Origin of the sequence: Arthrobacter sp. NicSoilC5 (assembly GCF_019977395.1) — a bacterium.
Classification (GTDB): Bacteria; Actinomycetota; Actinomycetes; order Actinomycetales; family Micrococcaceae; genus Arthrobacter.
The window spans coordinates 2958604-3016274 of record NZ_AP024660.1; the positions used below are offsets into that span (position 1 = coordinate 2958604).

Consider the following 57671-nt stretch of genomic DNA (forward strand, 5'->3'; position numbering starts at 1 on the left):
GAGCTCATGGGTGGCTTACCTCCGCAGCGGGCAGGGAGTGGTATTCAACGTCGTCCTTGGTCAGTTCCATATATGCCTCCTCCAGGCTCGCAACAAGCGGCGTGAGTTCGTACACCATGATCTGGTTTTCCAAGGCCGCGGCTGCAATGGTTCTAGGGTCCAGGCCCGTGACCTCGAGCAGTTCACGTTCCGGAACGGCAATGGAAGCACCCCGTCCGGCGAGCAGCTGGTGGAGGCGGTCGGGCTGGTCGGTGCGGACGCGGACCCGGGACTGGCCCTTGCCGGTGATGATGTCCTGGATCGGGGCGTCAGCAATGACCCGGCCGCGGCCAATGACGATCAGGTGGTCGGCCGTTTGAGCCATTTCGCTCATCAGGTGGCTGGAGAGGAACACTGTGCGCCCCTGCCCGGCGAGATACCGGACCAGGTTGCGCACCCACACCACGCCCTCAGGGTCCAGACCGTTGACGGGCTCGTCGAGGATGAGCGTCTGCGGGTCGCCCAGCAGGGCAGCCGCGATTCCCAGGCGCTGGCCCATGCCCAGCGAGAACCCGCCGGCCTTTTTGCGCGCCACCGCTTCCAGTCCGGTCATCTCGATCACCTCGTGCACCCGTGCTTTGGGGATGCTGTGGGTGGCCGCCATGGCCAGCAGGTGGTTGTAGGCGCTGCGGCTGGTGTGGACTGCCTTGGCATCAAGCAGGGCGCCCACCTCCCGCAGGGGAGCCCTGTGCTGGACGTAGGGCAGGCCGTTCACCGTGGCGGACCCCGACGTCGGCCGGTCCAGGCCCATGATCATGCGCATGGTGGTGGACTTTCCTGCCCCGTTGGGGCCAAGGAAGCCGGTGACTTGCCCGGCCCGGACGGTGAAACTGACACCGGCTACGGCGGTTTTGGCGCCGTAGACCTTGGTCAGCCCGTTTACCTCGATCATGAATCATCCTTTGAACGGCAGCGGACGGCTGCAGACGTTGTGGGGTGCGGGTACCTTCCCCACGGTACCGAGCCCGCCGCCGCTTTTCGCCGCTTCTCAGGGATGATTCAGGGGCGAATCAGGGTAGGTCTCCATCCCGGCCCCGCTACGGACGGGGCGAATAGTAGGTCAGTGCCCGGGGCCGTACTTCATAGGCCACTTTGCGCACCCCGGCCAGCGCTTCTCCGTCCACAGCCACTGCCATCGGGGCGCCGCCGGCGTCGATCCGGACTTCCGTTGCCTCCCGGAGGTGCGTGATCCCGGAGCTTGCCACCGTTCCCGTCAGCACGGACCAGAGCAGGCGGAGCCGGGCAAAGCGTTCATCAGCGGTGATCAGGCGGACGTCCAGCACCCCGTCATCCATCACGGGCCTGATCAACGGCGCGTGGTCACGCGGGTAGAAACGGCCCCGGCCCAGGTAGGCGATCCATACCTTGTGCCGGACGCCGTCCACGGTCAGTGTGATGGGCGTGCCGGCCGCGAACGTCCGGAACATGGCCACGACGCCGGCCAGCGGCTTTCCCAGGGCCGGTTGCAGGTGCTCCCGCCTGCGCACAAAATTCGGGTAAAGGCCGACGCTGGAGGTATTCAGCATGACCAGCTCCGACACTTCAGGGTTTCCGGCCAGCCCGCGTTCCGCAGTGACCACGCCAACGTCCGCCAGGGCAGCCTCGCCCTTGTTCGCAGCGTCGACCGCATCCTTCAGGCTTCCGGTTCCCGCGTCGCGCGCAAAGTGGTTGAGCGTGCCGCCGGGCAGGACCAGCAGGGGAATGGAGCGTTCGACGGCGGCGGCGGCCGCGGCGCCCACAGTCCCGTCGCCGCCCCACACACCCAGGGCGCGGGTCCCGGGAAAGTCGGCAGTGGCCCTGATGCGCTGCACCAGGTCTTCGTCCGGCTGCACGGTGTTTATATGCGCCTTTGGGAATACTTCCTGGAGCGCCGATGCGGTCTCCTCCTTAAAGGAGCCTCCGAGGGTGTTCACCACAATGCTGAGCCCCTCGCCGTCCGGAAGCGCTGGGGCGTTGGTCCACATACGCGTGGTCTGCGGGATGGGCGGCCGCACCGGCCACCAGTGGCGGGTTATGAGGGCAGCACCGGCACCTAGCGCCGAACCGAAGAGGACATCCGAAGGCCAGTGCGCCCCGGTGTGGACCCGGGAGTACGCCACACCCAGGGCTGCCGGGGCCAGGGCGGCACCAAGGGCCGGACGCACCAGTCCGGCTCCCACCGCGAATGCCACGGCCGACGCCGAATGCCCGGACGGCATGGAGGAGCTGGTCGGTTGCGGGTGCACGAAGCGGAAGACGGGCAGGTGCTCGGGCAGTGGACGCGTCCGGGGGAGCAGCGTCTTGAAAACCACGTTGGTGACGGCGGATGCCACGCCCTGGGCGATCAGGCCATGCACCGCCGCCCTCCGCGTCTTGCCGGGGAAGAGCGCCAGGACCGCGGCCGTTCCTATCCAGAGCTTGCCCTGGTTTGCCGAGGCGGAAAGGCGGCGGAAGAAATCGTCGTGGTTCCCTCCCGGCAAATTGGAAACATGCCCTAGAAGGTATCTATCGAGGCGGCTGATCCACGTCCGGCCCCTGCGCCTGGTGCTTTGCATGTGATCACCCTAACCCCAACAGCTACTGCCCTTCAGCGGACTCCGGCTCAACGCGCAGGGGCCTGGCCGCTCCCGCAAGGAGCAGAGCCACCAGGATGGGCGCCATGATTGCCAGCAGTGCCGTATGGATGCCGGTCAGGTCGCCGAGGTAGCCGAGCAGCGGCGGTCCGGCCAGGAACGACATATACCCCAAAGTGGATACTACGGAAACACGGGCCGCTGAGTGCTTCGGATCATCTGACGCTGCCGACATGCCCATGGGGAAGGCCAGGGCGGCACCTATTCCCCACAGGGCGGCACCTACGCCGGCCAGCCAGATATTGGAAGCCAGCACGAAGAGACCCAGTCCTGCGGCCGCCGCGGCCATGCTGGCGCGCAGTACCGCTACCCGTCCATATTTGTCGATGACACGGCCCCCGAGGAACCGCATTGCCGTCATGGCCAGGACGAACAAAGCGAACATGAGGGCGCCGGTGGATTCGGAGGTGGCGAGCCCGTCCACCGAGGCCTTGGCGATCCAGTCGTTGCCTGCGCCTTCGGTAAGCGTGGCGCCGAGAACCACCACACCAATGAGCAGGGTCCTGCTGTCCCGCCAGGCGGACGGTCCCTTGGCTTGTTTCGGCTCCCCGTCCACAGGGGCAGTTGAGACGTGGGGGAGGAAGTAGCGCGGCACCGTTAGCGCCACCAGCACCACCACGGCTGCGATCACCAGGAGGTGCAATGGCAGGTCCACGCCGAGGGTTGACAGTCCCGCCCCCACCAGGGCGCCTACGAAGGCGCCGCCGCTGAAGGCTGCGTGGAACTGCGGCATGACGGTCCGCCGGAGCTTGTGCTCCACATCAGCCCCTTCGATGTTTTGAGCTACATCCCAGAGGCCAATTCCAATGCCGAAGAAGAACAGTGACACGGCCGTTCCGGGAATGGATGTCGCCAGGAGTGACATGGCGATGCCCACGCCTGCGGCCGCGGCCAGGAGTCCGGCAAAGCGCACCGTGTTGGCCGTTCCAATCCTGCCCACCACCAGGCCGGCGGTGGGCAGCGCGAGCAGGGAGCCAACGGCCGTGCACAGCAGCAGGGTGCCCATTTGGCCGGAGGTGATCTGCAGCGTCTGGGTGACGGCGGGGATCCTGGCCGCCCAGCTGGCAAAGACAAGCCCGTTGATGCCGAAAACCACGAATGTTGCCACAGCGGCAGCCTTCAGGCCTGCCTGCTGTTCCGTACCGGTGTTGGTGCTCATACGCTCACTACTTCCACTGAGTATTTTTCGAGTTCGGCATTGTCCTGTGCGCTGAATTTCCGGTCGGTCACGATGACGTCCACCCGGGCCAGGCCGGCCACGAGCACCCTGGCGTGTGCCTGCCACTTTGCAGCGGAAGCGGCCACCACCACCCGTGCTGCGGATTCCAGACCGGCTGTCTTGACTGCCGCATCGTCAAGGTCATGGGCCAGGAGGCCGTCCTTGAAGTCCACGGCACAGGGCGTGAGCACGGCGGTGTTAAAGCGGAGCGACCTGATGTTCGACTCGGCCAGGGGTCCGCGGAAGCAGAGTTCACCGGGCACCACGCTGCCCCCGGGCAAGAGCAGTGCCGGGCGTGCGCCGTCGGTGGCCCCGCTCCCGGCCGCTGCATTGAGGGCCTGAAGGGACATGGGCATCAGCGTCAGTTCCCTTCCGGCCAGGGCCCGGGCCACCGCAGTGGCCGTGCTTCCGCTGTCCAACCAGACGTGTTCGCGGTCAGCCAGGAGGCCGGCAACCGCAGCCGCGATACGCATCTTGCCGTCCTGCTCCTCCAGTTCGCGCTGTCCGTAGCCAGGGTTCTGCCCCTGCCCGATCAGGCTCCTGGCGCCCCCATGAATCCTTCTCAGCACGCCGTGGCCGGCCAGAACCTCGAGGTCGCGGCGGATGGTTGCGCCGGAGGCACCGCAGGCCTGCATGAGCTCCTCCACGCTTGCCTTTGACTGCCGCCGGAGGACCTCGGCTATGGCCCGGTGCCGCTCATCGGTTTTCATGATCAGATGCTATCAATCGATGATCATTTAATCATTACGTGATCATGCTTCAGCGTGCGCGCTCCACCCGCTGCTCGTCCCACACCGGTTCCGGAGATTCGTACACTTTCCCGTCCGAGCCAAACACCAGGAACCGGTCGAATGTCCGCGCAAACCAGCGGTCGTGGGTGACCGCCAGGACGGTTCCTTCAAAGTGGTCGATGGCGCGTTCCAGCGCCTCGGCCGAATGCAGGTCCAGGTTGTCCGTGGGCTCGTCCAGCAGGAGCAGCGTGGCACCGCTGAGCTGGAGGAGCAGGATTTGGAACCGCGCCTGCTGTCCGCCGGAGAGGGACTCATACTTCTGTTCCGACTGCCCCGCCAGGCCGTAGCCGTCCAGCGCGCCGGCGGCCGCCTCGCGGCCCAGTCCGAACCGGTGTTCGTCCCCGCGGTGCAGGATTTCCAGCAGCGTCTTGCCCAACAGGTCCGGACGGACATGGGTCTGGGCGAAGAAGCCGGGCCGGATCCGGGCACCGAGCTTCACGGTTCCCTCATGCGGCACCTCGGCGATCTCCACGTCCGAGACCGGCAGGTGTTCGCGTTCAGGGTCGGTGCCGCCCGTAGCCAGCAGCCGCAGGAAGTGCGACTTGCCCGAGCCGTTGGAGCCCAGGACGCCCACGCGGTCACCAAACCACACTTCGGTGGAGAACGGCTTCATCAGCCCGGTCAGCTCCAGCCGTTCAGCCACGATGGCCCGCTTGGCGGTCCGGCCGCCCTTGAGCCGCATCTGGACGTTCTGCTCGATGGGCAGCGCCTCGGGCGGACCGGCTTCGAGGAACTTGGCCAGCCTGGTCTGGGCTGCGTGGTAGCGGTTGGCCATGTCAGAGCGGAAGGCGGCCTTGTTCTTGTACATGTTGACGAGTTCCTTGAGCTTGATGTGCTCCTCGTCCCAGCGCTTGCGGAGTTCCTCGAAACGCGCGTTCCGGTCCGCGCGGGCCTCCACGTAGGAGCCGAAGCCGCCACCATGGATCCAGGCCGCGGCGCCGTTGATTCCGGGTTCGAGGGTGACAATGCGGCCGGCAGCGTTGTTCAGCAGTTCCCGGTCGTGGCTGATGAAGAAGACCGTCTTCTTCGACTCATTCAGCTTTTCCTCGAGCCAGCGCTTGCCCGGGACATCCAGGTAGTTGTCCGGCTCATCCAGGAGCAGGAGGTCGTCCGGGCCGGCGAAGAGTGCTTCCAGCACCAGGCGTTTTTGCTCCCCGCCGGAAAGGGTCGACGCCGGGCGGTGCTGGGCACGGTCAAACGGGAGTCCCAGCGCGGCCATGCAGACCTCGTCCCAGACGGTTTCGACGTCGTAGCCCCCGGCATCGCCCCAGTCGACGATCGCCTGGGCGTACCGCATCTGGGTGGGTTCGTCGTCGTGCTCCATCATGGCCAGCTCAGCCTCGTCCACCTCGCGGGCAGCGGCCGCCAGGGCCGGGGGAGCGGCAGAGACCAGAAGGTCCCGGACGGTGGAGCCGTCCCGGACCTGGCCCACGAACTGGCGCATGATGCCCATGTTGCCGGAGCGGCCAATGACGCCTTCGTCCGGAACCAGGTCCCCCGCGATGATCCGGAACAAGGTTGTCTTGCCTGTCCCGTTGGGGCCGATCAGGGCGGTCTTGGTACCGTCCGGAACCTTGAAGGTCACCCCGTTCAGGAGCTGGGTGCCGTCGGAGAGGAAGTAGTCAATGCCGGAAACGTCAATATGGGCCACGCCGTCAATCCTCCCATGCCGTACCTAGCCGGCGGCGGTGAGGAACTGCTTCAGGAGCGGGCCGGAGGTGGTGGCGCCCAGGCCGCCGTCCTCGACGAAGACGGCCACGGACAGGTCGCCGTGGACGGCCACGATCCAGGCGTGGGTCTTGGGCGGATTCTCCGTGCCGAACTCGGCCGTTCCGGTCTTGGCTCCCACCGGAGCGCCGGGGACGCTCGAAAGGAAGCCCGCGTGCCCGGAGGTGACCACGGCGCGCATCATGTCGGCCAGCAAGGCCGCCTCCGCTGCGGTGATGGGCTTGTCCGACGCCGTGGAGGGCGCCTCGGCCGTGGCCGTCGCCGTCGCCGTCGCTTCGGCTGCTGGAGCAGTGGATCCCGCCGTTGTCCCGGCGGCGGGAGCGCCGGCGTCGGGGTTCAGGACAAGCTGCGCAGAGACCGGGGCGCCCTTGGCGACGGACCCGGCCATGATCGCCGCTGCCAAAGGAGAGAGCAGCACCTTGCCCTGGCCGATCATGGAGGCTGCGTGTTCCGTGCCTTGGGCCTGGCCGGGAACGGATCCCAGGAACGCCTCCGCACCAAGTTTGGGTGCCTCGACCGCCACACCCATGGACGTGGCGGCCGCTTCAAGCTGACCCTGTGAAACCGCGTCGCGCTGGGAGATGAAGGCGGTGTTGCAGGAGTGCGCGAATGCGTCCCGCAGCGTGACGGCGCCCAGGGAGGTCTCGGGATAGCCTTCGGAGTTCTTGAAGGTCCGTCCGTCCACTGCGAGCGTTGGGGTGCACTGGACGGTGGAATCAGGCGTCATTCCGTTGCGGAACATGGCCAGGGAATCCACCATCTTGAAAATGGAGCCCGGGGCGTACTGCCCCAGCATCGCGGTGTTGTAGCCGTTGCTGCCGGGCCCCGAGGCCGCTGCCAGCACGGCGCCCGTGGAGGGGCGCAGGGCCACTATTGCCGAGGCCGGGCCTACTTTTTCGAGGGTAGTTTCAGCCAGCGACTGCAGCCGGGGATCGAGCGTGGTCTTCAACGGCGTCCCGGGCTTGGGTGCCACCTGGAAAAGGACCCGCCGGGGATCGGTACCCGCGGACTGGATTTGTTCCCGGGTCAGGTCTGCCCGCTGCGCGCGGATCACGACGGCGTCTGATCCGCGAAGCTGTTCGTCATACTGCTGCTGGAGCCCGCCGATGCCCGTAACGTCGCCAGCAGTGAGAACGCCTTTCGACGCGTCGATTTGTTCTGCGGTGGCTTCGCCAACGGAGCCAAGCACTGCGCGGGCAAACGTCCTGCTCGGGGCCAGGGGGATTGATGCCGGGATGCCGCGGGCGCCCGGAATTGCCTGGATCTGCTCATCGGAGATGGTGCGGCCTTCTTCACGCAGCGTGATCGCGGGAACGAAGGCCTGCGCCCCGGCTGCCTTGACCTGCTGCACGTACGCGGCCGGGTCCACCCCTACCAGTGCTGCCAGCTTTCCGGCGGAATCGGCGGGGTCTGCGGCGCCCAGCTGGGGCTTGTCGATGCCCACATTCACCACGGGACGGTAGGTCACCAGCGGGACGTCTCCGGCGCCAAGGATGTCGGCGCGCTGGGGGGACTGGGATCCCTTGGTCACAATCTCGCTGTCCGCGAGGCCTGGTGCCAGGATGGCCGGGTCCCAGACGGTGAGCCATTTGTCCCCGGACTTCTTGAAGTTGGCCCCGATGGTGTACTTCCACTCGGCATCGCCGAACTTCCAGGTGTAGTTCAAGGGCGCGGACGCCTTGTCTCCGTCCAGCGTCAGTGCACCGGCCTGGACCTCGGGCTTTTGCGGGTCCAGGGCGGCAAAGACCTGATGCAGCTGGTCGTTGGCGGCGGCGGCGTCCTTGCCTTCGAAAGCCACAGACCCTACGTCCAGCGCCGAGACCGCGCCGGCAAGCTGTTGTGCCGCGGCTTCCGCCCCGGATTTTCCGTCATCGCAGGCCACCAGCGAAGTACCAAGGATGAGTCCAGCTATGGCAAGCGAAAGTTTTGTTGATTTCCCCATCGCGCCATTATCCCCCGGCCCGGGCGCTGAAAATGCCATTCCCGGCGCCTGCACCGGCCGTCACCGGTGCCCCTAGGAAAGCCCCAGATCCGGGACCGGCAGTTTGAAAATGTCCTTGAGGGCGTACTTTGCCGCGTGCATCCCGGGCATTCCCGTGACCCCGGGGCCGGGAGGTGTGGACGACGAGCAGAGGTAGACACCCAGCAGCGGGGTCCGCCACGGGACGGGGGACACCACCGGCTTCTGGATAAGCCCGCGGACGTCCATCACACCGGCGCTGAAATCGCCCCCGATGTAGTTGCGGTTGTACTCAGCCAACTCCGCCGCGGTGATGACGTGCGATTCCACCACCAGGTCACGGAAGCCCGGCGCGAACCGCTCCAGTTGGGCCAAGACCTGGCTGGTCATGTCCTGTGTTGAGCCGGAGGGCACGTGGCAGTAAGTCCACAGCGTGTACCGGCCCGCCGGAGCGCGGCTGGAGTCGAAGCGGGAAGGCTGCGCCACCAGCACGTAGGGCCGTTCGGGATGGCGTCCGGAACTGACCTCGTTCTCCGAGCGGGCCAGTTCTGCACGCGTGCCGCCCACGTGCACCGTGCCGGCGTCGGAAAGCCCGGCGCCCTGCCACGGCACCGGCCCGGACAGGATGAAGTCCACCTTGCAGGAGCCGTTGCCGTAGCGGAAGCGCTCCAGGGTCCGTCGGTAGTGGGCGGGAAGGGCGTTGCCCGCCATGCCGAGCAGCCCTGCCGGCGCCACGTCCAGGAGGGTGGCGCGGGCGGCGGGAAGCTGTTCCAGCCGGTCGATCGGGGTTTCGGTGTGGATCACCCCGCCGTGGGCCCGGATGTCATCGGCAAGTGCTGCCGCGATGGACGCCGAGCCGCCGCGGGGGATGGGCCATCCGCCGGCGTGCCCCAGGGCGCCGAGCATGAGTCCGGCTCCGGAGGCTGCGAGGGAGGGCAAATGGGAGATGGCGTGCGCGGCCACGCCGCTGAGGAGGGCAGGGGCAAGGTCGTCCCGGAACCTGGCATTCCACAGCCCGGTCCCCTGTTCCAGGGTCCGCAGTCCATAGATCCCCGCCACCAGGGGGTTCCGGGGGATCCGGAGGAGCTGGTTCTGGGTGAAGTCCATGACATCGTCGATATGCCGGACCAGCGGTTCCATGAGCCGCCGGTAGGCGGGGCCGTCCTGGCCCAGCTCCGATGCCGTCCTGTCCAGCGATTTGTAGGCCAGCGCCGCGCGGCCGCCGTCCAGCGGTGACCCGAAGGAAATTTCCGGAGTGACCAGGTCCACCCGCCGGGGCAGCTCGAAGGCACGGAAGAAAGGGGATGCAATAGCCATGGGATGCACCGCGGAGCAGACGTCATGGAAGTGCTCCGGCTGCATCAGCTCCGTGGTCCGGGTTCCACCGCCAATTTTGGCTGCAGCCTCGAAGACCTCCACTGAGAGCCCAGCCCGCGCCATGACCGCTGCCGCCGAAAGTCCATTGGGACCGGAGCCTACTACCGCGACATCAGGCATGGGACCTTACTTTCGGAGGAAGGAGCGGGGTGCCGGGCCGGAATGGGTGCAGCCGGAACCGGTCCGGCGCATTCGCGAATGGGCCGCCGTGCGGGTCATCCAGTTGGTGCCGGCGGATGGGGTCATACGCGGGATCGTAGATATCCCAGACCACCCGTGCCATGAGGTAGCCCACCGCGGCCATGTGCGCGGCTACGGCGAGGACGTAGTAGGGCATGTCCAGGTTGTGCTGGGAGGAACCGGCGCTGGTCACCTGACCAAGGTACATCCAGATCGCGGCCCAATGCAGGGCTTCGATGCCCTGCCACACCAGGAAGTCGCGCCACCGCGGCCTGGCCAGGGCCAGCAGGGGAATGAGCCACACGACGTACTGCGGCGAATAGACCTTGCTGGTCAGGATGAAGGCAGCCACAACCAGGAAGGCGAGTTGTGCCAGCCGTGGGCGGCGGCGTGCCGTCAGGGCAACAGCGGCAATCCCGGCGCAGGCCAGCACAAAGAGTCCAGTGGACAGAACGCTGACGCCGTCGGCACCAAGCCCGGACCAGCCCAGCCGTTCAGCCACAAGGTTGTACGCGAACCAGGCTGAGCTGTAACCGGCTCCCCGGTCGGCGCTGTACTGGAAGAAATAGGCCCAGCCGGAGGGGTTGGCGACAGCGAAGGGCAGATTGACCACCAGCCATGTGGCAGCCGCGCTGCCGGCGGTTACCAGCAGGGGGCGCCATCTCCCGGTGCGTACCGCAAGCAGCAGGATGGCCCCCAGCACCAGGAGCGGATACACCTTGGTGGCTGTTGCCAGGCCGATCATCACTCCGGCGGGAACGAGGCGCTGCCGGGCAAAAAAGTACATTCCCAACGCGAGCAGGCACGCAGCCCACAGGTCCCAGTTGATGGTTCCGGCCAGTACGATTCCCGGCGCCACCGCCACCATGGCCGCGTCCCAGGGACGCCGGCCGGGCATGCGGGCCGTCACCAGCACGGTGAGGATGGCAACCGCCGCCAGCAGGACGGCGTTGATGTCGAAGTAGGCCAGAGCCTGGGCGTTGGTATCTCCACCCGGCACCAGCCAGGCTGTCAGCCCCGCGATCAAACCGATGAGCACCGGGTATTCAAACTGGCTGCCGCTGCCCAGGATGGGAAAGAGTCCCGCCGCCATGCCGCGGTTCCGGAACAGCTCCGGGAAGTCTGAATAGCAGGTGGCATAGAACTGTGTGGGCGTCGCCCATCCGTTGACCCTGCAGTAACCTTTCAGCAGGATCCCCAGCAGGGCCGCCAGCGCCGTGAGGACAATGAGCACCCGCTCCACGGTGAAGATGCCCGGTGTGACGACGCCGGGATCAGCCCTGGTCCCCAGCGGGCCGCCGATCACCTCGGTGAAATTCCGCAGCAGGGAATCACTGCGGCTGGGCACCACGATGCGGGGCCGTCGTGCATCCTCCGGCGGCTGGGTCTCGTGCATGGAATCGAGCTTACAGCCGGCCCCTTCCTCCAGGTTGGGGCCAGCTGTCAGCGCAGTCCGCCCAACTGCTGGTGCATCAGCACGAACACGTCGTTCCGGTGCTGTTCCAGCAGGGCACTGTTCAAGGAACTGCGGCGCTGCTGGGGCCGGGACAGGAGTCCCAGGATTCGTCGTATCAAGGGAGCCACCTCCTTTCTTTGATAATCAGGAATGGAAAAGGGCACAAAGAATCAGCACCGTTTTATGGCAAAAAAGAGCATGCAAAAACGGTGCGGGAATTCCACAAAAGGAATCAGTGAAAATTGCACGAATCAGCGCAATTAGACAGGCCGGCGCGAAAGAGGCTGTTGCGGAACTGCAAAAGCCGAATGCCAGTTTCTCCGGGCAAGGACCGTTTGAAGGCAGTGCACGTGGCTACGCCAAAAACTGCTTCGGGGAGTCAGCGGGGAACCGCAACGGTCTGCTGCCGGGAGGAACTGGCCGGATACCGCAGCGGCAGTCCCGGCGGGGAAAGCTGGTGCCGGTTAGCGGCGCCGCAGCAGGCCTGGGAGGGCGACGGGCCCGCCCATGCCGGCATTGACCGGGGCAACGCGCGCGGAATCAGCAAAGGCCGGGAACGCATTGATGGGGGCATTCCATTCGCCAGTCAAAGTCATCATTATCCCAACCTCCTTTTCTGCTGTCCGCTGCGTGGATTGCGATGCGGTCTGGAGCCCAGGTGGATCACCGTGGGGTCAGGAATAAAGGTACCGCAGGATTCCGTGAATTGCCAGCAATTTACCGGGAAAGGGTAAAACTTCCCGGAAAATAACTTTTAGAGGCCCCAGCGGACAATAGCGGGTGTCTTCTTATCCCATCCCAGGGTGCAGACCTTGGCCGTCCCCAGGACAAAGTGCCGCCCCTCCGTGGGAGGCAATTCCAGCCAGCGGGCGGTCAATATCCGGGAGAAATGCCCATGTGCCACGATCAGCACGTTATCCATCCCGGATTCCAGGATCCGGCCAATGATCTTGTCCGCCCTCGCGGCCACCTCGTCCAGGGTCTCGCCGTTGGGCACGCCGTGCGTCCAGATCAGGTAATCGGGGTTGTCCTTGCGGATCAGGTCGGAGCTGATGCCTTCGTAGTCGCCGTAGTTCCATTCCACGGCGAGCGGCTCGTGCCGGGCATCGGGGAATCCAGCCAGCTCGGCGGTTCGCCGTGCGCGCCGCAACGGGGAGGTGAGCACCAGGTCGAAATCGACGCCGTCCAGCACCTTGCGGGCCTCCACGGCCTGCTGCTCACCTTCCACGGTCAGCGGGAGGTCGGTGAGGCCGGTGTACTGTCCGCTCTTGGACCATTCGGTCTCGCCGTGGCGGAGGATCCAGAGCTGGGGGCGCGGGGCTAGGGCGGGACTGGTCACTTGGACTCCTCAACGGGTGAAGGTTCGACGACGGCGGGAGAGGCTTCGGCCCCGGGGCCGGCAGGTGCTGATTCAGGCTGTTCGGCCCACCAGCGGAGCAGGCGCGCCTCCGCCTCCCCGGCGGGCAGCGGACCGTGTTCCATGCGTTCATTCAGGAGGAACTTGTAGGCCCGGCCCACCACGGGGCCCGGCTTGAGGTCTAGCAGGGCCATGATCCGGGCACCGTCCAGGTCCGGGCGCACCGCGTCCAGGGACTCCTGCTCACGCAGGGCGGCGATCCGTGACTCGAGGTCGTCGTAGGCGAAGGCCAGGCGTTCGGCCTTCCGCTGGTTCCTGGTGGTGACGTCGGAGCGGGTAAGCCGGTGCAGCCGCTCCAGCAGTGGCCCGGCGTCCGTGACGTAGCGGCGGACGGCGGAGTCGCTCCAGCCGGCGTCGCCGTACCCATAGAAGCGCATATGGAGCTCCACCAGCCGAGCTACGGCCTTGGTGGTGTCATTATCGAACCGCAACGCCTTCATGCGCTTGCTGGTGAACTTGGCCCCCACCATGTCGTGGTGCCGGAAGCTCACCGCGCCGCCCGGTTCAAAACGGCGCGTAGCCGGCTTCCCGACGTCGTGCATCAAGGCTGCAAAGCGCAGCACGAAGTCCGGCCCGGGCACGGGCCCATCCGCGTCCGTTTCAAGATCGGCTGCCTGTTCCAGGACCTGCAGGGAGTGCTGGTACACGTCCTTGTGCCGGTGGTGCTCGTCGGACTCGAGGCGGAGGGCGGACACCTCGGGCAGCACATGCTCGGCCAGCCCCGTGTCCACCAGGAGGTCGATACCTCTCCGCGGCCGGGCCCCGCAGACCAGCTTGACCAGTTCGTCCCGCACACGCTCCGCGGAAATGATCTTGATCCGGTCGGCCATGCCCGTCATGGCATCCCGGACGTCATCGTGGACCGAGACCCCCAATTGGGCGGCGAAGCGTGCGGCGCGCATCATCCGCAAGGGGTCGTCGGAGAAGGACGCTTCCGGCGCCCCCGGCGTGGCCAGCACGGAGGCGTGCAGGTCACGGACACCGCCGAAGGGGTCCACCAGCTCCATGGAGGGCAGCTTCAGCGCCATGGCGTTAATGGTGAAGTCCCGCCGCAGCAGGTCATCCGTCAGGGAGGAACCGAACGCCACCACCGGCTTACGGGAATCAGGATCGTAGGCCTCGGCCCGGTAGGTGGTGATCTCGATCTGGAAACCGGCCTTGCGCATGCCGATGGTGCCGAAAGCCCGGCCTATCTCCCAGAAGTTGTCCGCCCATTTCTTGACCAGGGCCACGGTCTGGTCCGGGGTGGCATCAGTGGTGAAGTCGAGGTCGGGGGAGGTCCGGCCAAGGAACAGGTCGCGCACGGGACCGCCCACCAGGGACAATTCGTGGCCGGCGTCCACGAAGCGCTGTCCGAGCTCCAGGACCACCGGGGGCACCTTGAAGTCGACAGTGTGGGAATCAATCTTGTGATGTGCGTGCGCCATAGTTCCTTAAGCTTGGCAGAAACCAGCGCCTTGGCAGTCCAAAAAAGCGTCACGATCCGCGCTGATTCGTGTTCCCCTCCGGAAAGTGCGTCATATCCCGTCCATGTTGGTGTCATGTTCCGGTCATCACGGGAGGGCAACAGTCGTTAGAGTGGACTCCATGGCCCATCCAGTACCGAGCGCTCCAGGCAGGAGGACAAACGCACCATTGCCGTCGGCAATCGGTGCGCACGTTGCCCCTGCCCAGCAGTCGGCACCGGCATCGCTGCCCACGGTTGAGGAAGTGTCAGCCGGCGGCGTTGTGGTGGACACGTCCGACGCCGAATTGAGGGTGGCGATTATCGCCCGCCTTAACAGGGGTGGACGCCTCGAGTGGTGCCTGCCCAAGGGCCATCCGGAGGGCAAGGAAAACAACGAAGAGGCCGCCGTCCGGGAAATCGCCGAGGAAACCGGCATCGAGGGCATCATACTGGCACCGCTGGGCAGCATCGACTACTGGTTCACCGTCAGCGGCCACCGGGTCCACAAGACCGTGCACCATTACCTGCTGCGTGCCACGGGCGGCGAGCTGACGATCGAAAACGATCCCGACCAGGAAGCCGTGGATGTGGCCTGGGTGCCGATCCAGGAGCTGGCCCGGAAGCTGTCCTTCCCCAACGAACGCCGCATCGCCGACCTCGCCCGCGAGGTCCTGCCCGGACACCTTTAAGCCCGGACGCCGCCGTCGCCATTGCGGTGTTAAGTGCGCGCGGGTGAGACGATGAAGTCGATGTCAGCTACCAACTTTCCTTCCGACCGGTCCGGCCGGCCCGATGACGCCGCGCCCGACGGCGTGCCCCCTGAGCCGGCGGCACCGGACCTTGCGGAGCCTGCAGCGGCAGGCGTCAGCGAGACCCGGTCCAGCGCCATCATGGCCGCCGGGACGCTCGTGTCACGTTTCCTGGGCTTCGCCAAGACCTGGATGCTCGGCACCGCACTGGGCCTGGGTTCAACGGTCAATGACACGTTCATCAATGCCAACAACCTGCCCAACCTGATCTTCCTCCTGGTGGCCGGCGGCGTGTTCAATGCCGTGCTGGTCCCGCAGATCATCAAGGCCAGCAAGGCTCCGGACAGGGGAGCGGACTACATCAGCCGGCTGCTGACGCTGGCTGTCCTGCTCCTCTTCGGCCTGACAGCGCTGGTTACGCTGGCGGCGCCGGGGGTCATCGAACTGACCACGCAGGGGTATTCGCCACAGCAGAAGGCCCTCGCTGTCACCTTTGCGTTCTGGTGCCTGCCGCAGATCTTCTTCTACGGCCTCTACGCCCTGCTCACCCAGGTCCTGAACGCCAACGGCGCGTTCGGCCCAGCCATGTGGGCGCCCATCCTGAACAACGTGGTGGCCATCGCCGGCTTGGGGATGTTCATCTGGATCTTCGGCACCAACGACGTCAATACCCACACCCTGGACAACTGGGGTTCCACCCAGACGCTGTTGGTGGCCGGGTTCTCCACCATTGGCGTGCTGTCGCAGACGGCCATCCTGCTGGTGCCGGTCTTCCGGTTGAAGCTCGGACTCCGCCCCAGGTTCGGCTGGCGCGGCGTGGGACTTGGCCACGCCGCAAAGCTGAGCGTGTGGACGCTGCTTACCGCCGCCGTCGGGCAGCTGGCCTTCCTGTATGTCATGCGCATCGCCACCATTCCCGGCGCGGAACGCATCCGGCTGCAGGAAGCGGGGGACCCGGCCGCGTCCACCCTGCCCGGCAACGCCGTCCTTGAGGTGGCCAGCCAGCTGTACCTGCTGCCGCACTCGATCATCGCGCTGTCCCTGGCCACTGTGCTGTTCAACCGCATGACCCGCGCCTCCCAGGAGGGCAACCGGGCCGAACTGCGGGATGCGCTCTCGCATGGGCTGCGGACCATGGCCGTGGCCACCGTCTTTGGTGCCCTGGCGCTGTTTGCGCTGGCAGGTCCGCTGGGCATGTTCTTCTCAGGCGGCAAGGTGCAGGACGGCGTCATGCTGGCCCAGACGCTGACCATCCTCGCCCTCAGCACCCCGTTCATGAGCGCCAACTTCATGATGTCCCGCGTCTTCTACGCCAACGAGGACGCCCGCACCCCGTTCTACGTGCAGCTGCTCCTGGCAGTGGTTTACGTGGCCGGTGCGTTCGCCATCCAGTTCCTGCCGGTGGGCCAGATCATCTATGCCATCGCCGTCCTCTACATGGTGGGCAACATCCTCTCCGTGGTCATCAGCGCCTTCTTCCTGCGCCGCATGCTGGGGCACCTGGACGGCGCCCGGATCGCCAACTCGTACATCCGCATGGGGTACGCGGCCCTGGGCTCGGCCATTGCCGGCGCAGGTGCCCTGTGGCTCATGGGCAGCTACAACCCGGACGGCTTCGCCTGGAGCGGCCGAATTCAGGCACTCGTGACGCTCGCCGTCGTCGGGCCCGTCATGCTGGCCGTGTACTTCCTGCTCCTCCGGGTGTTCCGTGTCTCTGAGCTCAGCGACATGCTGCGGCCCCTGCTGGGACGGTTCGGCCGGGGCGGCCCAGCCGCTGCTCCGGAAGCCGGGGACGCGCCGTCGCCCTCTCCTTCTGAGGGATCCTCCGCTGACCGCGGGAACCACCCAGAGCGGGCCACCACCTCCGTGGACACCGGCCTCATTCCCCGGATTTCCGGCGAGTTCGACGCCGTCTCCTTCCGTGCGGGCCCGGACCCCCAGCGTGGGGCCCGCCGCCCGGAATCGTACGACGCCGGCGCGCGGCAGGGTGCCGAAGGCGCCTACCTGCCGGGTGAGGACCAGCCCAGCACGGCCCGTGGAGGACTGCTCAGCGAACAGATTCCGCTTCCCGGCCGCCGTACCTACCAGGGGAAGGCCGGCGAGAACCCGTTTTTCAGCAGCCGGCGCAAGCGTAAAAAGTAAATCCCGTGCGCTGCGGCGCCCGTCTTCTCCGCAGCCGCCGGGAGCGGATCGGCTAGGATCGAACAGGTACAGGGGTAGTTGCATTCAGGGCAGGCCGTGCGACGCGGGCACCTGAAGGGCGGTTGCGTCATCGAGGCCGGCAATCCCGGACAGTCTAGGAGGAACACGTGTCCAACCCGATCGATGTCGGATCAGTACTGGGCGGCCGCTACAAGGTCACCGCCACAGTGTTGGCCTCGCACGACCACGATCTGGTGCTGGATGGTGTGGACCAGGTCCTCAACCGCCCGGTCAGCATCCTGGTTGCCGGACCGGAGAACACCGAGCAGGTTGCGCAGAGCGCCCGCGAAGTGGCCACCGGCGAACGTCCCGGAACGGTGCAGGTCCTGGACCTCGGCGTGACCGAGGACGCCACCTACCTCATTACCAACCACACGTCGGCCGCCGACCTCCTGGACCTGGTGGTGGCCCCCAATCCTCCCTACGTGGAGCCGTTCTTCACGGACACCCTGGGCAGCGAAATCTTCGGACAGGCGCGGTCGCACGAGCCCGAACCATACGACGAGGAAGACCACGTCGAGGCGGGCTACATCAGCTACGCCGACTCTCACCCCAACCAGGTTGATCCCTACCGCTCTGCCCCGGACCGGCCTGCTCCTGCCCGGTCGGCTCCTGCCGTCCCGCCCAGGCCTCCGGTCCGGCCCGCCGCCCAGCAGCCGGCTTCCACCGGCCGCACTGGCGCCGCTGCCGCCGGTGCGGGCGCTGCCGCGGCAGCTGCTGGTGCCGCGGCTGCTGGTGCCGCGGCTGCTAGTGCCGCGGCCCCCGCGTCGAAGACGGGGACTGGCTCCTCTCGGACTGATCCCAATGCCACCGCCGCGCAGCCTGTTGCGCACAATGCTGCAACCTCGTCGGAGCGTTCAGCCTCCGCAGAGGCGGATACGGGCCCGAACGATACCGCTGCTGTGGCCCACACTGCGGCAGGTGCCCAGCCTTCCGCCGGGGACCGCAAGCCCAAGGTGTCCCTCTGGTCCAATGACGACTACGCCCAGGCGGGGGACCAGGACCCCTACGAGGACACAGACGATGCTCCGGAGGAACCCCGCCCGGTCAGGAGCAAGTCGGCGCTCTTCGCCCGCGCCGCAGCACCCGCTGCCGCCGGTGTGTCGTTCGCTGACCGGGACGACTACAACGATGACCGTGATGAGTCTGAAAACCAGCCCCGGTCGATGCGCTGGCTCGTTGGGGGCCTGCTGGCTGTAGTGCTCATCGCAGGCCTGATCTTCGCCGTGACCAACCTGGGAAGCCTCTTCACGTCGGAGCCGCAGGCCAAGCCGACGGCTGCTCCTGTTACCAGTGGCGCCCCGCAGAACTCTGCACCGGCAACGCAGGCAGCCCCGTCCGCGCCGCCGGTGGTCCCGCCGGCCATCGAAAGTGTCACCCGCCAGGGGAACTTTGATTTCGCCGCGACCTTCGACGGAGACCTGGTCAAGGCATATGACGGCAACGCCGCCAGCTACTGGTCGGACATGGAGTTCGCAACGGAGAACTGGGGTGGCCTGGCCCCCCAGGGCGTCCCGCTGGTTGTGAAGTTGAAGGGCACTGCCACCATCTCTTCCATCACGCTCTCCCAGCTCGGGGGATCGGGCGGCAACATCACCGTTTACACCAACGACAAGCCTTCCATGGACGGCGCCAAGGCAGTCGGGACGAACAGCTTCACGTCCACTGACTTGAACATGCCCCTCCCGGAACCCGTCCAGGCGCAGTACGTCATCGTATCGATCAATGCACTGCCCAAACTTGCGGCGCCCAAGACCCGGTACGGCTACGGTCTCCGGCTCGCCGAAATCAAGGTCCAGTAGCGCTTAGTCGCAATAGTGCACCCCTGGTGCTGGAATCCATTCCCCAGCAGCAGGGAATGTACTCTACAAAGAGCGCCCTGCGACGGCTGGACCTCTGTCTCCTGCGATGGCCCACGGTGTCCGGGCGCTGGAATATTCAGCACCCGGACACAGTTGTGCCATGTGGCCGGCCTCCACCGGGAGGCGAGTCGAACAAGGAAGAGGTTCACGGTCCAGTGACCATCGAAGAGAAGACGGCGTCGGACGTTCGCGACGTCATTATTGTGGGCTCAGGTCCGGCGGGCTACACGGCCGCCGTCTACACAGCCAGGGCAAACCTCAAGCCTTTGCTGCTGGCTGGTTCGGTAACCGCCGGCGGCGAACTGATGAACACCACGGACGTGGAGAATTATCCCGGGTTCCCGGAAGGCATCATGGGCCCGGACCTGATGGAAAACTTCGAGAAGCAGGCGGCACGGTTCGGGACGGAGATCCAGTTCGAGGATGTAACTGCCCTTGAGCTCGACGGCCCCGTCAAGACGGTCACCATCGCTACGGGGGAGACCTTCAAGGCAAAGGCTGTCATCCTCTCCACCGGCTCTGCGTACCGGGAATTGGGCCTGCCCAATGAGAAGCGGCTCTCGGGCCACGGTGTGAGCTGGTGCGCAACCTGTGACGGTTTCTTCTTCAAGGATCAGGACATCGCTGTCATCGGCGGCGGCGACTCCGCCATGGAAGAGGCGCTGTTCCTCACCAAGTTCGCGAAATCAGTAACGGTTGTCCACCGCCGTGACTCGCTGAAGGCATCGAAGATCATGGCCGACCGTGCACTCGCCCACGAAAAGATCAACTTCGTCTGGAACAGCACCGTCGATGACGTCCTGGGAACCGAGAAAGTGACCGGTCTTCGGCTGAAGAACCTCCTGGACGCCTCCGTGTCCGATCTTCCCGTCACCGGTGTATTTGTTGCCATCGGCAATGACCCCCGCACTGACCTCGTCAAGGGCGTTCTGGATCTGACCCCGGAGGGAACCATTGCCGTGGACGGGAGGAGCTCCCGCACCAGTCTCCCGGGTGTCTTCGCTGCCGGTGACGTTGTGGACCCCACCTACCGCCAGGCGATTACCGCCTCGGGTTCGGGATGTGTTGCGGCCATCGATGTTGAGCACTACCTGGCAGACCTGCCCGCATAATCCGCGCCACTGTTATTCGAAGAGAAAGATAAGGTTATGAGCAACGCAAAAGATGTGACTGACGCAAGTTTCGGCACCGATGTCCTGTCCGCCGATAAGCCGGTAATTGTTGATTTCTGGGCCGAATGGTGCGGTCCCTGCCGCAAGCTCGGACCAATTCTGGATGAAATTTCAGTGGAATACGGCGAAAAGGTTAACGTCGTCAAGGTCAACGTCGACGACAACCCCGCCATTGCTGCCCAGTACGGAATCACTTCCATTCCGGCCGTCTACCTATTCCAGGGCGGCGAAGTGAAGAACACCGTTATCGGTGCCAAGCCGAAGCAGTTCTTCGAGAAGGAATTCTCTGACGTTCTGTCCTAGTATCGGGGGACCCTGCGGGTTTAGCCGGGGTCTAACTGAAAGTGGCCATCGCCTTCGGGTGGTGGCCACTTTTTTGCCTGTGCTCCGGAGATCTGGAGCTCTGGAGTCATGGTGGTAGACATGAGACGTGTGTGCAGGTGTGCGGATGGTCCGAAGCCTGCGCCTGGGTGCCCGTTGCCGGTACGTTTCACGTGAAACACGGCCAATCGACGCGGAACTCGTTTCCACACACGTGCCGATTCACTACCACTGAGGCATTAAGGCTTATGCCGAGCTGTGATGTACGTAGGCCGCCCGGTCAGCATATGGCGCCTGCTGACCGTTTTTGGATGAGCGCATCTGCTCGCATCGGTAGCGGAGTGCGCATGTAGATCGACGTTATGGAAAATGCATCAAGTGCGTCTGCGAAGCGATATGCCAGGACGTCGGGGGATGACCCCAGCTTGGAGCACCCACCACCGTCGAAGGCCGATGGTAAGTCTTAGCTATGAACCCTTGATGACGCTTGGAGCCCTGTTTCACGTGAAACATGCAGCGCTCAGCGCCCCAATCTAGCCCGCTAGGTGTCGGGGCGCACTCATCACTTTGCCCCTCGGAGTATGTCACCATTCAGCGGAAGCAGCCTACGGGAAGGCTGCACCTCGGGCCGCGGCTCGGCCGGAACAAAGCTGGCCCATCTTCGACAGGTATCCGCCTGGTCGTCCGGATGCAAATATCCATTGTCCAGCGTGCTTCCTGCGCCATTGCAGAAAGCAGGTACCCGCATCGGAGACGCATATATCAGAGTCGAAGGTATAGGGACCTGGATGCTGGCCTTCTGCGTCGGCCACAGGACGAGCGCCGAGCAGGGAACCCGCAGCCGCCTACATCCATGTTGGATGTGGCTGGACAGCACGTGCACAGGCGGGCGAACCTGGTAGCTTGGGCGCGCGTGTTTTGGGGTTGCGTACAAAAGATGCTGCAGCACACCATCGCGACGATAGGTCACCATAGTTTGAGGATCACCGTGCGTATAGCGGGTACCAAAAGCGTCTACCGGGTACAAGACGCTTAGCCGCACGGATCCGTAGAGGTTGGCGCGGCGCGGGTCATGAATGCGGGCGACTCAGTAACGCGCGCGCCAGCCAGGGCCACGCTTGGGGGTATGGCGTGGCCACCATTGAAGCGTGGTGAACGATCTGAAAGCCCACGTGCCCTTCGGTGGACGCCCGATGTCCACTCACAGATTCAGAAGCAACTCAATCACGCGTTTAGGAACTCCGACGGAGTCTCGCCTGCCATCCAGCTACTCCTGAGCTGTTTCACGTGAAACAATCCCTGGCGACGGCCGGCATGTTTCACGTGAAACGGCGGCCCAGAATACTGAGCGCGCAGCTATGTGGCGGGTCGAATATGGACTCTGCGGCTGCTTCGTCATTCTACTCGAGAGAGAGGGGGACCGCGCCGACATTCGGGAGAGGGCAGCGATTGGTATCGCAGCCGACAGGCGGAACAGTTGACGTTCCGGATAACAGGGAACCGCCGCTATCCAGCTGGCAGCTAGCCTGTATCCGGTGGCCCGGGTACGGTGGTCGGTGTGGAAGGATGGAGCGCCCGCAGCCTCTGGAGGCTAGGGCCCACGAAGCACGTGTCATATTCAAATAGGACCGCCATCACAGCGGGTTCTGGGCTCCGGAACGTCGGCTCCTCGCGCTTGAGTGTCCGCCACTGGACTCTGCTGTCCCATGCAAGGTTGTAGGGGGGGGCTGGGTGAGGACCTGCCGCCTGTACTGAAAATGCATCCAGGCAGACAAATACGCTGCCGCTCGAAGCACTCAGCTCAGACCGTTACGCCTCTCAGGGCCACGCTAAGGCCAAGCGGACTTACGGACTGCCCGCGAAAGACGGGGCTGAATACTGCAGCTGTCCGCTGACTCCGTCACTGGCACCATACCCATAAGCGGCAAGGGACTGTGATTTTATCCACACTGTTATCCACAACATAGCGCCTCAGTAATCCACACACTTATCCACAGGCCCGCGGCGCTTTCGAGTCTGCGTCCACTGGAGCTAGTGTGGGGCCCGTGGCCGGCATGACCCATACTGAGGTCTTGTCGTGTGAGCCCATCGACGTGACACGCTATCCGTGGGGCCCTTGGCCCCGCATCCAGGGTACCTCCGTAACCAATTTGAGTAGTCTATACATCGTCGACCCGCACGTATGGTCAGCCCCAGCGGTTTCACGTGAAACATCCGCGAGCACATGCGGCGTCACTGGTTCCACGGCCCTAGTCGTGCGGTCGTGACCAACCCTCTGCGGCACTCCCAGGGGTTAGTCCCGGCGCAATGCTGGCGCGTGATATCCCCAACGTTATCCACAGGGATATCCACCGGGCATTTGCCCTTCTCGTTAGGGCAGGAGCAGATTCTGCTGCCCTGGCCCGGACGGCCAGAAATGGGAGTGCTGCCTGGAAGACTCCCGCCCGCTGGTGACTCCAGTCGAAGACAGGTCCCTCCCAGGCGACGGGCAGGAACTCATACGCAGACCGGGGGGACTGCACGTCTGCAGGGGCCGCCCGCCTACCCGCGCGCGTGGCTGGACTGCTGCAGGCTCACCACCGACAACCAGCTATACCGCATCCCTGGGACTGCAGGACGCCTCATGGGGAGGATCACCGCGTGACAGGAAATGGAACCGTCCGACTGGACCGGTAAAACGCGTAGCGGCTCTCCCCGGATGTCAGGTACGGAGCCTCAGCAGTACACAGCCGGTCACTCAGGGAGCTCGACATTCCCCTCGGTAGCGGGCTACGTTCCTGAGCGCAGTGCCGAAGTGCCAATGGCACCGGCGATGCGCACCAGTTGGTGGGATTATTGTCGCAGACTGCAGAACAACACCATGGAGAGGGCGGGAAAAAGGAGACCGCGCGCAAAGTGTGGGGCTTCCTACCTATCGGCGGTCAGCATACCGGGAAGTGCCACATTACCGGGACAGAGAAAGCTCCAAGGTGAGTCGATCCCTCAGCGCCTCAGCGCGGCTACGCAGCAACGCAGCAACGCAGCAACGCAGCAACGCAGCAACGCAGATAAACCGACGTCGCCGCGGCTAGGAGCCCAGACAGTCACCGGGCCACGGAGTGTAGAGGCATGACTATTGTCGCTCCCGGCCGATACTAGGTGCCTCTGGCCTGAGACTAACTGACTAGAGGCTCCATTACTCGGAGGACTGCAGGCGTGCTGACGCCCCTTGACGCCTGATGGGCTTTTGTAGACGGGGGAGTCCGCCTGCACTGCCCCCTCTCTGCCCTGGTTACTGCTAGCTAGTTGTCTCTCCTAGCGGAGCGCCTGCACCGCTTGTTTCACGTGAAACGCTTGCAAGCCCTAGAATCGGGGTCTAGGCGGTAATGATGCACAGGCATCACGACCCGGTTGGGATGCATCTGATTGTCTACTTCAGACGTGGACATCTGAGGTGGGTCCTCGTCGGTGCATGGCAGATAAGGTTTGCCGAGCCTCTTGAGGCCACCCCACGCCCGGCCGCCAGTATCGGGCGGCATCCGCCCACGGCTGACAGCAATGCGGTGCAAGGTTTCACGTGAAACGTCCACGCTCACCACGGGTCTCTGTATGTTTCACGTGAAACCGGCACAGCTCCGGCCAGCATAAGCTCTTCCCTCGAACGTCCGCGCCCCTTTGCCGAGCGAAAGTCCCCCAAAGCCGCGTCGTCTTCTCGAAGGATCGGCAAAGGCTGGGTACCAGCGGATACGTAGAGTAGACCAGCCGGAAACTACGAAAGCGCATTATGGGGCAGCGCACGCTGCCTCGCCGGGGGCGAGCGGCACGGCGAGACGGCTGGTAGTGGTAGAAGATACAGCATTCTGACGCCACTGAATGCGGGGACTCCTTCGATGTTGTGGCCGCATCAGCGCGGCTTATGGGCCGCCAGGGTGCTCATCCCGCTCATTCCCGTATGCAGTACGGATCAACAGGAGATGACAGGTGCAGCGCACCAGGAGATAGCGTATAAAGCCGGCTGTAGGCGCCAACTCACGGCATGAGCGACCCCAGACCATGTCCTGCCCGCGGAGTGGCGTGTACTTGGGCGATCACGACCCGTGCCTACAGCCGCTCAAGTCGGCGCCAAACGTCGCCGCTTCTCCTAGGCGACTGCAATGTCCGTTGTACAACACACTTTGCCCCCCACTACTGGGCAGCAAAAGGGCCCACAGTGTCGCTCTAGATACGGCAAACGCCTCGTATTTGGGGGTGCCAGCACCAGTACGGCTGGGTCAGACGACTTCGGTAGTTCTGGCCTACCAGGAGTTTCACGTTAAACGTAGACGCGGGGCGTTGACGCGGTGAAACGCAATCCCCGCTGGGATCCTGCACGCTTGGTGGAACCGCAGAAACGCGGTCGGAGCCTTCATGAACCGCTCCCTGGCTGCGCAGCTTGCGGCGAAACAGTCCTCGACCAGAATTTCTTCAGACTCTCATTCCAAACTCTTCCGACGGGGAGCGCGCGGGCTGCTCCACGCCTACCGGCCATCCGAACCCGGTGCGCTGACCGCCGTGCCTGACGCAGTCTCCCTCTCCGACGCGGACAAGGTACAACGAAACCACAAGACGCCGGTAAGGGTCGCAGGTATGAGCATCTCCACCTAACAGCCGGCCGTTGGGTGGGCTGGATAAGCTCCTAGGCCACCTAAGACAAAAAAGGCCCGATTCACAAAGAATCGGGCCTTTCTCAGGGATTAGTTACTGGAACCCGGCGCCAGGACGTCCATGATCCGGTTCAAGTCCTCAACGCTGGCAAACTCGATACTGACCTTGCCTTTCCTGACGCCCAGCGAGATCTTGACGTTGGTGTCAAGACGGTCGGAGAGCGAGGATGCAAGATAGTCCAGCCGCTCGTGCCTCGCACCGGGGCGCGGAATGTTGTTCTTGGGAGGCTTGGCAGGATCCTGGTAGAGGGTCACTGCTTCCTCTGTTGCCCTGACGGACATCCCTTCCGCCACGATCTTCTGGGCCAGCCGTTCCATGGCTGCTGCATCCGGAAGCGACAGAAGGGCTCTGGCATGGCCTGCGGAAAGCACACCGGCGGCCACGCGGCGCTGCACCAGAGGGGGCAGCTTGAGGAGGCGAAGCGTATTGGACACCTGGGGCCGGGAACGGCCGATACGGTCGGCCAGCTGCTCGTGGGTGGTGCCGAAGTCCTCCAGGAGCTGCTGGTAAGCCGCCGCCTCTTCAAGGGGGTTCAGCTGACTGCGGTGCAGGTTCTCGAGCAGGGCATCCCGCAAGAGGTCGTCATCCGTTGTGTCACGGATGATCGCGGGAATGGTTTCCAGCCCTGCTGCCTGCACAGCACGCCACCGGCGCTCACCCATGACGAGCTCATAGGGTTCGCTACCGTCTTCGGTTGAAGTACGGACAACAATTGGCTGCAGGACGCCGATTTCCCGCACGGAATGAACCAGCTCCGCCATATCGTCTTCATCAAAGACGCTTCGGGGCTGTTTCCGGTTGGGATGGATATCAGCAACGGGGATTTCCGCGAAACGGGCGCCGGGAACCTCCACGAGTTCGACACCGGAGTCCGCTGGACTCGTTACCCCGGCAGCAGCAGATGCTTCCATTGAAGGGCCAGGTTCAGCGGCTGCCTTCACCTCAGGGTTGGGCACGGGCGCCTTTTTGGCGGGAGCCCTTTTCGTTGGAGCGGTAGCCGCAGCTGAAGCTGCCTCCGTCTTTCCGTCTTCACTGACCTTGGCCCCAGTGGACTTGGCAGCCGCCGGCCTGGCTGAGGACCGGTTGCCCGAACCCGCGGAATCCTTTGCCTGGGTCTTGGCAGCAGCGGGCGCGGCAGGCGTCGCAGGTTGCTCCAACGGTTCAGTCTTCTTCCGGCCCTCGGGGAAGAAGAGATCCACGGGCCGGGACACCGCCCCACCGTTACCGGAGGACCCATTGGCTGCGGCGGAACTAGGAATCAGCGCGCCAAGACCGCGGCCTAGGCCCCGTCGCTTCTCGCTCATGGGTAAATCCCTCCAGTGGTAGACCCAGGACCAGCCTGGCTCCGTGCGTTGCGGTATTGAAGATTCTAGCGTTCGGCTATTTCAGCAGCGGCTTCCAAGTAGGACAGTGCACCACTTGAGGAAGGGTCGTACGTCATGACGGTCTGCTGGTAGCTGGGGGCCTCGGAGATCCGCACAGACCGCGGCACGACGGCCGAAAGCACCTGCTCGGGGAAGTGCTGGCGCACCTCGGCGGCTACCTGTGCAGCGAGGTTTGTGCGGCCGTCGTACATGGTCAGCAGGATGGTGGAAACAACAAGATCTGCATTGAGGTGCTTCTGGATCATCTCAATGTTCTTGAGGAGCTGGCTGAGGCCTTCCAACGCGTAATACTCGCACTGGATGGGGATCAGTACCTCGTTGGCCGCACAAAAAGCGTTGACGGTCAGCAGGCCCAGGCTCGGCGGGCAGTCGATGAAGACGTAGTCCAGGCGCTCTTCGCCGTTCTTCTCGCGCACCTTCGCGTAGACGTCGATGGCCCGCCGCAAACGCTGTTCGCGGGCCACGAGCGACACCAGTTCAATTTCCGCACCGGCAAGGTGGATGGTGGCCGGCGCACAGATGAGCTTTCCGATGTCCGGGCACGGGGCAACAACATCAGCCAGCGGGACGTCATTGATCAGTACGTCGTAGATGCTGTCCACGTCTGCGTGGTGTTCGATCCCCAAGGCAGTGGAAGCATTGCCCTGCGGATCGATATCGATGACCAGGACGTTGAGTCCGGCAGCAGCCAGCGCGGCGGCAATGTTCACGGTGGTGGTGGTTTTGCCCACACCGCCCTTTTGGTTGGACACCGTAAAGATCCGGGTCTTCTCAGGGCGCGGGAGCTTTCGTCCCATCAGGCGCTCACGGCGCTTCGTCTCGTGGGCAAGCTCGCGGGCGATGGGGCTCGAGTCGTCAATGGCGTCAATGACGTTGGAACGACCGCCGGGGGTTGTTTCACGTGAAACCGCGCTAGCGGACGTGGGCGAGGCAACCGTCTTAGGGTGATTACCACCCCGACCCGGAGCCATGGCGGTGCCCGCCAGTCCTGACCCAGCGACAGAACGTGCCGACCCCAAGGACACAAACGGCGGGATCCGTTGTGCGGAGGCTTCACTACTGGTCACTGGGGCACACTCACTCTCGTTCAGCCAATTTTGCTGCCGTTGTCTAGCCTAACTGCTCGCACCTGCTGACAGCCGTCAGCGGGCCCGCGTTAGGACTTCTTTTGGGACTTGTTCACCACGATGCGGACCACCGTGGTGGGCTCTTCCAGCAGGTTGTCACCCACCGTCAGCACCGAGGTCTCCACACCACCCAGCTTCCGGATGGTCTTTGCCGCCTTCTCGATCTCTTCGCCGGCGCTGCGGCCCTTGATGGCCACCACTTCACCGCGCCCTCCCAACAGGGGAATGGTAAGGCCGGCGAGGTTGGTCAATGCCGATACGGCGCGGGCGGTCACAACGTCGGCCTCCACGTGACCCACGGCCAGCTCGGCCCGGGTACGCATCACCGTGACATTGTCCAGGCCGAGGTCATCAACCACTTCCTGGAGCCAGATCACCCGGCGCTCCAGCGGTTCGATGAGGGTCAGCTCAAGGTCGGGACGCGCGATCGCAAGGCAAAGGCCAGGCAGTCCTGCGCCGCTTCCGACGTCGGCCACATGGCTCCCGTGGGCGATCTCGCTTTCAATGACCGCGCAATTAAGCACGTGGCGGCTCCACAGCCTGGGAACCTCGCGCGGGCCGATCAGGCCCCGTTCCGTCCCGGACGTAGCGAGGTGCTCAACGTACCGCTTGGCCAGCTCGAGGCGGTCGCCGAAGATCTTCTCAGCAGCGCGAAGCTCTGCTGCCGTGATGTCAACCATAACTATTGGGTCAGCATTCTCTAGTCTGCGGAAACAACAATGTGGCGTCCGGCGCCTTCGCCCTCGGACTCGCTGACCAGGCCGAGATCGGCAACGGCGTCGTGCACGATCTTGCGTTCGTAGGCGCTCATCGGCTCAAGGGCCACCGACTTGCCGGTTTCCTTCACGGAAGCCGCGGCCTCTTCGGCGATCTTCTGCAAATGCCCGGTACGTTCCTGCCGGTAGCCGTTGATGTCCAGGACAAGCCGCGAACGGTTCTCCGTTGCGGACAGCACTGCCAGGCGGGTGAGCTCCTGCAAAGCTTCCAGGACTTCACCGTCCTCGCCAACCAGGCCTTCCAGCCCCTCGGCCTCATCCTCGGCGACGATGGAGATGTAGGTCCGTCCGTTGCGGACCTCGATGTCGATGTCGCCGTCGATGTCGGCAATGTCCAGCAGCTCTTCCAGGTAATCGGCAGCCACGTCGCCCTCTTCTTCGAGGCGACTTGCGGTGGAGCCCTTGGGGGACGAACCATCCTGGCCCACGGACACGTCCTGATCTTCGATTTCTTCAGTAAAGGCGTGTTCGGTGCTCTCAGCTGACATTACTTCTTCTTCCTGTTCTTGCGCTGGGGCTGGACGCGCTGCGCCTTGATCTCAACTGCGGCCGCCGCTGCGGCGTCCGCTGCTTCATCCCGCTTCCCGCTGAGGACGGACAGGGCCGGCAGGCCCTTGGCGGCACGGCGTTCGGCGAGGGCCTTGGCTGCGGGGGATCCCGGCGTCGGCATGCGGCGGATGACGAAGAACTGCTGGCCCATGGTCCAAAGGTTGGTGGTGGTCCAGTAGATCAGCACACCGATGGGGAAGTTGATGCCACCCACGCCGAAGACGAGAGGCAGGATATACAGCATCATCTTCTGCTGGCGCATGAACGGGCTGGCCATGGCTTCTTCAGACATGTTCTTGGCCATGATCTGCTTCTGGGTGATGAACTGCGAGGCCGTCATGGCAATGATCATCACGATGGAGAGCACCACGACGGCGACCTGGCCGCTGCCGCCCCCGCCGTGCAGCAGGGAAGCGGACAGCGGAGCACCAAAAATGCTTGACGCATCGAACTCGACTACCTGCTCGTGGCTCATGGCCCCGATGCCGGCGCCCTGGTCCTTGGCGGCGGAAATACCGGAGAGCACCTGGAACAGGGCAAAGAAGAACGGCATCTGGATCAGCATGGGCAGGCACGCCGAGAACGGGTTGGTCCCGTGCTTCTTGTACATGGCCATCTGTTCCTGGGCCATCGCCTGGCGGGACAGCTGGTCAGTCTTGCCCTTGTACTTGTCCTGGAGCTTCTTCAGGTCCGGCTGCAGCAACTGCATGCCGCGCTGGGCCTTGATCTGCTTGACGAATACCGGGATCAGTGCGGCACGGATCACCAGCACCAGTCCGATGATGGACAGTGTCCACGTCCAGCCGTTCGCGGCGGGCATCCCGATGGCGCTCAGGCCATCGTGGAATCCAATCATGATGATGGAAACCAGCCACTTGAACGGGGCCATGATTGTTCCAAAGAAGTCCATACTTATCCCTATTCGTCAGGCCGCACTGCGGCCTTCTTCATCAGTCCGAGCAACCAGGTACCTGTCCGGATTGTTCAGCACAACAATTGTGGGGGTCTGGCCTGGAGGCCATTCCCGGCCGCCGGCGGGGACGTGGTCCACTCCACCGGCGTTCCATGGGTGGCAGTGGCCAAGCCGGCGCGCGGCAAGCCAGCTTCCCTTGACCGCGCCGTGGACGGTGACCGCTTCAAGGGCATAGGCCGAGCATGAAGGGAAGAACCGGCAGACCGGACCGTACAAGGGAGAAACCACCTTGCGGTAGGCCATCAGCAGAAGGATGAGGATGTTCCGGGGCAGGTTCCAGAGGAACTTCCCGACGGCGGCAAACACTGTGCAGAGACGGGCGACGACGGCGGTGGCGTTAGGCACGCGGTGTCCCCTCCTGTGTTGTACCGGCTGAACCCCTGGCAGCAGCCCGCGAAGGGCGGCCGGCCAGCCGGTTCAGCGTAGATTCCAGTGCAGCGTTGTAGTCCGACAGCAGCTGGTCCCAGCTGGCGGAAGCGGACGCAGGAAGCGCCCGCACCACGATAGCGAGTCCTGTGCCGTGCTCGCGCAACGAGGCAGCACCCGCTTCTCTCAGTCTCCTCTTAACGAGGTTCCTGACCACAGCGTTCCCTACACTCTTGGAAACAATGAACCCGATCCGGCTGGGTTCGTCGGCAGCAATGGCTGCCGCATATAACACTACGTTCCGGCGCCCATTGCGGACACCGGAACGTACAGTTGTTGAAAAATCAGTTGAGGTCCTCAGGCGGTTGCGGGTGGCCAGCACCTTAAACTCGCAAAGGGATGTCTACCGATAAGCCAGTTATTTAGGCCGACAGTTCGGTGCGGCCCTTGCCACGACGGGCTGCCAGGATGGCACGGCCGGCACGGGTACGCATACGAAGGCGGAAGCCGTGCTTCTTGGCTCGACGGCGGTTATTCGGCTGAAAAGTCCGCTTGCTCACGTTAGTTACTCCAGTGGATCAAAGGTGCGCCCACCCGATCAGTAATGGGGAAGAACTGGCCGACGCTAAGTTTTGTATATGCACGCTTCCCCCGGCTGCTCCAGGCGCGTTGCGCTTGGATGTTCAGATGGGGCCAAAAAGCGGACACAAAGGACTTCACAACGTTAGGGCAATCTGCAAGCCCGAGTCAAACCGGGGCGGCCCATCACGGCTGTCCCCAGCTGTTCCTAACTATCCCCAACAGCCTGTGGATGAAGTGGCTCACAGGGGTGCTTCCGGAACCACAACCGTGTAATTATCCACAGCCGGATAGCCAGCTATCTTCTAGGCTTTTCATCCCCTAGAGTGTCCCAGTAGCCGATTATCCACGGACTGTGCATAACCCTGTGGATTAAGCTGGGCCAGCACCCTGGTTCCGGACTTGGGGCTGCAGGCAATGCAGGCATAGCAAGTTTTGAGGGAACCGATTGATGACAGTAGACGAAGCCAACCACGCCAATACTGTCGGAAGTTCCTGGCGCCGGGTTGTCAGCCTGCTGGAACAGGACCACCGCGTAACACCGCGCCAGCGTGGCTTTGTCATCCTCGCCCAGGCGCAGGGCCTCATTGGTTCCACGCTCCTGGTCGCCGTACCCAACGAACTCACCCGCGAGGTGCTCCAGACCCAGGTCAAGGAAGCCCTCGACGATGCACTGCACAATGTCTTCTCCGAAGACATCCGCTGCGCCATCGATGTGGACACCGATCTGGTCCCCCTCCACGAGGAACCCGAACCCATCGTCGAGCCGGCTTTCGCACCGGACCAGGTCATCGAGCAGAAACCGCAGCCCATGCTGCCCAGCACCTCGCACGAATTCGGCCGGCTGAACCCCAAGTACGTCTTTGACACCTTCGTGATTGGTTCCTCGAACCGTTTCGCCCACGCTGCCGCCGTTGCTGTTGCCGAAGCACCTGCCAAGGCATACAACCCGCTCTTCATCTATGGTGACTCCGGTCTGGGCAAGACCCACCTCCTGCACGCCATCGGCCACTACGCCCGGCGCCTGTACAGCGGGATCCGCGTCCGATACGTAAATTCCGAAGAGTTCACCAACGACTTCATTAACTCCATCCGTGATGATGAGGGCACGAGCTTCAAGACGACCTACCGCAATGTGGACGTCCTGCTGATCGATGACATCCAGTTCCTGGCCGGCAAGGACCGGACGCTGGAGGAGTTCTTCCACACCTTCAATGCCCTGCACAACAACAACAAGCAGGTGGTCATCACCTCGGACCAGCCGCCCAAGCTGCTGGCCGGCTTCGAGGACCGCATGAAGTCGCGTTTTGAGTGGGGCCTGCTGACGGACATCCAGCCGCCGGAACTTGAGACCCGAATCGCCATCCTCCGCAAGAAGGCGCTCAGCGAGGGCCTGTCGGCGCCGGATGATGCCCTCGAGTACATCGCATCCAAGATCTCCAGCAACATCCGCGAGCTTGAAGGTGCACTGATCAGGGTGACGGCGTTCGCCAGCCTGAACCGCCAGCCGGTGGACGTGGCCCTTGCCGAGATGGTCCTGAAGGACCTGATTACCGACGACGGCGCCCAGGAGATCACGTCCGCCCAGATCCTCCAGCAGACAGCTGACTACTTCAAGCTCAGCATGGAGGAACTCTGCAGCAAATCCCGGACCCGGACGCTGGTGACCGCACGCCAGATCGCCATGTACCTCTGCCGGGAGCTGACGGACATGTCACTTCCCAAGATCGGCCAGGAACTCGGCGGCCGCGACCACACCACCGTCATCCATGCCGACCGGAAGATCCGCGAGCTGATGGCGGAGCGCCGTGTGATCTACAACCAGGTGACCGAGCTGACCAACCGGATCAAACAGCAACAGCGCGACTCCTGAATCCACACCGCGCCCGGCACTCTATACCTTATTAACAGGGGCATGTGGATAAGCCTGTGGATACTTAAGGGGACAAGCGCGGTTAATGGGCTTAAAACCCTTAAGCCGTCTGTGGATCGTTAAAAATGGCCCTTTGCGTTGTCCCCATCCACACCCTGTTTAAAACCCACTAACGCACAGCGGGTGAACAGGGCTTAAGCGCGGAACCACGCGGCAGGACCGGGTTATCCACAGTTTCCACAGCAGTTATTAACACTACTAATCCCAAAAAATTGAAATCCCTCACACAACAAGAACGATCCGCGCATCCGACACAGGGGGCCTGCCGGCCCCCGGCGGACTGGACCGGACCCTGGGGGATGGGTTAATCCCCGATCTTCCGGCTAAGCTGTCAGCAGCGCTCCCATCCCTGGGTTTTCGTGTGGTTTCCGTTTTCGCGGACCATGCACCAGCCGGGGTGCGCCCAACTTCTTCCGGAGTTTCCTGCGAAATTCCCGGGTTTCACATGGCAGCAGCAATGAAAGGCGGCACCCTTCCGTGAAGTTCAGAGTCGATCGGGACGTCCTGGCAGAAGCCGTCACCTGGACAGCCCGGTCGTTGTCTCCGCGGCCGCCCGTGCCCGTCCTCTCCGGCCTGCTTTTGAAGGCTGAAGCAGGAACCGTCAGCCTTTCGAGCTTCGACTACGAGACTTCGGCGCGGCTCGAAATCACCGCAGACATCAGGGATGAAGGCACCATCCTGGTATCCGGCCGGCTGCTCGCGGACATCTGCCGCAGCCTGCCCTCTGCTCCCGTGGACGTGGAAACCGACGGCAACAAGGTCACGCTCACTTGCCGTCGAAGCAGCTTCCATCTCGCGACCATGCCTGAAGCCGAATACCCGCCCCTGCCGTCCCTGCCGGCCATCAGCGGAACCGTCCCGGGAGATGCTTTTGCCCAGGCCGTCTCACAGGTCATCATCGCGGCAAGCAAGGACGACACTCTCCCCATCCTCACGGGTGTGCGAATGGAGATCGAGGACGATCTGATCACGCTGCTGGCCACCGACCGTTACCGGCTCGCCATGCGCGAAGTTCCGTGGAAGCCGGTCACGCCAGGCATCTCCACCAGCGCCCTGGTCAAGGCCAAAACCCTCAACGAGGTAGCCAAAACGCTTGGTAACAGCGGCGACATCAACCTCGCCCTGTCCGACGACGACAGCCGGCTCATCGGCTTCGAAAGCGGGGGGCGCACCACCACGTCACTGCTGGTGGACGGGGACTACCCCAAGATCCGCTCTCTGTTCCCCGAGTCCACCCCCATCCACGCCACCGTCCAGACCCAGGAGCTCGTTGAAGCTGTCCGCCGTGTATCCCTCGTGGCAGAGCGCAACACTCCGGTCAGGCTTGCCTTCACCGCGGGGCTGCTGAACCTCGATGCCGGCACCGGTGAGGACGCCCAGGCATCGGAAGAACTCGAAGCCCAGCTGTCCGGTGATGACATCACGGTCGCTTTCAACCCGCATTACCTGATCGAGGGACTCAGCGTCATCGAGACCAGGTTTGTCCGGTTCTCCTTCACCACAGCTCCCAAGCCCGCCATGATCACGGCCCAGGCGGACGCAGACGGCGAAGACCAGGATGACTACCGCTACCTGGTGATGCCGGTCCGGCTTCCCAACTAGTTCCCATCGGCTCCCAGCCTTCGCAAGCTCAGGCCGGGCACCTCGCCGATGGGGCCCTACCCACCGCCAACCCCGTTCCTCCCACTTAGCGCAGAAAAGAGTTCCACTCATGCACATTGGACTGATCGGCCTCGGCAAAATGGGGTTCAACATGCGTGAGCGCCTCCGCAAGGGAGGACTGGAAGTCACCGGTTACGACCGGAACCCGGACGTTACTGATGCTGCCAGCGTCGATGAGCTGATCGCCGCTGTACCGGCGCCCCGGATCATCTGGGTGATGGTGCCCTCGGGCCCCATCACGGACGCCGTCATCACTGAACTCAGCGAAAAGCTGGAAACCGGCGACCTTGTCATTGACGGCGGCAACTCCCGATTCACCGAGGACCAGAAGCACGGCGAACTCCTCGCCGCCAAGGGAATCCGCTTCGCGGACTGCGGCGTGTCCGGCGGAGTCTGGGGCCTGCAGAACGGCTACGGACTCATGGCCGGCGGCGACGCCGCGGACATCGAACGTGCCCTGCCTGTCTTCGATGCGCTGCGTCCCGAAGGTGAAAGGGCGGACAGCTTTGTCCACGTCGGCGGCATCGGGGCAGGCCACTACGCCAAGATGGTCCACAACGGAATCGAATACGGCCTCATGCAGGCCTACGCCGAAGGCTACGAACTGCTCGCCGCCAAGGACATCGTCACCGATCTCCCCGGCACGTTCAGGGCATGGCAAAAGGGAACGGTAGTCCGTTCATGGCTCCTTGACCTTATGGTGAAGGCCCTTGACGAAGATCCCGGTTTGGCCTCCATTGACGACTACGTGGAGGATTCCGGCGAAGGCCGGTGGACCGTGGAGGAAGCCATCGCCAACGCGGTCCCCGCCCCGGCCATCACCGCCGCGCTGTTCGCCCGGTTCGCATCCCGGGAAGACACCTCGCCCGCCATGAAGATGGTTTCCGCGCTGCGCCACCAATTCGGCGGCCACGCAACCCGCCCCGCCAAGTAGCACCCACCGGGGACCAGCAGAGTTCCCAGAATTGCCGAAAACCGCGTGTATCTGGAACACCTTTCCCTGACCGACTTCCGCAGTTACGCCCAGGTTGACCTCACCCTGGGACCGGGCGTCACCGTCCTGGTAGGTTACAACGGCATCGGCAAGACCAACCTGATGGAGGCCATCGGGTACCTGGCCACGCTCAGTTCCCACCGGGTCAGCTCGGACGCGCCCCTGCTCAGGTTCGGGACGGAACGTGCCCTGGTCCGCGCGCGGCTGGTCCGGGGCACGCAGACCACGGTCCTTGAGCTGGAGATCAACGCCGGCCGCGCCAACCGGGGACGCATCAACCGCAGCAACCCGGTCCGGGCCCGCGACATACTCGGCATCTGCCAGACAGTCCTGTTTGCCCCCGAGGACCTGGCACTGGTCAAGGGGGATCCATCAAACCGGCGCCGCTTCCTGGACGAGTTGCTGGCAAGCCTTATCCCGCACCACGCTGCCACCCGCAGCGACTATGACCGGGTCTTGAAACAACGCAACGCCCTGCTCAAATCGGCCCGCGCCGGCAGGTTCACCACAGCACACGAATCCACCCTGGACGTGTGGGACCAGCACATGGCCCGGGCGGGCGCGGAGTTGCTGCACGCGCGCCTGGAACTGGTTGAACGGCTCCGCCCGCACCTTGCCCGGGCCTATGCCCAACTCACGGACGCGTCCAAGCCGGCGGATGCCACCTACCGGTCAACGCTCCAAAGCCAGATGGACGACGACGGCGTCCCGGCGGGAAGCGCGCAGCGCTCCCCAGCAGGAGGTACTGCAGACGGCCAGGATGATCTCCGGCTTCTCTCCGTGGAACAGCTCACCGAACGCTACGTGCAGGCATTCGCTGAATCCCGCAAGAAAGAACTGGAACGGGGCATATCCCTGGTTGGCCCGCACCGCGACGAACTGGAGCTCATGCTCGGGCAGGCACCCGCCAAGGGATACGCGTCGCATGGGGAGACCTGGTCCATGTGCCTGTCCCTCCGGCTGGCCTCGTACTACGTGATGCTTGACGACGCCCGGACCGGAGGTTCTGCTCCCATCCTCATCCTGGACGACGTCTTTGCCGAACTGGACGTCCAGCGGCGGCGTAAACTGGCGGCAATAGTCTCCGGCGCGGAACAGGTCCTGGTGACCGCCGCCGTCGACGCCGATATTCCGGAAGAACTGTCCGGGCGGCGGGTGAAGGTCATCCCGGGAGGTATCGATGAGCAGTGACCAGGGCGGCGGGCTCCAGCCCGGCCGCGAGCCTGACGACATCGATGCGCCGCAGGCGGCGCTGAACCGGATGCGGGAAGCCGCGGCAGCACGCGGCGAAGTCCGGCGGAAAGTTGCACGGCCCGGTTCCGCAAAGGCTAAAGGCAGTATCCGGGACACCCGCGGCTTCAGCCAGTTCCACGCCACCGGCCGGGACCCGTTGGGCCTGGGGAAGGTGGTAGGACGGCTGGTGGCGGAGCGGGGCTGGACCTCACCTGTGGCTGTCGGCTCGGTCATGGCGGAGTGGTCCACGCTGGTGGGGCCGGAAATCTCTGCCCACTGCACCCCGGAAAGCTTCACCGACACCACCCTGCACGTGCGGTGCGATTCCACTGCCTGGGCCACCCAACTCCGTCTCCTGAGCAGCAGCCTGCTCGACAAATTCCGCCGTGAACTGGGAGACGGGGTGGTCACCAGCATCCAGGTGCTGGGACCCTCCGCACCAAGCTGGCGCAAGGGCGGACGCAGTGTCAACGGCCGTGGTCCGCGGGACACGTACGGATAGGTCAGGACGGCAGCTCTTGAAACTGCGCGCAACGGCGTGTAGGGCGCTGTAAGGACCGCAGCGTGTATAGGCACCCGGAGGGCGTACCGCTGGGCCGCCCTAGGCGTGGCCAAGAGCCTCGCACAGCCATATTCAGTGGCGCTGAAGGCCCCGGAATGCGGGGATATGTCCTGGTTCACGGTAGAATTGATGCAGATAACTGGGCGCGGATGAAACGTTGACTTCAGTCCGTTCTGCGCGCGCTCTCCGCGCGCGGGGCGCGGACCACCAACCGTCAGCAGGTCACCGGCGCCATAAGTTTGTGCCTGTTGGCGGGTGGCTTTTCCCTGGGAAAGGCACCGGCCGGCCATCATCGAGAACAGAGGAGTCGCAGCGCCTGTGGCTAACGACAATACAGATATTCTGGCAGCAGATACAGCAGTCGAGGATGGCCGCACCCCTGATACTCCACCCACGGCAGCCACGCCAAGGGAATACGGCGCCAGTGACATCACCGTGCTGGAGGGCCTTGAAGCTGTCCGCAAGCGTCCGGGCATGTACATCGGCTCCACCGGACCCCGTGGCCTGCACCACCTGGTCTACGAAGTGGTGGACAACTCGGTGGATGAGGCGCTGGCCGGTTACTGCAGCCATATCGAGATCGTCCTGCAGGCCGATGGCGGCGTGAAAGTGGTCGATGACGGCCGCGGCATTCCGGTGGATATGCACCCCACGGAACACAAACCCACCGTCGAGGTGGTCATGACCATCCTGCACGCGGGCGGCAAGTTCGGCGGCGGCGGATACGCCGTTTCCGGTGGCCTGCACGGCGTGGGCATCTCGGTGGTCAACGCACTGTCCAGCCGCGTGGATACCGAAGTGCGCCGCCAGGGGCACGTGTGGCGGATGTCCTTCGCTGACGGCGGCAAGCCGCAGGGCAGCCTGGTCCAGGGCGAAGAGACGGACGCCACCGGCACCACCCAGACCTTCTACCCGGACCCCGCGATCTTCGAAACCACCGAGTTCGATTTCGAAACGCTGCGCGCCCGCTTCCAGCAGATGGCTTTCCTGAACAAGGGACTGCGGATCACCCTGACGGATGAGCGCGCGCCAGCCGGGGACGACGCCGACGGCGACCTGGACCTTGACGACCTCAGCACCGAGGGTGAAGTCAGCGCCGAACACCGCACCGTGGTGTACCAATACAACGAAGGCCTGCTGGACTACGTCAGGCACCTGAACTCGGGCAAAAAGGTTGAGGTGGTCCACGAGGACGTCATCGCCTTTGAAACCGAGGACACCGAGCGCAAGATCGCCCTGGAAATGGCCATGCAGTGGACCAGCGCCTATTCCGAAAGCGTCCACACCTACGCCAACACCATCAACACCCATGAGGGTGGCACGCACGAAGAAGGCTTCCGCGCTGCCATGACCTCCCTTATCAACCGGTATGCCCGCGAAAAAGGCATTATCAAGGAGAAAGACGACAACCTCACGGGCGACGACATCCGCGAGGGCCTCACCGCAGTCATCTCGGTCAAGCTGGCCGAGCCCCAGTTCGAGGGCCAGACCAAGACCAAGCTCGGCAACTCCGAGGTCAAGGGCTTCGTCCAGCGCGTGGTCACCGACGGGCTGGGCGACTGGCTGGAGCGCAACCCCGGCCCCGCCCGCGACGTGATCCGCAAAGCGATTTCCGCCGCGCAGGCCAGGATGGCTGCGCGCAAGGCCCGCGACAATGCCCGGCGCAAGAGCCCGCTGGAGTCCTTTGGCATGCCCGGCAAGCTTTCGGACTGTTCCTCAAAGGACCCGGAAAAGTGCGAGGTCTACATCGTGGAGGGTGACTCGGCCGGTGGTTCCGCCAAGCGCGGCCGCAACCCCGAGACCCAGGCCATCCTTCCCCTCCGCGGCAAGATCCTCAATGTGGAGCGCGCACGCCTGGACAAGGCCCTGGGCAACGCAGAAGTGCAGTCCATGATCACTGCCTTCGGTACCGGCATCGGCGAGGACTTCGACCTGGCCAAGCTGCGGTACCACAAGATCGTGCTCATGGCAGATGCCGACGTGGACGGCCAGCACATCACTACGCTGCTGATGACCCTGCTGTTCCGTTACATGCGGCCCCTGATCGAGAACGGCTACGTGTACCTGGCCCAGCCCCCGCTGTACCGGATCAAGTGGTCCAACGCCCCGCATGACTACGTGTACAGCGACCGCGAACGCGACGCCAAGCTCGTGTCGGGCCAGGCCGCCGGGCGCCGCATCCCCAAGGACAACGGCATCCAGCGCTACAAGGGCCTTGGCGAGATGGACTACACCGAGCTGTGGGACACCACCATGGACCCCGACCACCGCACCCTGCTGCAGGTGACCATGGACGACGCCCTGGCTGCCGACCAGATCTTCTCCGTCCTCATGGGCGAAGACGTCGAATCCCGCCGCAACTTCATCCAGCAGAACGCCAAGGACGTCCGGTTCCTGGACATCTAAGGATCCGCTCCAAAGTATTCGGAACCAGACATATACCTGAAACGGAAAATAACTAATGAGCGACGAAATCCCCGAGAACTCCGCCCCTGAGGGCGGAACTCCGGACACCGTTCTTGAAGGCGACGTGCTGATCGACCGCGTGGAACAGGTGGACCTGCAGACGGAAATGCAGCGGTCCTACCTGGACTACGCCATGGCCGTCATCGTGGGCCGTGCCCTTCCCGACGTCCGCGATGGCCTCAAGCCCGTGCACCGCCGCGTGCTGTACGCGATGTTCGACGGCGGTTACCGCCCCGACCGGTCCTTCAACAAGTGCGCCCGCGTGGTGGGCGAGGTCATGGGCCAGTACCACCCCCACGGCGACACTGCGATCTACGACGCCCTGGTGCGCCTCATCCAGGACTGGACCATGCGCTACCCGCTGGCGCTGGGGCAGGGAAACTTCGGATCCCCCGGCAACGACGGCGCTGCCGCACCGCGGTATACCGAAACCAAGATGGCGCCGCTGGCCATGGAAATGGTCCGGGACATCGACGAGGAGACCGTCGATTTCCAGGACAACTATGACGGCAAAAACCAGGAACCCACCATCCTGCCGGCCAGGTTCCCCAACCTGCTGGTCAACGGTTCTTCAGGTATCGCCGTGGGCATGGCTACCAACATCCCGCCGCACAACCTCCGGGAAGTAGCCGACGGCGTGCAGTGGTACCTCTCCAACCCGGGTGCCACGCGCGAGGAACTCCTCGAGGAATTGCTGGTGCGGGTCAAGGGCCCGGATTTCCCCACCGGAGCCACCATCCTTGGCCACAAGGGCATCGAAGACGCCTACCGCACCGGCCGCGGATCGGTCACTATGCGCGCAGTAGTTGCCGTGGAGGAACTGCAGGGCCGCACGTGCCTGGTGGTCACCGAACTTCCGTACCAGGCCAACCCGGACAACCTGGCCATCAAGATCGCCGAACTGGTCAAGGACGGCAAGATCCAGGGCATTGCCGACCTCCGGGATGAAACGTCCGGACGCACCGGCCAGCGCCTGGTGATCGTGCTGAAGCGCGACGCCGTGCCCAAGGTGGTGCTGAACAACCTCTACAAGCACACCGAGCTGCAGAGCAACTTCTCCGCCAACATGCTGGCCATCGTGGACGGCGTGCCCCGGACACTGAGCCTTGATGCGTTCATCCGCCACTGGGTCACGCACCAGATGGACGTTATCGCCCGCCGCACCCGGTACCGCCTGCGCAAGGCGGAGGAAGAAGCCCACATCCTTCGGGCCCTCCTCAAGGCGCTGGACATGCTGGACGAGGTCATTGCCCTCATCCGCGCTTCCAGCACCACCGAGGCCGCACGGGACGGGCTGATGGAGCTGCTGGACATTGATGAGCTGCAGGCCCGGGCCATCCTGGACATGCAGCTGCGCCGCCTGGCCGCCCTGGAACGCCAGCGGATCCAGGAGAAGCACGCAGAACTCGAAGCCCTGATTACCGAATACAAGGAAATCCTGGGGTCGGAGCAGCGCCAGCGCGAGATCATCAGCACTGAGCTGGGCGAGATCGTGGACAAGCACGGCGATGACCGGCGCACCAGGATCCTCATGGGCTACGACGGCGACATGTCCATGGAGGACCTCATCCCCGAAGAGGAGATGGTGGTCACCATCACCCGCGGCGGCTACGTCAAGCGCACCCGCAGCGACAACTACCGGTCGCAGCAGCGCGGCGGCAAGGGCATCAAGGGGGCCCAGCTGCGTGGTGACGATGTGGTGGAGCACTTCTTCGTCACCACCACCCACCACTGGCTGCTGTTCTTCACCAACCTGGGCCGGGTCTACCGCGCCAAGGCGTACGAGCTGATGGAAGCGGGCAGGGACGCCAAGGGCCAGCACGTTGCCAACCTGATGGCATTCCAGCCCGACGAACACATCGCCCAGGTGCTGGACCTCAAGGACTACCAGCAGGCGCCGTACCTGGTGCTCGCCACCAAGAGGGGCCTGGTGAAGAAGACCAGGCTGGAGGACTACGACACGAACCGTTCGGCAGGCGTGATCGCGATCAACCTGCGTGACGGCGACGAACTGGTCTCCGCCCAGCTTGTCTCGGAAACCGACGACCTCTTCCTGGTGTCCCGCAAGGGCCAGTCCATCCGCTTCACCGCCACCGATGACGCACTGCGCCCCATGGGACGTGCCACATCCGGCGTTACCGGCATGAAGTTCCGCGAGGACGACGAACTGCTGGCCGCGGACGTGGTCACCGACGGTTCGTTCGTGTTCATCGTGACCGAAGGCGGGTACGCCAAGCGCACGGCGGTGGAGGAATACCGCCTGCAGGGCCGTGGCGGACTGGGTATCAAGGTCGGCAAATACCAGGAAGAGCGCGGCCACCTCGTGGGTGCACTGATCGTCCAGGAAGAAGATGAAGTCCTCGTGGTCATGGAAGGCGGCAAGGTTGTCCGTTCCTCCGTTGCCGGGGTTCCTGCCAAGGGCCGCGACACCATGGGCGTCATCTTCGCCAAACCGGACAAGAATGACCGGATTATCGAGGTGGCGCGCAACAGCGAACGCGGTCTTGAGGACGAGGAATCCGCCGGGGATGACGTAACGTTGGCTGAAGATGGCGGGACCGCTGGGGAATCCGCCGCGCCAGCAATGGCAGAAGAATCACCGGCCGTTGAGTCAGAGGACGCCTCGGGCGACGCTGAGCCGAACGAAGACAACACGGAGGTAACGAGTGAGTAATTCCGACTCATTTCCCAAGCCGAACAGTACTGTTCCCGACGGGAACCGGCCTTCAGCGGCACCCCGCGTGAACGCCCCCGTTCGTCCGCAGCAGCGCCCCGGTGCGCCGGCCGGCGCTCCGGGCCAGCGCCCCGCCGTCCCTGGCCAGCGGCCGCAGCAGGGCGACCGCCCCGTGCAGCCCGGCCAGCGCCCCTTCCAGGGCCAGCCCGGACAGCGTCCTGCACAGGGCGCCTCCAGTCAGGGAACCCCTGGCCTGGTGAAGCCGGCGCCGAAGGCAAAGGTCCGCCGGGCCCGGCTCCTGATCAGCAAGGTGGACCCGTGGTCCGTCCTGAAGATGGCATTCCTGCTGTCCGTGGCACTGGGGATCGTGACTGTGGTGGCCGCCATTGTCCTGTGGACGGTCCTGGACCTCACCGGGATCTTTGACCAGGTGGACAGCCTGCTGGGCACGCTCGCCGGCTCGGAAAGCGGCGGCTTCGAGCTGAAGAAGGTGGCTTCGCTGGGCCAGGTTGCGTCGTTCGCCACCATCATTGCCGTGGTCAACGTGGTCCTGCTGACGGCACTGTCCATGCTTTCCGCTGTCCTCTACAACATCTCCGCCACCCTGGTGGGCGGCATTGGCGTGACCCTCACCGACGATTAGGAAGCCATTTTCGCCGGGCCCGCACCGGTGAAAAGGCCCGATTTGAGATCGGGCCGGGGTGTGCTGTAAAGTCATGTCTCGGCCCGATGAGGGATTGAGGGCGTATAGCTCAGGCGGTTAGAGCGCTTCGCTGATAACGAAGAGGTCCCAGGTTCAAGTCCTGGTACGCCCACGGAACTTGTGCAGGTTTCAAACGGAGGTTTGGTCCGGAGTTATCCGGTACCGGATCGGAACGGGGAGCATGTGAAGAAGTTGCTTGTACTGGCAGCGGCAATCGCAGGCTTCCTGGTCTACCGGAAGGCACAGGAATCCGAAGCCCGGAAAACAGTCTGGAGCAAGTCAACCGATACGGTGGACTAGGCCGGACACCCGCTCCGGGAGCCTGTCAAGGGCTCCCTGGTTCTAGGGTATGATGGACGGGTTGCTTCTTATGGGGGCATGGCGCAATTGGTAGCGCACCTGCTTTGCAAGCAGGGGGTTCGGGGTTCGAGTCCCCGTGCCTCCACCATAAGGAAGTCCCGGTCAGCGGAAACGCCGGCCGGGACTTTTTGCTTTCCATCTGCGCAATGAACCAGTACCAAGGGGGCGGCATTGAACTTCTTCTTCGCGGCACTGGGAGTCCTGGGCGTTGCATCATCCGGGCCCTTGATCGCGGCCACGCTCGGCGCCACAAGTGTCAGCGCCCTTGCCATCGCCTTCTGGCGCAACGCCATCGGCGCGGCCGTCATGGCCTCCCCCACCCTGGTCCGGGAACCCGGCCAGTTCCGCAGGATCAGCCGCAGCGAGTTCCGCTGGTCGATGCTGGCAGCCGTCGCGCTTGCCCTGCACTTCGCCTGCTTCATCACATCCCTCCAGCTGACATCCGTAGCAGCCGCCACCGCCCTGGTCTGCCTGCAGTCAGCCTGGATTGCCGTCTTCCAGCTCTTCCGCGGCATCCGCCACCGCTGGCAGGTCCTGGCGGGGCTGGGAATCGCCTTTGGCGGGGTCGTGGCGATCACCGGCTTCGACATGGGCTCTTCCCCGCAGGCCCTCACGGGAGACCTGCTGGCGATGGCTGGCGGCGCCCTTGCCGGCCTTTACACGCTCGCGGGTGGCAAGGCACGGCAGAGCATGACAACAGGAACCTACACCACGCTCTGCTACGGAATGTGCGCCGCTCTCGTGGCCGTCCTTGCCTTGTTCGCGGGCCAGCCCCTGGCGGGGTTTGAGCCGGCCGGGTGGCTGGGCATCGCAGCAATCACCGTCTGTGCCCAACTGGTGGGCCACACCGCCTTCAACCACCTGCTGGCCACCATGAGCCCCCTCATCGTCTCCATGATCATCCTCCTGGAAATCCCGGGGGCAGCGCTGTTGGCAGCCGTGTTCCTGCACGAGACGCTGCCCGCAGGAACTTACGCCGGGCTCGGCCTGATCCTGGCGGGACTCGCCGTCGTGGTCCTCGGTCAGAGGAACAGCAGGGGCCAGGGGAATGGCAGCCGGGGCAGCCGTGGAACGGCACCGCAGGAGGAACCGCCGTCGGACCGCCTGGCCGGGTTGGGAACTGACTGAGCGCTACTGACCGCCGCGGCGGACCGGCTGGGCCGTGTTGACGGTGTGGATGGCCCTGAGGAGCTTGGCCGGAAAGTACACCGAGAAGAAAACCACCATGGGGGCCTTCAGCGCCATCTTCCTGACGTTGTGGGCTTTGTAGGTCCGGTCGAACCGGGTGACGTAGTAGCGGTAGTCCCGCGGTGAATCCTCAAGCCGCCGCGCGGACATCCCGGACACCATCTGCGGCCAGTAGCGCACCGGCAGTTCATGGTCGGCCAGGTGCAGGGACAGGTCGATGTCCTCGTGCATCTCGTCCTTCTCGTCCCGGCAGGTCTCTGAACGGATGGTCTCCCAGGCCGTGGCCCGCAGGGCCATGTTGGAGCCGAACAGGAAATGGTACTGGTGCTTGGCCAGCTTCAGCATGAGCTGGCGCATCTTGTCGTCCGCCTTGAGTCCGAACCGGCGCATCGGCATGTCGTAGTAGACCACCGGGCCGGTGGCAGCCTGGACCGACTGGTCAGCGAAGGCCTTCTGCACCTGTTCAACCCAGTCGGGTTCGACAATGGAATCAGCGTCAATCCGCCCCAGGATGTCCCCGGTGGCACTGTCCAGCCCGAAGTTCCTGGTGGGGATGAGTCCCTGTTCCCGGTCCTGGCTCAGGAGGATGATGGGGCTTTCCGGATACTCGAGCTGCATCTGGCGCACAATGTCAGCGGTCCGGTCCTTCGAAAGGTTGTCCACCACGATGATCTCGTGGGCGGGAACGGACTGGTAGATCGCAGCTATCAGGCACTGCCTGATCACGCTCTCCTCGTTGTACGCCGGGATGACGATTGACACGCGGAGCTGTACGGCTGCGTCGTTCACGGCATCCCCAGAGGATCGATTGGCTGACATCACTTCAAATCTAGCATCCGCGAAAGATGCCTCCGCGGACGGGAAGAGACACAAAAAGGGGGCCCGCCGTCAAACGGAGCCCCCTTGTGTGAATGGCGAAGATCAGGCCTGGCTGCTGCCCTTGTCTTCATCGGCAACCGTCTTGGCGCCGCCTTCGGTGTCGTCGGCAACGTGCTTGGCCTTGTCGGCGGCATCGGCTGACTTATCAGCGACCGTCCCAGCTGCGTCCCCGGCCTTGTCCGCGGCAGCACCGGCCGCGGATGCGGCTGCGGAAGTGCCCTTGTCGGCGGCGTCGGCAGTGGTTGCCTTGACGTCGCTGACGGTAGTGGCCGGAACGGGTGCCGGGGTGGGGGTGACCGGCGAGGGGGTCTTCCAGGGGTCCTCGACCGGCTTGGACGCCTTCCATGCGGCGACGCCCGCTGCAACCGCTGCGGCCACCACACCGAATATCAGCCAGCCACGCTTCTTGGGCTTCTCCGGCTGGGCAAGCTGCACGTCCATTGCGCGGCTTGCCCCTGCCGCGGCTGCTTTCAGCTGCGTGCCGGTGGCCTGGGCCTGCTCCTGGAGGGCGTGGATGATTCCCACGTCCCCAAGCTTCTGCGCCACTGCGTCAACCCGTGCCGGGGTGTTTTCCAGGGTGCGGTGAACGGCGCCGGACGCCACGCCAATCTGGTCCGAGAGCTTAGGCAGGTACTCCACCACTACCCGGTCCCGGGCGTTCAGGACCACCGGGGTGGCCTTGTCCAGGGCCTCGTGCAGCCTGGGCGATGCGCCTTCAACCACGTCATTGATCTTCGGGGCCAAATGGGCCAGTCCGTCCTGGATCCGGGGAGTCACTGTGGCAACGCCGTCGGCCAGGCTGTGGGCCGCCGTCTTCAGGCCTTCCTGGATCTTGGGAGATGCGCTGTCCAGGCCCTGCTGCAGCCGGGGAACAGCCCAGTCCACGGCAGCTTCCACCCGGGGGGCCGCCCAATCCTTGGCGTTTTCCACCGCACTGGTGACCGACTGCTCAAGGTCACGGGCAATACGATCCGATTTCTTCACAACTACCTCCCGATTAATGTGACGGTTCTGTCGCTAGCCTACGTGCCCAGATCACCTCGGGCTATTCACTCTGCGGATTTTAGGGGGATTTCACCCAGCGCGGAACTGCCCCCGCAGCCGTGGCTGCCCAGAACCGGCATGGGAGAATCAACCTATGACTGCCATCGCAACTGCAAAAGCAACCATCCACACCAGCCTCGGCGACATCGTGGTTAACCTCTTCGGCAACCACGCGCCCAAGACGGTCAAGAACTTCGTGGGCCTTTCCACCGGCGAGCAGGCCTGGACCCACCCGGAAACCGGCGAGGACAAGACCGGCACGCCGCTTTACAACGGAACCATCTTCCACCGCATCATCAAGGACTTCATGATCCAGGCCGGCGATCCCCTGGGCCGTGGAACCGGTGGCCCCGGCTACCGCTTTGACGACGAGATCCACCCTGAACTGAGCTTCAACCAGCCCTACAAGCTGGCCATGGCCAACGCCGGCATCCAGATGGGCAAGGGCACCAACGGTTCACAGTTCTTCATCACCACCATTCCCACGGACTGGCTCCAGGGCAAGCACACCATCTTCGGTGAAGTGGCTGACGAGGAGTCCAAGAAGGTCGTAGACGCCATCGAGGGTGTCCGCACCGGCATGGGTGACCGCCCGGTCGAGGACGTCACCATCAACAGCATCGACATCGAACAGCTGTAACGCCCCACCATGAGTTACGGAATTCCGTCGGCTGAGCCGTCCGCCCAGGTTCCGGTATGCCCCCGGCACCCGGACCGGCCGTCCTATGTGCGCTGCCAGCGCTGCGGGCGCCCCGCCTGCCCGGACTGCCAGCGGGCGGCCGCCGTCGGATTCCAATGCGTTGACTGCGTCAACGAGACACGACGTACGACGCCGGAAGTACGGAGCGTCTACGGCGGTGCCGTTGCCACTGGCAAACCTTTGGTGACGTACGGCATCATTGCAGCCTGCGTTGTGGTCTACGCACTGCAGATGCTTATTCCGGGGGACTGGGTATACAAACAGTTCGCGTATAACAACATCTTTGCCGCACCCCAGTACGGCGCGTTTGAGCCGTGGCGGATGGTGACCTCGGCCTTCCTCCATTCCCCGGATTCGCTGCTGCACATTCTCCTGAACATGTATACGCTGTGGATTTTCGGCCAGGCCCTGGAGCCCATCCTTGGCCGGGTCCGCTTCCTGGCGCTGTACCTTATCTCCGCCTTTGGTGGTTCAGTGGGCTACCTGCTGATGAACCCCGTGCTGGTGCCAGGGCAGGGCCTGGTGGGGCTGGTGGGCGCCTCCGGTGCCATCTTCGGCCTCTTCGGCGCCATGCTGCTGGTCCAACGGCAGCGCGGCGGGGACACACGGCAACTGTGGGTCCTTATTGCCATCAACGGCGTCATCGGCTTCCTGATTCCGCATATCGCCTGGCAGGCCCACCTGGGCGGGCTCATCACCGGCGGCCTCTGCGCCGCGGTTCTTGCCTACACGCCCCGGGGACGCCGCCAGGGCCTGCTCCAGGCATTGGGACTGGCCGCCGTTTTTGCGCTGCTTGTAGCCGCGAGCTGGGTCCGCGTGACGCTTTAGCCGCCACATATCCACGACCAACCGGAATGCCCCCGTCACCCTTGGTGACGGGGGCATTCGTGTTTTCCACAGCGCTTTTCCACAGTGTTGGTAACTTACATAGCTGTAGTTCAGGTGCTGGATCGGCCCGTCCCGGCCCTTTGCGGCTTATGCCGGGGCAACAGCCGGGCGCTTCTCCACAGTTGTGGATAACCTGTGGGGATATTGCTGTGCGTAAGTGGATAAGAGGCACTTTCCGGGCACCTCTGTGGAAAAACCGACCCATGGGATGTCCGACGAACCGCTCTGCCGACGTTCGCGGCGGGTTATCGACATCGGTATCCACACTGTTAATAAGTCACAATGCTGTTGTTCGCAGTCCCGCGCGACCCGCAGCAGTAAGGGCAGGGCCGGCCAGGGGCACCGATTTCCACGCGGTTTCCCACAGCTGTGGATAACTTGTGGGTATCGCATTGTTGGTAAGTGGATAAACACCAGAGGGTCGCGCTCTGGCCGCCTGCCTATGATGGTTGCCTGCCAAGCCGCCCAACCGACAAGGACACCCGTGACTGCCACTGAGCACCTGTATCTGGATAAACAGCATCCGGCCCTGTGGAGGGCGATCAGCGGCCTGGGCCTGAAGGTGCAGGAAGCGGCAGAAGAGGCTGGGATCGGGAGGGGCCTGTTGGAACTGCTCAACGTGCGGATTTCCCAGATCAATGGCTGCGCCTATTGCCTGGATCTTCACGTGCGGAAGGCCGGCGAGGAGGGAGAAAGTGCGCAGCGGCTGGCGGTGTTGCCTGCCTGGCGTGAGACCGCCCTGTTCACGGACCAGGAGCGGGCCGCGCTGGCCTTGGTGGAAAGCATCACCGAACTCCCGGATGAGCGGTCAAGGGAGCACGCGGAGGCTTACGCGCGGGAGCGGCTCAGCGCCGACGCGTTTTCGGCCGTGAGTTGGCTTGCCGTGACCATGAACGCATTTAACAGGGTGTCCATCACCAGCCACCACCCGGTCCGGCGGACACGCCCGTAGTCTCCAGCGCCGGCCCGTCGGGATGTGTCCCCTTCAGGCTCCTGAACTTATCCACAGGTATTCCACACTGTTAATAACCACATCTTCTCGGCAGGTTTTGGCGGAAGGGTGCTGCACAGGGATGCTGGCGCCTTCTACAGGACCCCTGGGGAAGGTTGTCCACAGTGTGGATAACCTTCCCAACAGTTGGGGATAACGGGCGGCGGTAGGGTCTTTAGGCCTGCATGGACCAAATTCCGGAGGAGCCGCGGCGGTGGCTGTCCAGCAGATGGGTGTCCACTATTCCCACGGCTTCCATCAAGGCGAACATGGTGGTGGGACCCACAAAGGAGAAGCCCCGTTTCCGGAGCGCCTTGGACAGGGCCACCGATTCCGCCGACTGCGTGGGGACATCGGCGGCCACCGCGGGCTCCGGGGTGCTGGCCGGGCGGAAGCTCCAAACAAAGTCCACCAGTCCGCCGTCGTTGCGAAGTTCCAGGGTGGCCTGCGCATTCTTGACCGCGGCAAGGATTTTGAGCCGGTTCCTGATGATTCCCGGATCCTGCATCAGCCGTTCCACGTCCTCGCCGCTGAACAAGGCCACCTGTTCGGGGTCGAAGCCGGCAAAGGCGGCACGGAAGGCAGGGCGCTTGCGCAGGATGGTGGCCCAGGAAAGACCTGCCTGGAAGCCCTCCAGGCAGATGCGCTCGTACATGCCCTGCTCGTCAGTGACGGGCAGTCCCCATTCCTGGTCGTAATAGTCGCGCATGAGCGGATCCGTGGCGGCCCAGGCAGGACGGGCCAGGCCATCCTCGCCAACGATCACTCCGCTGGACTCGGGAGCCAGTGTGGTTCTCCTTGGAACAGTTCCGCGGCGGGCGCTACGAGCGCCAGCGGGTGGTCATCAGGAACCCGACGATGGCGATGCCAAAGCCTGCCACGATGTTCCAGGACTGCCAGGCCTGGACCGGGAAGCGTCCCTCGCTGATGTAGAAGGTGATGATCCAGAAGAGGCCGATGATCATGAGGCCGAACATGACCGGCTTGAACCACACGGGGTTGGGCTTGTACGCCTGCGGGGATGCCGGCTGGGCGGTGCTGGCGGTCTTCCTGCGAGGCTTTGACTCGGGCACTGGCTCTCCTTGGCGGGCTGGGCAAGCTCGGCGGCCCGGGCTTGGTATCCTGCAAGAAGGAAATTGCCAGCGGTCTGCGCGATCTTGGTCAAATCTGGATTCTTACTAGCAGCCAATTCTAGCCGCAGTTGATGGGCACCCGGTGCCCAGGGTGAATGCCCGGAGGGGAACGCGTGGTATTGCAGGAGAAGGCGGAGCCCGCCACTGCGCCCGCGCGCCGTCGTGCCCTCCTCACTGGCACCATCTCGGTGCTCGGCGAGCTGCTGATTACTGCCGGCGTCATCCTCCTGCTCTTTGTCGCGTGGCAGCTGTGGTGGACCAACGTGGAATCCGATGCCAAGCAGAGCCAGGTCATCAAGGAATTCGCCCAGGACCTGGGCAGTGCCGCTCCCGCCACGGCCGCCCCGGCCCCCGCGGCGCCCCCTGCCGCCGGCGAGGATTTTGGCAAACCCGTGGTGGGTACCGCTCCCGGCCACGCCGGCACCATCGGCATCATGTACATCCCCCGGTTCGGCCCCACCTATACGCGTCCCATCGTCCAGGGGACCAGCCAGGACGTCCTGGATACGCTGGGCCTGGGGCACTACAGCAATACGGCAATGCCCGGTGCGGTGGGCAACTTTGCCGTCGCAGGGCACCGGCAGACGCACGGGGCCGTGCTGGACAACATCCACACGCTGGTGCCCGGCGACAAGATCTACGTGCAAACCAAGGACGGTTACTACGTCTACGTCTTCCGGAACAACCAGATCGTGATGCCCTCCCGAACTGACGTCCTGGAACCTGTCCCCACCCAGCCGGGCGTCGCGCCCAGCGAAAGCTACCTCACCATGACCAGCTGCAACCCGCGCTTCGGCGCGGAAGAACGCATCATCGCCTACGCCCTGCTTGACAGTTGGCGGCCGGCAGCCGCAGGGCCGCCTGCTGAGATCGCGGCGCAGGTTGCAGCAGCCACCGGAAGGAGCTGACCGTGTACGCCTGGATTTTCCGCCACCTTCCCGGGCCGCTCTGGCTCAGGATCATCATCTCGCTGGCACTGATCTTCGTGGCCCTGGTCCTGATGGTCCAGTTCCTTTTCCCCTGGATGTCCCACTTCACCCAATTCACCGACTCAACGATTGGTTCCGCAGACCAGCCATGACCACAACCAAGATCCTTGTAGTGGATAACTACGACAGCTTCGTCTACACCCTGGTGGGCTACCTCCAGGAACTCGGTGCCGAGACCACGGTGGTCCGGAACGATGACGTCACCCTGGCCGAGGCCATCGAGCTTGCCAGTACCCGGGACGGCGTCCTCATTTCCCCCGGTCCCGGAAATCCTGCGGAGGCGGGTGTCTGCATCGAGCTGATCAAGTGGTGCGGTGAGAACAGCGTTCCCATGTTCGGCGTGTGCCTGGGACATCAGGCCCTGGCAGAGGCCTTCGGCGGCAAGGTGACCCACGCCCCCGAGCTCATGCACGGCAAGACGTCCCAGGTGGAGCACAGCGGCACCAGCGTGTTCGCCGGGCTCCCCTCCCCCGTCACTGCCACCCGCTACCACTCGCTGGCGGCGGTCCGGGAGTCCATTCCCGAGGTCCTGGAAGTGACGGCGCAGACCGCGTCCGGCGTAGTCATGGGGCTGCAGCACCGGACTGCACCGTTGTGCGGGGTGCAGTTCCATCCTGAATCGGTCCTCACCGAAGGCGGATACCAGATGCTCGGCAACTGGCTGGAGTCGCTGGGCATGAAGGGCGCGGCCGCGCGGGCTGCGAAGCTGAGCCCGCTGATCCAGCACTAGCAGGGCCCGGCCCCGCCAGGCCGGGCGTCAGCCCTTCCTGGTGGGCTTCGGCGTCGGCGTTGCTGTCGGCGTGGGGGTTTCCGTGGGCGCCGGCGGGGGCGGCGGCGGAGCCTTGGCCACCACGATGGTGATGGTCTTTCCCTGGTCGACGGCGGCGTTGACGGGGTCGCTCTGGTCAGTGACCCGGCCGGGCTCCACCTGCGAGTTTTCCGCCTCGACCACTGAAGCGACCAGGCCACGGTCCTTCAGGGCGGCCTCGGCCTCTTCACGGGTCATGCCGCGCAGTTCGGGGACAACCACCTTGCCGGTGGAGACGATGAGCTCCACGCTGGTGCCGACGCCGACGCTTTGCCCCGGCGCCGGGTTGGAGGTGATGACGATCCCGGCGGGGACAGTGGCACTGTTGGCGGTGGTGGTTGACGGAGCGCCAACCAGCCCCACCTGGCGGAGGATGTCCCGTGCCGCTGCCTCGGTCTTGCCGGGGAGGCTGTCCGGGATCTTGACCGAGCTGGGGCCGTCGGAGACGTTGAGGATTACGTCGGCCCCCGGATCCAGGAAACCGCCGGCCGCGGGATCCGTCCCGATGGCGGTCCCCTTGGGCACCGTGTCGTTAGCCGACCTGGCGATCCTGGGGCGAAGGCCCGCGTTGTACAGCTCCTGGAGCGCAGCGGTTTCCGTCATGGACGCCACCGATGGGATGGCTACCTTGGGAGGAGCGGGAGCTGGACGGTTCACCGTTTGGTACAGCCACAGCCCGCCCCCCGCGAGAATCAACAGGGTGAAGATCACCAGGGTGGCAATCCAGGCACGACGGCGGGACTTCTGGCGGGCGGTCCGCTCGCGTTCGGGAGCGAGGCCGAGCGGGAGCGGGCCGGCCCCGTAGGCATCCGCACCGTACCCATCCGGCCCGTGCCCATCCGAATCGTGCCCATCCGCCAGCTCCAGCGGAACCGCGGAACCGCCGTCGTCATGGAACAGGCTGGTGGCAGCCAGCCGCCCCGTGGGCGCGTCGTCAAGGAAGCCTGCCCCCGCAGCAGCAAATGCCTCGGTGGGCGGAGCCGCCTGGGGTACGTGGTCATTCGGATCGGTGGGTGCCTCGGACGCCGGCACGGCCGGGACGGCCACTCCGGCCTTTGCAGCGCGCAGGGCACGCCGGAAAGCGGCCGCATCCTGGAACCGGTCCGCGCGGTTCTTCTGCAGCGCCTTGGCGAGGACCGTGTCCAGCGCCGGTGACACCTCGGGGTTGAGGCTGCTGGCCGGGTCCGGGATTTCGCGGACGTGCTGGTAGGCCACGGAAACCGGGCTGTCCCCGACGAACGGCGGCCGCGAAGTCAGCATTTCGTAGAGCAGGCACGCGGCGGAATAGAGATCGCTGCGCGCGTCGACGGTTTCGCCCCGGGCCTGTTCCGGCGAGAGGTACTGGGCCGTTCCCACCACTGCCTGGGTCTGGGTCATGGTGGCGGAGGAATCGGCGATGGCCCGGGCAATGCCGAAGTCCATCACCTTCACGGAGTTGGTGCCCGGGCAGTACATCACGTTGGCAGGCTTGATGTCCCGGTGCACAATCCCGGCCTTGTGGCTGTATTCGAGGGCTCCCAGGACGCCCAGGCAATAGTCGATCGCCTGGCTGATGGTGACCTCGTTGCCGCGGATCAGTTCGCGCAGGGTCCTGCCCTCCACGTACTCCATGACGATGTACGGCACCCGTACGTCCTCGGCGGAGCCGTCGTGGACCACGTGCTCCCCGGTGTCGAAAATCGCCACGATGGAGGGGTGGTTGAGGGCGGCCACCGCCTGAGCTTCACGTTTGAACCGTGCCTGGAACTGCGGATCGCGGGCCATGTCGGGCCGCAGCAGCTTGATGGCGACTGTCCTGCCCAGGCGGGTGTCGGTGCCCCTGTAGACGTCCGCCATGCCGCCGCGGCCAATGAGGTTACCCAGCTCGTAGCGCCCGTTCAGGACACGCCGGTTATCCACCGGCAGGCTGTCCTCCCGGTGCAACGGTGTGCGTGGTGACTCATTCACTGGTGGTCCCGACGGTCAGGGTGCGCAGGTTGGGGGTACTCCCGGCGTCTGGCCGGCCGCACAGGTTGCCAGGGGCGAGATGGGCGTCGGTCCCGCCACCGGGGACGAGGACGTGGGGGCAGGGCTTGGCGCCGCCGTGGTGGGCGCGGGGCTGGGAGCCGTGGCGTAGATGACGGTGATGAGTGAACCCTTGGGCACCGTCCCGGTGGGGTTGAGCTCCAGCACAGTACCAGGCGTCTCGGTGCTGCTCTCCTGCGGAAGGACAGTCACCTGGAGTCCCAGGCCCGCCAGGGCGGACTGGACCTGGCGGTAGTCCTTGCCGAGGTACGCGGCCGGTATCACGTTGACCGTGGCCTGGGTGGGCTGCGTGGTGGGTGTGGGCGTCGGCGTGCTGCGCGTCTGCGTGGGCGTGGCCGAGGCGCTGGTCCGCGTGGGCGTCGCGGACGACGGCGGTGCGCTGCTGGCGGTGGCGCTGGTGCTGGGGTTGCCGGCCGGTGAGAAGAGCCCCACCTGGTTCAGGAGGAAGCCCACCAGGGCGAAGAGGAGCAGGAGGATCAGGGCAACCAAGGGCCAGGTCCACGGGCTGCGTCCCTTGCGCCGGGGCTCGTCGGAGGGCGCGTCGTCGTACGTTTCCTCCTCCTGGTCCCAGTTCCGCTCGGCAGCCAATGCGTTGGCGCGGGCCAGCGGCCCCTGCGCACGCTCCGCGCCATCGGCTGATGCGCCGTGGGCGCTGGCAGCCATACCAGCCGCAGCGCCTGCCGCGGCTGCGCCCATCACCGGGAGGGCGGATGTGGCGGTGGGTGCCGAGTCACGCTGTGTGCCGATGACGCCCGTGGGGGCCGTGGCCGTGTCAACGGGTGCGGTGATGGGGCCGGTATCGGCGTCGAAAAGAAGCATGCCGGGCACCGCGGCACGGGCAGCGCCCACATCCCCGTTACGGATGGCTTCCGCAGCTTCGGCGAGCTTGATGGCATTCGCCGGGCGGTCCTTGGGGTCCTTGGCCAGCATGGACATCAGGAGCGCGCGGACCGGCGTGGGCAGGCTCTCCGGGAGGGGCGGCGGGGCGTCGTTCACCTGGGCCAGGGCAATGGCGATCTGCGATTCGCCGGAGAACGGGCGGTGGCCGCTGAGGCACTCGTATCCAATGACGCCCAGTGAGTAGATGTCCGACGAACCGGTTGCGGTCTGGCCCGTTGCCTGTTCGGGCGCCAGGTACTGCGCGGTACCCATGACCTGCCCGGTCTGGGTGAGGGGCACCTGGTCGGCGAGGCGGGCGATGCCGAAGTCGGTGACCTTGACCCGCCCGTCAGGGGTGATCAGGAGGTTGCCAGGCTTGACGTCGCGGTGGACAAGGCCCTGGGCGTGCGCAACGGCCAAGGCGCGGGCGGTCTGCGCGATGATCGACAGCGTACGGTCGGGCGAGAGCACCTGCTCGTGTTCGATGATGCTGCTCAGCGGCTGCCCCGGAACCAGTTCCATGACCAGGTAGGCTGAGCCCTCTTCTTCGCCGTAGTCGAAGACGTTGGCGATCCCCACGTGGTTCAGGAGTGCGGTGTGGCGGGCCTCGGCGCGGAAGCGCTGGAGGAATCCCGGGTCGCCGGTGTACTCCTCCTTCAGCACCTTGATGGCGACGATGCGGCCCAGGACGAGGTCTTTGGCCTTCCAGACTTCCCCCATGCCGCCGATCGCAATCCGCGTGGTCAGCTGGAATCTGCCGCCGAGGGTGATTCCCGTTGTAGGCCTCACTTATTCAACACCGCCTCAAAAATCTTCTTCGCGTTAGGACTGGTCAGCTTTGCTCCCGCGTAGATGTCTACGCCTTCCATGACGATCGTGACGCTGACCTTGGGATTGTCAGCGGGGGCGAACCCGGTGAACCACGAGTTGTTGGTTCCGTTGCCGAGCTCGGCGGTGCCGGTCTTGCCAGCGACCTGCACGCCGGGCACCGCAGCACTCTTGGCGATACCGTCCGTCACCACGCTGGTCATCCATTCGGTGATTTGCTTGGCGATCTCCGGGCTGGTGGACGTCCTGAGCTGGGCCGGCTGTGGCTCGTCAATAACGCGCAGATCAGGGGACCGCAGCGTTTTGACCAGGCTGGGCGCCATCTGGACGCCGCCGTTCGCGATGGCGTTCGTCATCATGTTCACCTGCAGCGGCGTCACCCGGACATCCTTCTGGCCGATGGCGGACTGGGCCAGGCCCGGCGCGTCCAGCTTGTCGGGGAACCCGTTCCCCGTTGCGTGGCCAAGCTTCAGCTGGTTTCCAACGTCCTCGCCGAACCCGAACTTCTTGTACTGGGCGGCAATGGCGTCACGGCCAAGATCCAGGGCGATGCTGGCGAACGGCGTGTTGCAGGACTGCTGCAGGGCGAAGACGAACCCCGCGGTGTCCCTGGTGTAGCAGTTGCCGCCGGCGTAGTTGGGAAGCTTGTACTGGATGCCGTCGAAAGGCATCTCGGCGGGGTTGGGCAGGACGCTGTCCTTGTTGTACTTCCCCGATGCCAGGGCCGCGGCAGTGTCCACCAGTTTGAAGACCGATCCCGGTGCGAGCAGCTCGCCGGTGGGGCCGCTGACGTTCTGGTTCAGGTTGATGCCGGGGACCTTCACCAGTTCGTTCATGTTGGCGCCTTCGGCGGCGGCATCCTGCGTGGCGGCGAGGTTCGGATTGTAGGACGGCTTGGATGCCATGGCCAGGATGGCACCGGTCTTGGGGTTGGTGACCACGATCGAGCCGCGCTGGCCGTCCGGGATCAGGCTGTAGGCGAGCTGCTGGATCTGGGGGTCGATGGTCAGTTCCACCGAGGCGCCCTTGGGCTGGTTGCCCAGGAAGAGCTGGCCCACCCGGTCAAGGAAAAGCTGGTCCGAGTTGCCTGCCAGTTCGGCGCCCATGGCCTGTTCAAGGCCCGTGGCCCCGTAGTTCTTCGAGAAGTAGCCGGTGATCCCGGCATACAGCTCCGGCTGGGGGTAGGTGCGCTGGAACTTGCAGGTCTCCGAACCGGTCTCCACGGACTCGGCCACGGGGGTGCCGCCGACGATGATGGCGCCGCGGTCGTTGCAGTAGTTCTGGAGAATGGCGCGCTGGTTCAGCGGATTGGTCTTGAGGTCGTCGGCGCCCACCACCTGCACAAAGCTGATGGCGCCGAAGAGCAGCGCGAACATGGCCACTGCGGCTACCCACGAGTGTCGGATTGCCTGGTTCATACCTGCTTCACCGCCTCGGTTGGAGTGTCAATGCCGGTTGCCGCCGCCGCGCCGGCGGGCGGGAGTGGAGTGGTGTCCACGGGTCCACGGGCGGCGTGCGAAATCATCAGGAGCAGTCCCACGATGATCCAGTTGGCCAGGAGGGACGATCCGCCGGCTGCGAGGAAGGGCGTGGTGAGCCCGGTCAACGGAATGAGCCGGGTGACGCCGCCGATGACCACGAAGCACTGGAGGGCGACCGCGAAGGACAGGCCGCAGGCGAGGAGTTTGCCGAACGCGTCCCGGGTGCCCAGGGCGGCACGGAAGCCACGGGTGATGAACAGCAGGTACAGCAGGACCACGGC

49 protein-coding genes, 2 tRNA genes and 1 pseudogene (2 of these 52 only partly in view) are annotated in these 57671 nt (G+C 64.5%); 23 read left to right on the plus strand and 29 right to left on the minus strand.

Annotated elements, in window-relative coordinates; all coding sequences use genetic code 11:
• The 13 genes from LDO22_RS13835 to LDO22_RS13885 form a co-directional block, all read right to left on the minus strand.
• A protein-coding gene (locus tag LDO22_RS13835; protein ID WP_224023910.1) for an ABC transporter permease crosses the window boundary here: on the minus strand, nt 1-8 show its 5' end (the start). Its footprint begins 886 nt before the window's first position; the window shows 8 of its 894 coding nt (coding positions 1-8); it begins with the start codon at nt 6-8; its stop codon lies beyond the left edge, outside the window.
• The gene (locus tag LDO22_RS13840) at nt 5-931 is read right to left on the minus strand and encodes an ABC transporter ATP-binding protein (RefSeq protein ID WP_224023912.1); all 927 of its coding nucleotides are present in this window, start codon (nt 929-931) and stop codon (nt 5-7) included. Before LDO22_RS13840 ends, LDO22_RS13835 begins: the two co-directional genes overlap by 4 nt.
• Nucleotides 932-1076: 145 nt before the next feature.
• Complete coding sequence (locus LDO22_RS13845) at nt 1077-2573, minus strand: bifunctional phosphatase PAP2/diacylglycerol kinase family protein (RefSeq protein ID WP_224023914.1); 1497 nt, start codon at nt 2571-2573, stop codon at nt 1077-1079.
• Between the two features lie 22 nt (nt 2574-2595).
• Nucleotides 2596-3810: an MFS transporter gene (locus LDO22_RS13850; protein ID WP_224023915.1), complete on the minus strand. Its 1215-nt coding sequence runs from the start codon at nt 3808-3810 to the stop codon at nt 2596-2598.
• Nucleotides 3807-4580: a DeoR/GlpR family DNA-binding transcription regulator gene (locus LDO22_RS13855; RefSeq protein ID WP_224023917.1), complete on the minus strand. Its 774-nt coding sequence runs from the start codon at nt 4578-4580 to the stop codon at nt 3807-3809. Before LDO22_RS13855 ends, LDO22_RS13850 begins: the two co-directional genes overlap by 4 nt.
• 49 nt (nt 4581-4629) lie before the next feature.
• Nucleotides 4630-6312, minus strand: a complete 1683-nt coding sequence (locus LDO22_RS13860) for an ATP-binding cassette domain-containing protein (RefSeq protein WP_224023919.1) — start codon at nt 6310-6312, stop codon at nt 4630-4632.
• A gap of 24 nt (nt 6313-6336) precedes the next feature.
• Complete coding sequence (locus tag LDO22_RS13865) at nt 6337-8331, minus strand: penicillin-binding transpeptidase domain-containing protein (protein ID WP_224023921.1); 1995 nt, start codon at nt 8329-8331, stop codon at nt 6337-6339.
• A gap of 72 nt (nt 8332-8403) precedes the next feature.
• On the minus strand, nt 8404-9846 hold the full coding sequence (locus LDO22_RS13870; RefSeq protein WP_224023923.1) for an NAD(P)/FAD-dependent oxidoreductase: 1443 nt from the start codon (nt 9844-9846) through the stop codon (nt 8404-8406).
• A complete protein-coding gene (locus LDO22_RS13875) occupies nt 9839-11302 on the minus strand; it encodes a glycosyltransferase 87 family protein (protein WP_224023925.1) in 1464 nt (487 codons plus the stop codon). The genes LDO22_RS13870 and LDO22_RS13875 overlap by 8 nt, the downstream gene beginning before the upstream one ends.
• 47 nt (nt 11303-11349) lie before the next feature.
• The gene (locus LDO22_RS21780; RefSeq protein WP_263422181.1) at nt 11350-11481 is read right to left on the minus strand and encodes a hypothetical protein; all 132 of its coding nucleotides are present in this window, start codon (nt 11479-11481) and stop codon (nt 11350-11352) included.
• A 345-nt stretch (nt 11482-11826) separates the two neighbouring features.
• Nucleotides 11827-11961: a hypothetical protein gene (locus LDO22_RS21785; protein WP_255173822.1), complete on the minus strand. Its 135-nt coding sequence runs from the start codon at nt 11959-11961 to the stop codon at nt 11827-11829.
• A 155-nt stretch (nt 11962-12116) separates the two neighbouring features.
• Nucleotides 12117-12701, minus strand: a complete 585-nt coding sequence (locus LDO22_RS13880) for a histidine phosphatase family protein (protein ID WP_159629414.1) — start codon at nt 12699-12701, stop codon at nt 12117-12119.
• Entirely contained in the window at nt 12698-14206 is a 1509-nt protein-coding gene (locus tag LDO22_RS13885; RefSeq protein ID WP_224023927.1) for a CCA tRNA nucleotidyltransferase, read from the minus strand. The genes LDO22_RS13880 and LDO22_RS13885 overlap by 4 nt, the downstream gene beginning before the upstream one ends.
• A gap of 208 nt (nt 14207-14414) precedes the next feature.
• Between LDO22_RS13885 and LDO22_RS13890 the strand changes: the two genes are divergently transcribed.
• From LDO22_RS13890 to trxA, 5 genes are all read left to right on the plus strand, one after another.
• Nucleotides 14415-14915, plus strand: a complete 501-nt coding sequence (locus tag LDO22_RS13890) for an NUDIX hydrolase (RefSeq protein WP_159629410.1) — start codon at nt 14415-14417, stop codon at nt 14913-14915.
• Between the two features lie 60 nt (nt 14916-14975).
• A complete protein-coding gene (gene murJ / locus LDO22_RS13895; protein WP_224023929.1) occupies nt 14976-17117 on the plus strand; it encodes a murein biosynthesis integral membrane protein MurJ in 2142 nt (713 codons plus the stop codon).
• 167 nt (nt 17118-17284) lie between these two features.
• Complete coding sequence (locus LDO22_RS13900) at nt 17285-18979, plus strand: discoidin domain-containing protein (protein WP_224023931.1); 1695 nt, start codon at nt 17285-17287, stop codon at nt 18977-18979.
• 215 nt (nt 18980-19194) lie between these two features.
• Nucleotides 19195-20151 (plus strand): thioredoxin-disulfide reductase, encoded by a 957-nt coding sequence (gene trxB / locus LDO22_RS13905; RefSeq protein WP_224023932.1) that lies wholly within the window; start codon nt 19195-19197, stop codon nt 20149-20151.
• A 36-nt stretch (nt 20152-20187) separates the two neighbouring features.
• Nucleotides 20188-20514: a thioredoxin gene (gene trxA / locus LDO22_RS13910; RefSeq protein WP_224023934.1), complete on the plus strand. Its 327-nt coding sequence runs from the start codon at nt 20188-20190 to the stop codon at nt 20512-20514.
• A 4730-nt stretch (nt 20515-25244) separates the two neighbouring features.
• Here the strand turns inward: trxA and LDO22_RS13915 are convergent.
• From LDO22_RS13915 to rpmH, 8 genes are all read right to left on the minus strand, one after another.
• Nucleotides 25245-26519: a ParB/RepB/Spo0J family partition protein gene (locus LDO22_RS13915; protein WP_224023936.1), complete on the minus strand. Its 1275-nt coding sequence runs from the start codon at nt 26517-26519 to the stop codon at nt 25245-25247.
• A 65-nt stretch (nt 26520-26584) separates the two neighbouring features.
• Nucleotides 26585-27667 (minus strand): ParA family protein, encoded by a 1083-nt coding sequence (locus LDO22_RS13920; RefSeq protein WP_224023937.1) that lies wholly within the window; start codon nt 27665-27667, stop codon nt 26585-26587.
• Nucleotides 27668-27756: 89 nt separating this feature from the next.
• Complete coding sequence (gene rsmG / locus LDO22_RS13925) at nt 27757-28407, minus strand: 16S rRNA (guanine(527)-N(7))-methyltransferase RsmG (protein ID WP_224023939.1); 651 nt, start codon at nt 28405-28407, stop codon at nt 27757-27759.
• 20 nt (nt 28408-28427) lie between these two features.
• Nucleotides 28428-28991 carry a R3H domain-containing nucleic acid-binding protein gene (locus tag LDO22_RS13930; RefSeq protein ID WP_159629392.1) on the minus strand — a complete coding sequence of 188 codons (564 nt, stop codon included), beginning with the start codon at nt 28989-28991 and terminating at the stop codon, nt 28428-28430.
• Complete coding sequence (yidC, locus tag LDO22_RS13935; RefSeq protein ID WP_159629390.1) at nt 28991-29962, minus strand: membrane protein insertase YidC; 972 nt, start codon at nt 29960-29962, stop codon at nt 28991-28993. Before yidC ends, LDO22_RS13930 begins: the two co-directional genes overlap by 1 nt.
• A 15-nt stretch (nt 29963-29977) precedes the next feature.
• Nucleotides 29978-30370: a membrane protein insertion efficiency factor YidD gene (gene yidD, locus LDO22_RS13940; RefSeq protein WP_224023941.1), complete on the minus strand. Its 393-nt coding sequence runs from the start codon at nt 30368-30370 to the stop codon at nt 29978-29980.
• The gene (gene rnpA, locus LDO22_RS13945; protein ID WP_224023943.1) at nt 30363-30773 is read right to left on the minus strand and encodes a ribonuclease P protein component; all 411 of its coding nucleotides are present in this window, start codon (nt 30771-30773) and stop codon (nt 30363-30365) included. Before rnpA ends, yidD begins: the two co-directional genes overlap by 8 nt.
• Before the next feature lie 40 nt (nt 30774-30813).
• Nucleotides 30814-30951, minus strand: coding sequence for a 50S ribosomal protein L34 (gene rpmH, locus LDO22_RS13950; RefSeq protein ID WP_003800212.1), 138 nt, complete (start codon nt 30949-30951; stop codon nt 30814-30816).
• 470 nt (nt 30952-31421) lie between these two features.
• Here rpmH and dnaA point away from each other — a divergent pair, with 470 nt between their 5' ends.
• From dnaA to LDO22_RS14010, 12 genes and pseudogenes are all read left to right on the plus strand, one after another.
• The gene (dnaA, locus tag LDO22_RS13955; protein WP_224023945.1) at nt 31422-32843 is read left to right on the plus strand and encodes a chromosomal replication initiator protein DnaA; all 1422 of its coding nucleotides are present in this window, start codon (nt 31422-31424) and stop codon (nt 32841-32843) included.
• Between the two features lie 537 nt (nt 32844-33380).
• The gene (dnaN, locus tag LDO22_RS13960; protein ID WP_224023948.1) at nt 33381-34505 is read left to right on the plus strand and encodes a DNA polymerase III subunit beta; all 1125 of its coding nucleotides are present in this window, start codon (nt 33381-33383) and stop codon (nt 34503-34505) included.
• Nucleotides 34506-34590: 85 nt separating this feature from the next.
• Nucleotides 34591-35499, plus strand: a pseudogene (gene gnd / locus LDO22_RS13965) (phosphogluconate dehydrogenase (NAD(+)-dependent, decarboxylating)); the annotation flags it as partial.
• A 45-nt stretch (nt 35500-35544) separates the two neighbouring features.
• Nucleotides 35545-36750, plus strand: a complete 1206-nt coding sequence (gene recF / locus LDO22_RS13970; RefSeq protein ID WP_224023951.1) for a DNA replication/repair protein RecF — start codon at nt 35545-35547, stop codon at nt 36748-36750.
• Complete coding sequence (locus LDO22_RS13975; protein ID WP_224023953.1) at nt 36740-37294, plus strand: DciA family protein; 555 nt, start codon at nt 36740-36742, stop codon at nt 37292-37294. The genes recF and LDO22_RS13975 overlap by 11 nt, the downstream gene beginning before the upstream one ends.
• A gap of 378 nt (nt 37295-37672) precedes the next feature.
• Nucleotides 37673-39760, plus strand: a complete 2088-nt coding sequence (gene gyrB / locus LDO22_RS13980; protein ID WP_224023955.1) for a DNA topoisomerase (ATP-hydrolyzing) subunit B — start codon at nt 37673-37675, stop codon at nt 39758-39760.
• Between the two features lie 55 nt (nt 39761-39815).
• A complete protein-coding gene (gene gyrA, locus LDO22_RS13985) occupies nt 39816-42494 on the plus strand; it encodes a DNA gyrase subunit A (RefSeq protein ID WP_141158797.1) in 2679 nt (892 codons plus the stop codon).
• Nucleotides 42487-43137, plus strand: coding sequence for a DUF3566 domain-containing protein (locus LDO22_RS13990; RefSeq protein WP_224023957.1), 651 nt, complete (start codon nt 42487-42489; stop codon nt 43135-43137). The genes gyrA and LDO22_RS13990 overlap by 8 nt, the downstream gene beginning before the upstream one ends.
• Before the next feature lie 98 nt (nt 43138-43235).
• Nucleotides 43236-43309, plus strand: a tRNA-Ile gene (locus tag LDO22_RS13995).
• Between the two features lie 71 nt (nt 43310-43380).
• Nucleotides 43381-43497 (plus strand): DLW-39 family protein, encoded by a 117-nt coding sequence (locus LDO22_RS14000; RefSeq protein ID WP_210411329.1) that lies wholly within the window; start codon nt 43381-43383, stop codon nt 43495-43497.
• A gap of 72 nt (nt 43498-43569) precedes the next feature.
• Nucleotides 43570-43645, plus strand: a tRNA-Ala gene (locus LDO22_RS14005).
• Between the two features lie 83 nt (nt 43646-43728).
• Nucleotides 43729-44685 carry a DMT family transporter gene (locus LDO22_RS14010; protein ID WP_224023959.1) on the plus strand — a complete coding sequence of 319 codons (957 nt, stop codon included), beginning with the start codon at nt 43729-43731 and terminating at the stop codon, nt 44683-44685.
• Nucleotides 44686-44688: 3 nt separating this feature from the next.
• Here LDO22_RS14010 and LDO22_RS14015 read toward each other — a convergent pair whose 3' ends face one another.
• Both LDO22_RS14015 and LDO22_RS14020 read right to left on the minus strand, forming a co-directional pair.
• A complete protein-coding gene (locus LDO22_RS14015; RefSeq protein ID WP_159629370.1) occupies nt 44689-45564 on the minus strand; it encodes a glycosyltransferase family 2 protein in 876 nt (291 codons plus the stop codon).
• 102 nt (nt 45565-45666) lie between these two features.
• The gene (locus tag LDO22_RS14020; RefSeq protein WP_159629368.1) at nt 45667-46608 is read right to left on the minus strand and encodes a hypothetical protein; all 942 of its coding nucleotides are present in this window, start codon (nt 46606-46608) and stop codon (nt 45667-45669) included.
• Nucleotides 46609-46762: 154 nt separating this feature from the next.
• Here LDO22_RS14020 and LDO22_RS14025 point away from each other — a divergent pair, with 154 nt between their 5' ends.
• The 3 genes from LDO22_RS14025 to LDO22_RS14035 all read left to right on the plus strand — a co-directional run bounded on the left by LDO22_RS14025 (nt 46763) and on the right by LDO22_RS14035 (nt 49208).
• On the plus strand, nt 46763-47308 hold the full coding sequence (locus LDO22_RS14025) for a peptidylprolyl isomerase (RefSeq protein ID WP_141158792.1): 546 nt from the start codon (nt 46763-46765) through the stop codon (nt 47306-47308).
• Nucleotides 47309-47317: 9 nt separating this feature from the next.
• Nucleotides 47318-48196, plus strand: a complete 879-nt coding sequence (locus LDO22_RS14030; RefSeq protein WP_224023961.1) for a rhomboid family intramembrane serine protease — start codon at nt 47318-47320, stop codon at nt 48194-48196.
• A 544-nt stretch (nt 48197-48740) separates the two neighbouring features.
• On the plus strand, nt 48741-49208 hold the full coding sequence (locus tag LDO22_RS14035) for a carboxymuconolactone decarboxylase family protein (protein WP_224023963.1): 468 nt from the start codon (nt 48741-48743) through the stop codon (nt 49206-49208).
• A gap of 214 nt (nt 49209-49422) precedes the next feature.
• Here LDO22_RS14035 and LDO22_RS14040 read toward each other — a convergent pair whose 3' ends face one another.
• The gene (locus LDO22_RS14040; protein ID WP_159634951.1) at nt 49423-50034 is read right to left on the minus strand and encodes a DNA-3-methyladenine glycosylase I; all 612 of its coding nucleotides are present in this window, start codon (nt 50032-50034) and stop codon (nt 49423-49425) included.
• Between the two features lie 34 nt (nt 50035-50068).
• On the minus strand, nt 50069-50320 hold the full coding sequence (locus tag LDO22_RS14045) for a cell division protein CrgA (protein ID WP_141158788.1): 252 nt from the start codon (nt 50318-50320) through the stop codon (nt 50069-50071).
• Nucleotides 50321-50493: 173 nt separating this feature from the next.
• Here LDO22_RS14045 and LDO22_RS14050 point away from each other — a divergent pair, with 173 nt between their 5' ends.
• From LDO22_RS14050 to LDO22_RS14060, 3 genes are read left to right on the plus strand one after another with little or no spacing between them, the layout of a single operon-like run.
• Nucleotides 50494-51288: a class E sortase gene (locus LDO22_RS14050; RefSeq protein ID WP_224023965.1), complete on the plus strand. Its 795-nt coding sequence runs from the start codon at nt 50494-50496 to the stop codon at nt 51286-51288.
• Between the two features lie 2 nt (nt 51289-51290).
• Nucleotides 51291-51461 carry a hypothetical protein gene (locus tag LDO22_RS14055; RefSeq protein ID WP_201302364.1) on the plus strand — a complete coding sequence of 57 codons (171 nt, stop codon included), beginning with the start codon at nt 51291-51293 and terminating at the stop codon, nt 51459-51461.
• On the plus strand, nt 51458-52099 hold the full coding sequence (locus LDO22_RS14060) for an aminodeoxychorismate/anthranilate synthase component II (RefSeq protein ID WP_224023967.1): 642 nt from the start codon (nt 51458-51460) through the stop codon (nt 52097-52099). Before LDO22_RS14055 ends, LDO22_RS14060 begins: the two co-directional genes overlap by 4 nt.
• A gap of 27 nt (nt 52100-52126) precedes the next feature.
• Here the strand turns inward: LDO22_RS14060 and pknB are convergent, their stop codons facing one another.
• The 4 genes in view from pknB to LDO22_RS14080 are tightly spaced (at most 15 nt apart) and all read right to left on the minus strand, a layout consistent with a single transcriptional unit that may run on beyond the window.
• Complete coding sequence (gene pknB, locus LDO22_RS14065) at nt 52127-54124, minus strand: Stk1 family PASTA domain-containing Ser/Thr kinase (RefSeq protein ID WP_275966738.1); 1998 nt, start codon at nt 54122-54124, stop codon at nt 52127-52129.
• A 15-nt stretch (nt 54125-54139) separates the two neighbouring features.
• Entirely contained in the window at nt 54140-55870 is a 1731-nt protein-coding gene (locus tag LDO22_RS14070) for a serine/threonine-protein kinase (RefSeq protein WP_224023969.1), read from the minus strand.
• On the minus strand, nt 55867-57327 hold the full coding sequence (locus tag LDO22_RS14075; protein WP_224023971.1) for a penicillin-binding protein 2: 1461 nt from the start codon (nt 57325-57327) through the stop codon (nt 55867-55869). The genes LDO22_RS14070 and LDO22_RS14075 overlap by 4 nt, the downstream gene beginning before the upstream one ends.
• On the minus strand, nt 57324-57671 hold the 3' end of the coding sequence (locus tag LDO22_RS14080; protein WP_224023973.1) for an FtsW/RodA/SpoVE family cell cycle protein. Its footprint extends 1041 nt past the window's final position; the window shows 348 of its 1389 coding nt (coding positions 1042-1389); the start codon falls outside the window, past its right edge — the gene reads right to left on this strand; it ends in the stop codon at nt 57324-57326. The genes LDO22_RS14075 and LDO22_RS14080 overlap by 4 nt, the downstream gene beginning before the upstream one ends.

What these genes read in the sequence shown, in the direction of transcription:
- LDO22_RS13840 (WP_224023912.1), bottom strand. Translation starts at nt 931, where the DNA reads ATGATCGAGGTAAACGGGCTGACCAAGGTCTACGGCGCCAAAACCGCC.
- LDO22_RS13845 (WP_224023914.1), bottom strand. Translation starts at nt 2,573, where the DNA reads ATGCAAAGCACCAGGCGCAGGGGCCGGACGTGGATCAGCCGCCTCGAT.
- LDO22_RS13850 (WP_224023915.1), bottom strand. Translation starts at nt 3,810, where the DNA reads ATGAGCACCAACACCGGTACGGAACAGCAGGCAGGCCTGAAGGCTGCC.
- LDO22_RS13855 (WP_224023917.1), bottom strand. Translation starts at nt 4,580, where the DNA reads ATGAAAACCGATGAGCGGCACCGGGCCATAGCCGAGGTCCTCCGGCGG.
- LDO22_RS13865 (WP_224023921.1), bottom strand. Translation starts at nt 8,331, where the DNA reads ATGGGGAAATCAACAAAACTTTCGCTTGCCATAGCTGGACTCATCCTT.
- LDO22_RS13870 (WP_224023923.1), bottom strand. Translation starts at nt 9,846, where the DNA reads ATGCCTGATGTCGCGGTAGTAGGCTCCGGTCCCAATGGACTTTCGGCG.
- LDO22_RS13875 (WP_224023925.1), bottom strand. Translation starts at nt 11,302, where the DNA reads ATGCACGAGACCCAGCCGCCGGAGGATGCACGACGGCCCCGCATCGTG.
- LDO22_RS21785 (WP_255173822.1), bottom strand. Translation starts at nt 11,961, where the DNA reads ATGATGACTTTGACTGGCGAATGGAATGCCCCCATCAATGCGTTCCCG.
- LDO22_RS13885 (WP_224023927.1), bottom strand. Translation starts at nt 14,206, where the DNA reads ATGGCGCACGCACATCACAAGATTGATTCCCACACTGTCGACTTCAAG.
- murJ (WP_224023929.1), top strand. Translation starts at nt 14,976, where the DNA reads ATGTCAGCTACCAACTTTCCTTCCGACCGGTCCGGCCGGCCCGATGAC.
- trxA (WP_224023934.1), top strand. Translation starts at nt 20,188, where the DNA reads ATGAGCAACGCAAAAGATGTGACTGACGCAAGTTTCGGCACCGATGTC.
- LDO22_RS13915 (WP_224023936.1), bottom strand. Translation starts at nt 26,519, where the DNA reads ATGAGCGAGAAGCGACGGGGCCTAGGCCGCGGTCTTGGCGCGCTGATT.
- rsmG (WP_224023939.1), bottom strand. Translation starts at nt 28,407, where the DNA reads ATGGTTGACATCACGGCAGCAGAGCTTCGCGCTGCTGAGAAGATCTTC.
- LDO22_RS13930 (WP_159629392.1), bottom strand. Translation starts at nt 28,991, where the DNA reads ATGTCAGCTGAGAGCACCGAACACGCCTTTACTGAAGAAATCGAAGAT.
- yidC (WP_159629390.1), bottom strand. Translation starts at nt 29,962, where the DNA reads ATGGACTTCTTTGGAACAATCATGGCCCCGTTCAAGTGGCTGGTTTCC.
- dnaA (WP_224023945.1), top strand. Translation starts at nt 31,422, where the DNA reads ATGACAGTAGACGAAGCCAACCACGCCAATACTGTCGGAAGTTCCTGG.
- LDO22_RS13975 (WP_224023953.1), top strand. Translation starts at nt 36,740, where the DNA reads ATGAGCAGTGACCAGGGCGGCGGGCTCCAGCCCGGCCGCGAGCCTGAC.
- gyrA (WP_141158797.1), top strand. Translation starts at nt 39,816, where the DNA reads ATGAGCGACGAAATCCCCGAGAACTCCGCCCCTGAGGGCGGAACTCCG.
- LDO22_RS14015 (WP_159629370.1), bottom strand. Translation starts at nt 45,564, where the DNA reads ATGTCAGCCAATCGATCCTCTGGGGATGCCGTGAACGACGCAGCCGTA.
- LDO22_RS14025 (WP_141158792.1), top strand. Translation starts at nt 46,763, where the DNA reads ATGACTGCCATCGCAACTGCAAAAGCAACCATCCACACCAGCCTCGGC.
- LDO22_RS14030 (WP_224023961.1), top strand. Translation starts at nt 47,318, where the DNA reads ATGAGTTACGGAATTCCGTCGGCTGAGCCGTCCGCCCAGGTTCCGGTA.
- LDO22_RS14060 (WP_224023967.1), top strand. Translation starts at nt 51,458, where the DNA reads ATGACCACAACCAAGATCCTTGTAGTGGATAACTACGACAGCTTCGTC.
- LDO22_RS14075 (WP_224023971.1), bottom strand. Translation starts at nt 57,327, where the DNA reads ATGAACCAGGCAATCCGACACTCGTGGGTAGCCGCAGTGGCCATGTTC.